Annotated in this window: 48 protein-coding genes and 1 pseudogene (1 of these 49 running past the window's edge); 26 read left to right on the top strand and 23 right to left on the bottom strand. The window is 40.0% G+C overall.

Annotated elements, in window-relative coordinates:
- The 3 genes from V7K44_RS19025 to V7K44_RS19015 all read left to right on the top strand — a co-directional run.
- Positions 1 to 23, top strand: partial view of an AAA family ATPase gene (locus V7K44_RS19025; protein ID WP_334933469.1) — the 3' end only. The gene continues 5,779 nt to the left of window position 1, outside the view; only the last 23 of its 5,802 coding nucleotides appear in the window; its start codon lies off the left edge, out of view; its stop codon occupies positions 21 to 23.
- 73 nt (positions 24 to 96) lie between these two features.
- Positions 97 to 5,895, top strand: coding sequence for a trifunctional serine/threonine-protein kinase/ATP-binding protein/sensor histidine kinase (locus tag V7K44_RS19020; RefSeq protein ID WP_334933468.1), 5,799 nt, complete (start codon positions 97 to 99; stop codon positions 5,893 to 5,895).
- A 158-nt stretch (positions 5,896 to 6,053) separates the two neighbouring features.
- A complete protein-coding gene (locus V7K44_RS19015; protein WP_334933467.1) occupies positions 6,054 to 12,005 on the top strand; it encodes an AAA family ATPase in 5,952 nt (1,983 codons plus the stop codon).
- 226 nt (positions 12,006 to 12,231) lie between these two features.
- Here the strand turns inward: V7K44_RS19015 and V7K44_RS19010 are convergent, their stop codons facing one another.
- Complete coding sequence (locus tag V7K44_RS19010) at positions 12,232 to 13,359, bottom strand: ABC transporter ATP-binding protein (protein WP_334933466.1); 1,128 nt, start codon at positions 13,357 to 13,359, stop codon at positions 12,232 to 12,234.
- Positions 13,360 to 13,654: 295 nt separating this feature from the next.
- Between V7K44_RS19010 and mrdA (V7K44_RS19005) the strand changes: the two genes are divergently transcribed.
- From mrdA (V7K44_RS19005) to V7K44_RS18995, 3 genes are all read left to right on the top strand, one after another.
- A complete protein-coding gene (gene mrdA, locus V7K44_RS19005; RefSeq protein ID WP_334933465.1) occupies positions 13,655 to 15,502 on the top strand; it encodes a penicillin-binding protein 2 in 1,848 nt (615 codons plus the stop codon).
- Positions 15,503 to 15,844: 342 nt separating this feature from the next.
- Entirely contained in the window at positions 15,845 to 17,665 is a 1,821-nt protein-coding gene (gene mrdA, locus V7K44_RS19000) for a penicillin-binding protein 2 (RefSeq protein WP_334933464.1), read from the top strand.
- 93 nt (positions 17,666 to 17,758) lie between these two features.
- Positions 17,759 to 18,808 carry a serine hydrolase domain-containing protein gene (locus V7K44_RS18995; RefSeq protein WP_334933463.1) on the top strand — a complete coding sequence of 350 codons (1,050 nt, stop codon included), beginning with the start codon at positions 17,759 to 17,761 and terminating at the stop codon, positions 18,806 to 18,808.
- 75 nt (positions 18,809 to 18,883) lie between these two features.
- Here the strand turns inward: V7K44_RS18995 and V7K44_RS18990 are convergent, their stop codons facing one another.
- Positions 18,884 to 19,693, bottom strand: a complete 810-nt coding sequence (locus tag V7K44_RS18990; protein ID WP_334933462.1) for a M15 family metallopeptidase — start codon at positions 19,691 to 19,693, stop codon at positions 18,884 to 18,886.
- A gap of 102 nt (positions 19,694 to 19,795) precedes the next feature.
- Between V7K44_RS18990 and V7K44_RS18985 the strand changes: the two genes are divergently transcribed.
- The 3 genes from V7K44_RS18985 to V7K44_RS18975 all read left to right on the top strand — a co-directional run bounded on the left by V7K44_RS18985 (position 19,796) and on the right by V7K44_RS18975 (position 21,417).
- Entirely contained in the window at positions 19,796 to 20,713 is a 918-nt protein-coding gene (locus V7K44_RS18985; protein ID WP_334933461.1) for an AEC family transporter, read from the top strand.
- 141 nt (positions 20,714 to 20,854) lie between these two features.
- On the top strand, positions 20,855 to 21,001 hold the full coding sequence (locus tag V7K44_RS18980; protein WP_334933460.1) for a hypothetical protein: 147 nt from the start codon (positions 20,855 to 20,857) through the stop codon (positions 20,999 to 21,001).
- 242 nt (positions 21,002 to 21,243) lie between these two features.
- Positions 21,244 to 21,417 (top strand): hypothetical protein, encoded by a 174-nt coding sequence (locus V7K44_RS18975; RefSeq protein ID WP_334933520.1) that lies wholly within the window; start codon positions 21,244 to 21,246, stop codon positions 21,415 to 21,417.
- A 273-nt stretch (positions 21,418 to 21,690) separates the two neighbouring features.
- Here the strand turns inward: V7K44_RS18975 and tsaB are convergent, their stop codons facing one another.
- Together tsaB and V7K44_RS18960 are read right to left on the bottom strand one after the other, a co-directional pair.
- Complete coding sequence (gene tsaB / locus V7K44_RS18965) at positions 21,691 to 22,350, bottom strand: tRNA (adenosine(37)-N6)-threonylcarbamoyltransferase complex dimerization subunit type 1 TsaB (RefSeq protein WP_334933459.1); 660 nt, start codon at positions 22,348 to 22,350, stop codon at positions 21,691 to 21,693.
- Between the two features lie 433 nt (positions 22,351 to 22,783).
- Entirely contained in the window at positions 22,784 to 23,032 is a 249-nt protein-coding gene (locus V7K44_RS18960) for a Ycf34 family protein (protein WP_094329750.1), read from the bottom strand.
- A gap of 86 nt (positions 23,033 to 23,118) precedes the next feature.
- Between V7K44_RS18960 and V7K44_RS18955 the strand changes: the two genes are divergently transcribed.
- Positions 23,119 to 24,423 carry a CCA tRNA nucleotidyltransferase gene (locus tag V7K44_RS18955; protein WP_334933458.1) on the top strand — a complete coding sequence of 435 codons (1,305 nt, stop codon included), beginning with the start codon at positions 23,119 to 23,121 and terminating at the stop codon, positions 24,421 to 24,423.
- Positions 24,424 to 24,822: 399 nt separating this feature from the next.
- The gene (locus V7K44_RS18950) at positions 24,823 to 25,206 is read left to right on the top strand and encodes a response regulator (RefSeq protein ID WP_334933457.1); all 384 of its coding nucleotides are present in this window, start codon (positions 24,823 to 24,825) and stop codon (positions 25,204 to 25,206) included.
- On the opposite strand, the gene V7K44_RS18945 is transcribed toward V7K44_RS18950, so the two are convergent.
- The 3 genes and pseudogenes from V7K44_RS18945 to V7K44_RS18935 all read right to left on the bottom strand — a co-directional run.
- Complete coding sequence (locus V7K44_RS18945; RefSeq protein ID WP_334933456.1) at positions 25,187 to 25,591, bottom strand: DUF2294 domain-containing protein; 405 nt, start codon at positions 25,589 to 25,591, stop codon at positions 25,187 to 25,189. The two genes, V7K44_RS18950 and V7K44_RS18945, sit on opposite strands and share 20 nt — an antisense overlap.
- Before the next feature lie 211 nt (positions 25,592 to 25,802).
- A complete protein-coding gene (locus V7K44_RS18940; protein ID WP_334933455.1) occupies positions 25,803 to 25,961 on the bottom strand; it encodes a hypothetical protein in 159 nt (52 codons plus the stop codon).
- 325 nt (positions 25,962 to 26,286) lie between these two features.
- Positions 26,287 to 26,448 (bottom strand): annotated as a pseudogene (locus V7K44_RS18935) (GTP cyclohydrolase II); the annotation flags it as partial.
- A gap of 221 nt (positions 26,449 to 26,669) precedes the next feature.
- Between V7K44_RS18935 and V7K44_RS18930 the strand changes: the two are divergent.
- Complete coding sequence (locus V7K44_RS18930; protein WP_094351738.1) at positions 26,670 to 27,152, top strand: tetratricopeptide repeat protein; 483 nt, start codon at positions 26,670 to 26,672, stop codon at positions 27,150 to 27,152.
- Positions 27,153 to 27,738: 586 nt separating this feature from the next.
- Positions 27,739 to 27,864, top strand: a complete 126-nt coding sequence (locus V7K44_RS18925) for a hypothetical protein (protein ID WP_334933454.1) — start codon at positions 27,739 to 27,741, stop codon at positions 27,862 to 27,864.
- Positions 27,865 to 27,896: 32 nt separating this feature from the next.
- On the opposite strand, the gene V7K44_RS18920 is transcribed toward V7K44_RS18925, so the two are convergent.
- Positions 27,897 to 28,118, bottom strand: coding sequence for an addiction module protein (locus tag V7K44_RS18920; RefSeq protein ID WP_334933453.1), 222 nt, complete (start codon positions 28,116 to 28,118; stop codon positions 27,897 to 27,899).
- Positions 28,119 to 28,589: 471 nt separating this feature from the next.
- Between V7K44_RS18920 and V7K44_RS18915 the strand changes: the two genes are divergently transcribed.
- Positions 28,590 to 29,543 (top strand): pentapeptide repeat-containing protein, encoded by a 954-nt coding sequence (locus V7K44_RS18915; RefSeq protein ID WP_334933452.1) that lies wholly within the window; start codon positions 28,590 to 28,592, stop codon positions 29,541 to 29,543.
- A gap of 18 nt (positions 29,544 to 29,561) precedes the next feature.
- On the opposite strand, the gene V7K44_RS18910 is transcribed toward V7K44_RS18915, so the two are convergent.
- From V7K44_RS18910 to sufB, 9 genes are all read right to left on the bottom strand, one after another.
- Positions 29,562 to 30,095: a hypothetical protein gene (locus V7K44_RS18910; RefSeq protein ID WP_334933451.1), complete on the bottom strand. Its 534-nt coding sequence runs from the start codon at positions 30,093 to 30,095 to the stop codon at positions 29,562 to 29,564.
- On the bottom strand, positions 30,050 to 30,412 hold the full coding sequence (locus V7K44_RS18905; protein ID WP_334933450.1) for an HNH endonuclease: 363 nt from the start codon (positions 30,410 to 30,412) through the stop codon (positions 30,050 to 30,052). The genes V7K44_RS18910 and V7K44_RS18905 overlap by 46 nt, the downstream gene beginning before the upstream one ends.
- Positions 30,403 to 31,008 (bottom strand): UPF0158 family protein, encoded by a 606-nt coding sequence (locus V7K44_RS18900; RefSeq protein ID WP_334933449.1) that lies wholly within the window; start codon positions 31,006 to 31,008, stop codon positions 30,403 to 30,405. The genes V7K44_RS18905 and V7K44_RS18900 overlap by 10 nt, the downstream gene beginning before the upstream one ends.
- A 112-nt stretch (positions 31,009 to 31,120) precedes the next feature.
- A complete protein-coding gene (locus V7K44_RS18895) occupies positions 31,121 to 31,753 on the bottom strand; it encodes a Uma2 family endonuclease (RefSeq protein ID WP_334933448.1) in 633 nt (210 codons plus the stop codon).
- Position 31,754: 1 nt separating this feature from the next.
- Positions 31,755 to 32,363 (bottom strand): hypothetical protein, encoded by a 609-nt coding sequence (locus tag V7K44_RS18890; RefSeq protein ID WP_334933447.1) that lies wholly within the window; start codon positions 32,361 to 32,363, stop codon positions 31,755 to 31,757.
- Positions 32,364 to 32,466: 103 nt separating this feature from the next.
- Positions 32,467 to 33,729 carry a cysteine desulfurase gene (locus V7K44_RS18885; protein WP_334933446.1) on the bottom strand — a complete coding sequence of 421 codons (1,263 nt, stop codon included), beginning with the start codon at positions 33,727 to 33,729 and terminating at the stop codon, positions 32,467 to 32,469.
- A gap of 14 nt (positions 33,730 to 33,743) precedes the next feature.
- Positions 33,744 to 35,108: a Fe-S cluster assembly protein SufD gene (gene sufD / locus V7K44_RS18880; RefSeq protein WP_334933445.1), complete on the bottom strand. Its 1,365-nt coding sequence runs from the start codon at positions 35,106 to 35,108 to the stop codon at positions 33,744 to 33,746.
- Positions 35,108 to 35,896, bottom strand: a complete 789-nt coding sequence (gene sufC, locus V7K44_RS18875) for a Fe-S cluster assembly ATPase SufC (protein ID WP_334933444.1) — start codon at positions 35,894 to 35,896, stop codon at positions 35,108 to 35,110. Before sufC ends, sufD begins: the two co-directional genes overlap by 1 nt.
- 106 nt (positions 35,897 to 36,002) lie before the next feature.
- Positions 36,003 to 37,442: a Fe-S cluster assembly protein SufB gene (gene sufB / locus V7K44_RS18870; protein ID WP_193945658.1), complete on the bottom strand. Its 1,440-nt coding sequence runs from the start codon at positions 37,440 to 37,442 to the stop codon at positions 36,003 to 36,005.
- Positions 37,443 to 37,844: 402 nt separating this feature from the next.
- Between sufB and sufR the strand changes: the two genes are divergently transcribed.
- Both sufR and V7K44_RS18860 read left to right on the top strand, forming a co-directional pair.
- Entirely contained in the window at positions 37,845 to 38,528 is a 684-nt protein-coding gene (sufR, locus tag V7K44_RS18865) for an iron-sulfur cluster biosynthesis transcriptional regulator SufR (RefSeq protein WP_334933516.1), read from the top strand.
- 76 nt (positions 38,529 to 38,604) lie between these two features.
- Complete coding sequence (locus tag V7K44_RS18860) at positions 38,605 to 38,865, top strand: hypothetical protein (RefSeq protein ID WP_334933443.1); 261 nt, start codon at positions 38,605 to 38,607, stop codon at positions 38,863 to 38,865.
- A gap of 284 nt (positions 38,866 to 39,149) precedes the next feature.
- Here V7K44_RS18860 and V7K44_RS18855 read toward each other — a convergent pair whose 3' ends face one another.
- A complete protein-coding gene (locus V7K44_RS18855) occupies positions 39,150 to 39,782 on the bottom strand; it encodes a hypothetical protein (protein WP_334933442.1) in 633 nt (210 codons plus the stop codon).
- 334 nt (positions 39,783 to 40,116) lie between these two features.
- Entirely contained in the window at positions 40,117 to 40,443 is a 327-nt protein-coding gene (locus tag V7K44_RS18850; protein ID WP_094327544.1) for a YbjQ family protein, read from the bottom strand.
- Between the two features lie 650 nt (positions 40,444 to 41,093).
- Here V7K44_RS18850 and V7K44_RS18845 point away from each other — a divergent pair.
- Complete coding sequence (locus tag V7K44_RS18845) at positions 41,094 to 41,774, top strand: tetratricopeptide repeat protein (RefSeq protein WP_334933441.1); 681 nt, start codon at positions 41,094 to 41,096, stop codon at positions 41,772 to 41,774.
- 2 nt (positions 41,775 to 41,776) lie between these two features.
- Here V7K44_RS18845 and V7K44_RS18840 read toward each other — a convergent pair whose 3' ends face one another.
- Entirely contained in the window at positions 41,777 to 42,679 is a 903-nt protein-coding gene (locus V7K44_RS18840; protein WP_334933440.1) for an ABC transporter ATP-binding protein, read from the bottom strand.
- A 258-nt stretch (positions 42,680 to 42,937) separates the two neighbouring features.
- Here V7K44_RS18840 and V7K44_RS18835 point away from each other — a divergent pair, with 258 nt between their 5' ends.
- The 3 genes from V7K44_RS18835 (at position 42,938) to V7K44_RS18825 (ending at position 46,503) form a co-directional block, all read left to right on the top strand.
- Positions 42,938 to 44,539 carry an alkaline phosphatase D family protein gene (locus V7K44_RS18835; RefSeq protein WP_334933439.1) on the top strand — a complete coding sequence of 534 codons (1,602 nt, stop codon included), beginning with the start codon at positions 42,938 to 42,940 and terminating at the stop codon, positions 44,537 to 44,539.
- Positions 44,540 to 44,728: 189 nt separating this feature from the next.
- Positions 44,729 to 45,970: an AAA family ATPase gene (locus tag V7K44_RS18830; RefSeq protein ID WP_334933438.1), complete on the top strand. Its 1,242-nt coding sequence runs from the start codon at positions 44,729 to 44,731 to the stop codon at positions 45,968 to 45,970.
- 8 nt (positions 45,971 to 45,978) lie between these two features.
- The gene (locus V7K44_RS18825) at positions 45,979 to 46,503 is read left to right on the top strand and encodes a hypothetical protein (protein WP_334933437.1); all 525 of its coding nucleotides are present in this window, start codon (positions 45,979 to 45,981) and stop codon (positions 46,501 to 46,503) included.
- A gap of 54 nt (positions 46,504 to 46,557) precedes the next feature.
- On the opposite strand, the gene V7K44_RS18820 is transcribed toward V7K44_RS18825, so the two are convergent.
- Both V7K44_RS18820 and V7K44_RS18815 read right to left on the bottom strand, forming a co-directional pair.
- Positions 46,558 to 47,925 carry an ATP-binding protein gene (locus V7K44_RS18820; protein WP_334933436.1) on the bottom strand — a complete coding sequence of 456 codons (1,368 nt, stop codon included), beginning with the start codon at positions 47,923 to 47,925 and terminating at the stop codon, positions 46,558 to 46,560.
- A 513-nt stretch (positions 47,926 to 48,438) separates the two neighbouring features.
- Positions 48,439 to 49,038: a hypothetical protein gene (locus V7K44_RS18815; RefSeq protein WP_334933515.1), complete on the bottom strand. Its 600-nt coding sequence runs from the start codon at positions 49,036 to 49,038 to the stop codon at positions 48,439 to 48,441.
- A 282-nt stretch (positions 49,039 to 49,320) separates the two neighbouring features.
- On the opposite strand from V7K44_RS18815, the gene dacB reads away from it, so the two are divergent.
- On the top strand, positions 49,321 to 50,745 hold the full coding sequence (gene dacB / locus V7K44_RS18810) for a D-alanyl-D-alanine carboxypeptidase/D-alanyl-D-alanine endopeptidase (RefSeq protein ID WP_334933435.1): 1,425 nt from the start codon (positions 49,321 to 49,323) through the stop codon (positions 50,743 to 50,745).
- Positions 50,746 to 50,880: 135 nt separating this feature from the next.
- A complete protein-coding gene (locus V7K44_RS18805) occupies positions 50,881 to 51,789 on the top strand; it encodes a S66 peptidase family protein (protein ID WP_334933434.1) in 909 nt (302 codons plus the stop codon).
- Between the two features lie 26 nt (positions 51,790 to 51,815).
- Here V7K44_RS18805 and V7K44_RS18800 read toward each other — a convergent pair whose 3' ends face one another.
- Positions 51,816 to 52,595: a class I SAM-dependent methyltransferase gene (locus tag V7K44_RS18800; RefSeq protein ID WP_334933433.1), complete on the bottom strand. Its 780-nt coding sequence runs from the start codon at positions 52,593 to 52,595 to the stop codon at positions 51,816 to 51,818.
- 412 nt (positions 52,596 to 53,007) lie between these two features.
- On the opposite strand from V7K44_RS18800, the gene V7K44_RS18795 reads away from it, so the two are divergent.
- From V7K44_RS18795 to V7K44_RS18780, 4 genes are all read left to right on the top strand, one after another.
- Positions 53,008 to 54,114, top strand: coding sequence for a class I SAM-dependent methyltransferase (locus V7K44_RS18795; protein ID WP_334933432.1), 1,107 nt, complete (start codon positions 53,008 to 53,010; stop codon positions 54,112 to 54,114).
- 32 nt (positions 54,115 to 54,146) lie between these two features.
- Positions 54,147 to 55,115 (top strand): glycosyltransferase, encoded by a 969-nt coding sequence (locus V7K44_RS18790; protein ID WP_334933431.1) that lies wholly within the window; start codon positions 54,147 to 54,149, stop codon positions 55,113 to 55,115.
- A gap of 130 nt (positions 55,116 to 55,245) precedes the next feature.
- Complete coding sequence (locus V7K44_RS18785) at positions 55,246 to 55,899, top strand: glycosyltransferase family 2 protein (protein WP_334933430.1); 654 nt, start codon at positions 55,246 to 55,248, stop codon at positions 55,897 to 55,899.
- Positions 55,900 to 55,917: 18 nt separating this feature from the next.
- Positions 55,918 to 57,237 carry an ABC transporter substrate-binding protein gene (locus tag V7K44_RS18780; RefSeq protein ID WP_334933429.1) on the top strand — a complete coding sequence of 440 codons (1,320 nt, stop codon included), beginning with the start codon at positions 55,918 to 55,920 and terminating at the stop codon, positions 57,235 to 57,237.
- The last annotated feature ends 434 nt before the right edge of the window (positions 57,238 to 57,671 follow it).

Here is a 57,671-nt window from a genome sequence, read left to right as displayed (position 1 = left end):
TTATCATTGAAATCCCAGTATAAGTTTTGTATTTAATGTTAAACACGCTTCAGATATCTGGGAATACTAAACCTGGAAATCTAAGGATTTAGCAGTATGGTTAGCACTCTTGTCAGTATTCCCGGATATCGCATCAGCGAAGAACTCTACAATGGTTCGAGAACCGTAGTTTATCGCGGCTATCGGGAGGCTGACTCATTACCTGTAGCCATTAAATTGCTGAAAAATCCATATCCAGATTTTAACGAACTCTTGTCGTTTCGGAATCAATACACCATTGCTAAAAATCTCAACTCTCCCCTGATCGTCCAAACCTACAGCCTCCAAGCATACCAAAATGGCTATGCGCTGGTGATGGAAGACTTTGGGGGGATTTCTCTCAAGGATTGGGAAGTTAAGGCAAGGGGGCAATCTCTACAGGATTTTTTAGAAATTGCGATCGCACTGTGCAATACCTTAGATATACTCTACCGAGAGCGGATTATTCATAAAGATATCAAACCCGCCAATATTTTAATTAATCCCGAAACCAAACAAGTTAAATTAATTGACTTTAGTATTGCATCTTTACTCCCACGGGAAACGCAGACATTAATCAATCCCAATGTATTAGAAGGGACACTCGCTTATATTTCCCCAGAACAAACAGGAAGAATGAATCGGGGAATTGACTACCGCACTGATTTTTATTCTTTGGGTGTGACATTCTACGAATTACTGACTGGAGTTTTGCCATTTCAATCAAACGATCCAATGGAGTTGGTGCATTGTCATATTGCAAAACAACCTCCTTCAGTTACTAGAGATGAGATACCCCAGGTGATTTCAGATATCGTCATGAAATTGATGGCGAAGAATGCGGAAGAGAGATATCAGAGTGCCTTGGGACTGAAATTGGATTTAGAAAAATGTTTATATCAGCTACAAGTTTCTGGTACCATTGAAAACTTTCTGATTGGACAACGGGATGTGTGCGATCGCTTCATCATTCCCGACAAACTCTACGGACGAGAAACCGAAGCAGAAACTTTACTGCAAGCATTTGAGCGAGTCAGTCTTGGTGCAACAGAAATGATGCTGGTAGCAGGTTTTTCGGGTATTGGAAAAACCGCCGTTGTCAACGAAGTTCATAAACCAATTGTTCGGCAACGCGGTTATTTTATCAAAGGAAAATATGACCAATTTCAACGCAATATTCCCTTCTCTGCTTTTGTACAAGCATTTCGGGATTTAATGGGGCAATTGTTAACCGAAAGTGATGTCCAACTAGAGCAATGGAAAAATCAAATATTAGAAACTGTTGGAGAGAATGGTCAGGTAATTATTGAAGTCATTCCCGAATTAGAAAAAATCATTGGCGAACAACCACCAGCAGTAGAATTATCAGGAACGGCAGCCCAAAATCGCTTTAATTTATTGTTTCAAAAATTCACCCAAGTCTTTACTAGCGCCGAACATCCATTAGTGATGTTTTTAGATGATTTACAATGGGCTGATTCAGCATCATTAAAGTTGATGCAGCTATTAATGGCTGATACAGGTCATCTTTTCATCATTGGTGCTTATCGAGATAACGAAGTCAATCCAGCCCATCCATTAATGTTGACTTTGAGTGAAATCCAAAAAAACCAAGCAATCATTAACACTATTACTTTAACACCCCTGAGTCAATCCCAAATCAATCAATTAGTCGCTGATACCCTAAAAAGTACAGCAAATTTGGCATTACCCCTTTCACAATTAGTCTATCAAAAAACTAAAGGCAACCCATTTTTTGCCACCCAATTTCTCAAAGCCCTACACGAAGAAAATCTCATTCAATTTAACTTGGAGTTAGGCTGTTGGCAATGCGATCTGTCCAAAATTAATCAACAAGCCTTGACCGATGATGTTGTAGAATTTATGGCGTTGCAATTAGAGAAGTTACCTTTAGCAACCCAGAATATTCTGAAGTTAGCCGCTTGTATTGGCAATCAGTTCGAGCTAACAACATTAGCAATTGTTTCAGAACACTCAGAAGTAGAAACCGCAGCCAATTTATGGAAAGCATTGCAAGAAGGATTGATTTTACCGCTCAGTGATGTTTATAAATTTTATGTAGGGGCAGAAAGTCAAGCCGTTACTTCAGAAAAGTCTCAAAATGTTACCTACAAATTTTTACACGATCGCGTTCAACAAGCAGCCTATTCCCTAATTCCTGATGACCAAAAACAAACGACTCATTACCAAATCGGACAACTGCTTCTACAACAGATTTCCACACAAGCTAGAGTTGACCGGATTTTTGAAGTGGTCAATCAATTAAATCACGGAACTGCTTTAATTACCCAACCAACTCAACGAGAAGAATTAGCTGGACTTAATTTAATTGCCTGTCGCAAAGCTAAAACTTCAACCGCCTATCAAGCAGCGCGTGAATATGCGACAGTGGGATTGTCTTTGTTGTCAGAAAATACTTGGCAGCAGCAGTATGAAATGACCCTCGCCTTATATGAATTAGCTGCGGAAGTAGCAATGCTAAATGGCAACTTTGAGGCGATGGAACAGTTTATTGATATTGTCATTCAACAAGCACGCTCCTTACCTGAAAAAGTCAATGTTTACTGTATTAGAATTCAATCTCATATTTCCCAAAGTAAACTGACATCAGCGATCGCGATCGCCCAACCAATTTTACAACAGCTTGGTGTCACCTTTCCTGAAACACCGACACCATCAGATATTCAACAGGAAATCCAACAGATTGAGGAACTCATTGGAGATAGGGAAATCGCTGATTTGGTTCACTTGCCTGAGATGACGGATGCAGAAAAACTTGGTACTCTTAAAATTGTCAATTTCCTTATCCCGGCAGCTTATCTCTCTGGCTCTGCACTGTACCCATTGCTGAATAGTTTGTCCGTTAAACTATCAATTCAGTACGGTAACACATCGACTTCTGCTTTAGGCTATGCGACCTATGGCAATATTCTCTTCAATTTCTTACAAGCCATAGATACAGGATCGCAGTTTGGTTCCCTGGCACTCCAGATTATTTCAAAACTCGATGCCAAAGCAAGTAAAACAGATGTTTTGATGATCTTGGGGATATTTATTGTACACCGCAAATCTCACATTAAAGAAACACTACCCCTCTTGCAAGAGGGTTACACCAGTGCCTTAGAATTTGGAAACCTGGTACTTGCTGGATATAACGGGCACACTTTTTGTCTCAATTCTTTTTGGTACAGTCAATCCTTGGCTACCTTAGAGCAGGATATTTGCGCTTACTGCCATAGTTTGACGCAATTAAATCAATTAACAACCGCAAATTATTGCCGGATTTATTGGCAACCTGTTTTAAATCTGTTAGGTGTTGCAGAACATACCACCCTTTTGTCTGGGAAAGCCCTTGAAGAAACAGAATTTCTCCAGCAGCTAGAGTCTGCCAAAGATGGATATGGATTGTATATTTTCCATTTGTATAAACTAATGCTTTGTTTCTTGTTTGGAGAAATTGAGCCAGCGAAAAATCATGCTATTGAAGTCAGGCGCTATTTTATGGCTGGTGCGGGATTAGTCACCGAACCAGTATTTTATCTTTATGATTCTCTGCTAACTCTGGCACAATTAAATCCACAGTTAGATGAAGCATCAGAAGAATTGCAGGGTGTCATAGAAAACCAAACCAAGTTACAGCAATGGGCGTATCATGCACCCATGAATTATCAACATAAGGTTGATTTGGTAGAGGCGGAAAAATGTCGAGTGTTAGGGCAAAAAGCCGAAGCAATTGAGTTTTACGACAAGGCGATAACTCTAGCCAAAGCCAACGAATATACCCAAGAAGAAGCACTTGCTAACGAACTGGCAGCAAAATTCTACCTAGATTGGGGCAAAAAGCGCATAGCCGGGGAATACATGATTGCAGCCTACTATGCATATTCTCGTTGGGGTGCAAAAGCCAAAGTAGCCGACTTAGAAAAACGCTATCCGCAACTACTTACACCTATATTAGAGCAAACCCGTTCTCCTTTCTCAACTCACGAAACTCTGTTCACATTGGGTAGTGTCACCTCCACCAGTTCAGCCACATCCAGTAGTAATGTTTCTCTGGCTTTAGATTTAGCTAGTATTCTCAAAGCTTCTCATACTATTTCCGGTGAAATCGAACTGGAAAATCTACTTTCATCGTTGCTTTCGATCGTCATCGAAAATGCGGGGGCTGATAAATGCGTATTAATGCTTATGCGAGACTCGCGCCTGTTAATCAAAGGGTCAATTACCACAGATTCAAAGCCAGTTGTCTTGCAGCGTATTCCCATTGAAGATAGCCAGGACATTCCCCACAGACTGATTTACAAAGTCTTGCATGAGAAGCAAACTGCTGTAATAGTTGATGCCAGTGCCGATCGCACCTTAGCCAATGACCCCTATATCATCCGTCAGCAGCCCAAGAGTATCTTGTGTAGCCCGATTTTGCATCAAGGGAAGTTGATGGGCATTTTATATCTAGAAAATAATCTAGCAACGGGGGTGTTTACAAGCGATCGCGTCGAACTTCTGAATTTACTCTGCGCCCAAGCCGCGATTTCTTTGGAAAATGCTCGACTTTATGAGCGATCGCTAGAATATTCCCAACAGCTAGAGGAATCACTCAACTCATTGAGTGCGAGTAACTCTCGCTTCCATAGCTTGGTAAACAATGTGCCTGGGGTAGTTTTTCAATATCCCATGAGTGCCGATGGGGTTATATCGTTGAGCTACATCAGTGCTGACTGTTACAGCTTACTGGAAATTACCCCAGAGCAAGCTATGTCTGATTGGCAGTTTTTCCAAAATATGGTGCATCCAGATGACATCGCAAGTTTTCTACAGTCCCAAACTCACACCATTCAAACCGAATCTCTCTGGCACTGGTCAGGGCGAATTATCACCCCATCAGGAATTATCAAGTGGATTCATGGGGAATCTCAAATCCAAAGATTTGCCGATGGGTCTATGGTTTGGGATGGATTGTTTTTGGATATTAGCGAACAGCAAGCTGCGCTACACGAACGCAAACGAGCAGAGCAAGAACTGCAAAATGCCCAATTACAAATAGTGCAAAGTGAAAAAATGTCTGCGTTGGGTAATTTAGTCGCAGGGGTAGCTCACGAAATGAATAATCCTTTGGGTTTTATTGCTGCCAGTCTAAAACTTGCTAAACCCACCCTAGCTGATATTGTTGAACATCTCGGACTATATCAAAAAAGTTTACCCAACAAAAATGAGGAAATCAAAGACCACGCCGAAGAAATCGACTTGGATTATAGCTTATCAGACTTACCCAAGATGATTGATTCTATGTCGATGGCCTGCGATCGCCTCAAAAACATCAGCACCAGTTTACGTACTTTCTCTCGTGCAGACCAAGATTACAAAGTGCCTTTCAATATCCACCAAGGGATTGATAGCACTATTCTTATTCTCAAACATCGTCTGAAAGCTAACGAACAACGCCCCGCAATTGAAGTTGTCACCAACTACGGTAATTTACCTCAAGTAGAATGTTTCCCTGGTCAATTAAATCAGGTATTTATGAATCTTTTAGCGAATGCTATTGATGCATTAGATGAATTTAATCATGGACGCAGCTTTGAAGAAATTAAAGCTAATCCTAACTGCATTACAATTACAACTTCAATCGAAAATGATTTAGTTAAAATTGCCATCACTGATAATGGTCAGGGGATGAATGAACAAGTCAAATCCAAAATATTTGACCATTTATTTACGACGAAAGCTGTCGGAAAAGGAACGGGGTTAGGGTTAGCGATCGCTCGGCAAATCGTTGAAGAAACCCACGGCGGAAAATTAAGTTTTAACTCGGTTCTAGGTGAGGGTACAGAATTTACCATTGAAATTCCGGTATGAATCTCGGACACTCTTTGTTCGCACCGTGTCTCGTAGAGAAGGGATGGGATTAGCGCCGATTTTCTTTGACTCTAAATCCTCAAAATTTCAAGTCGTAAAGCGACGGGTTCGCTTTATATCTGGGAACACTATATCTGGAGTCTTAAAGATTTAGCAGTATGGTTAGTACGAGAGTCAATATTCCCGGATATAAGGTTAACGAAGAACTCTACAATGGTTCTAGAACCATTGTTTATCGAGGGTATCGAGAGACTGACTCATTACCCGTAGTGATTAAGTTGCTGAAAAATCCTTATCCGAGTTTCAGCGAACTTTTGTCGTTTCGTAATCAGTACACCATAGCTAAGAATCTCAACTCACCTCTGATCGTCCAAACCTATAGCCTAGAACCGCATCAAAATGGTTATGCGCTAGTGATGGAAGACTTTGGGGGAATTTCTCTCAAAGAGTGGAGAATGGGGGGAAGCGTAGAATTTCTGATAGAGTTTTTGGAGATAGCGATCGCACTGTGCAATACCTTAGATATACTCTACCGAGAGCGGATTATTCATAAAGATATCAAACCCGCCAATGTTTTAATTAATCCCGAAACCAAACAAGTTAAATTAATTGACTTTAGTATTGCATCCCTACTACCACGAGAAACGCAAACACTAATTAATCCCAATGTCTTGGAAGGGACACTTGGTTATATTTCTCCTGAACAAACAGGAAGAATGAATCGGGGGATTGACTATCGGACTGATTTATATTCTTTAGGTGTCACTTTTTACGAACTACTTACGGGTGAATTACCCTTCCATTCAAACGACGCGATGGAGTTGGTACATTGTCATCTAGCAAAACTTCCACCATCCCTTCAGGAAGTTAAAAGTCAAAAGTCAAAAGTTAAAAGTGAAGAGATTCCGCAAGTGTTGTCAGATATTGTCATGAAATTGATGGCAAAAAATGCTGAAGACCGCTATCAGAGTGCATTAGGACTGAAATTTGATTTAGAAACTTGTTTATCTAAACTCCAAGAAACTGGTGAAATTAAGCATTTCCCAATTGCTCAACGGGATCTGTGCGATCGCTTTATTATCCCTGATAAACTTTATGGACGAGAAACAGAAGTAGAAACTCTCCTGCAAGCATTTGAGCGAGTTAGTACAGGTGCGACAGAAATGATGCTGGTGGCTGGTTTTTCGGGTATTGGTAAAACCGTTGTAGTTAACGAAGTTCATAAACCAATCGTCAAAAAACGCGGTTATTTTATCAAAGGGAAATATGACCAATTTCAACGAAATATTCCCTTTAGTGCTTTTGTGCAAGCCTTCCGCGATTTAATGGGGCAATTATTAACCGAAAGCGATGCTCAAATCCAGCAATTTAAAACCAATATTTTAGCTGCTGTAGGTGATAATGGACAGGTAATTATTGAAGTTATCCCCGAATTAGAAAGAATTATTGGTAAACAACCACCTGCTACAGAATTATCAGGAAATGCCGCTCAAAATCGGTTTAATTTATTATTTCAGAAATTTACCCAAGTCTTTACCAGTGAAAAACATCCATTAGTGATGTTTTTAGATGATTTGCAATGGGCAGATTCAGCATCGTTGATGTTAATACAGTTATTAATGGCTGATACAAAACATCTTTTTTTAATTGGTGCTTATCGTGATAACGAAGTCAATTCCGCACATCCATTAATGTTGACTTTGAATGATATCCAAAAAACAGCAGCCACAATTAATACAATTACTTTAGCGCCTCTGAGTCAATTGCAAGTGAATCAATTAGTGGCTGACACACTTAAATGTACAAAAGATTCGGCATTACCTGTTTCTCAATTGGTATTTCAGAAAACTCAAGGTAATCCGTTTTTTGCCATCCAGTTTCTCAAAGCATTACACCAAGATGGATTAATTGAATTTAACTACCCCCCTTTCTCCCACGCCAGTTGCTACAACGGGGGAGACACCCACAACGCACTGGCTCCCCTTAGTAAGGGGGGAAGTGAAGGGGGGTGGCAATGTGATATCACCAAAATAAATCAGCAAGCGGTGACAGATGATGTTGTTAAATTCATGGTATTTCAATTACAGAAACTACCTCAATCAACTCAAAATGTATTGCAGTTAGCAGCTTGCATTGGCAATCAATTTGATTTAGCAACTTTGGCGATTGTTTGGGAGTCATCAGAAATTGAAACAGCTGCTAGTTTATGGAAAGCTTTACAAGAAGGGTTGATTTTACCAATTAGTGATGTTTATAAATTTTATCAGGGAGAAAATCACGATCGATTGGCGCTGTCAACTGGGAATACCAATAAACAATTAGCCAAATATAGATTTTTACATGACAGAGTACAACAAGCTGCCTATTCTCTAATTCCTGATAACCAGAAACAAGCAACTCATCTCAAAATTGGTCAATTACTTCTACAAAATTCCTCTCAAATAGAACAAGAAGAAAAACTGTTTGATATTGTTGGACATTTGAATTTAGGGCAAGAGTTGATTGCCCAATCAAACGAGCGAGAAGCCTTGGCTCGACTTAACTTAGCAGCAGCAGGTAAAGCTAAAAATTCTACTGCTTATGCTGCTGCCAGAGCCTATTTACAAACTGGGATTGAGCTACTCACAGTGAATTGCTGGCAAGATCAATATGAATTGACCCTGAGTCTCTATGTTGCCGCCGCCGAAGCCGCCTACTTAAATGCTGACTTTGATGGCATGGAACAGATAGCAGTAAAGGTGTTGCAATCAGCCCAGACGATTTTAGACAAAGTTAAAATTTACGAAATTCAAATTGCTGCCCAGACAGCCCAGAGCAGACTATTAGAAGCGATCGCAGTTGGCAGAGATGCCTTAAAGCAATTGGGAGTTGAGCTACCCATTGAGCCAAACAATGCTGAGATTGGTAAAGCTTTACAAGTCCTTGCTAATCAACTTGCAGGCAAACGAATTGAGGAACTAGCTGACTTACCAATGATGGCCGATCCTCAAGCACAGGCAGCCATGCAACTGTTAGGAATGTTGTTTGCACCTGTTTTTCAGGGAATGCCGGGTTTATTGCCCCTGATTAGCTGCACAATGGTGACTCTATCGCTTCAGTTTGGGAATACGCCCGCCTCCACTGTGGGGTATGGGCTGCACGGAATGGTGCTGTGTGCCTTTTTGGGAGAGGTTGAAGGGGGCTACGGTTTTGGGCAATTGGCATTGAATTTGCTGGATCGGTTCAATGTGCGGGAATTCAAATCCATAATTTCCATGTTGTTTGGTGGCTTTATTCAGCATCACCAAGAAGCTCTCTCGGCAACGATACCGTTGCTGAAAGCTGGTTTTACCTCTGGTATGGAAACTGGCGATTTTTTACACGCTGGCTATAACGTATGTTGTTACAGCTATGCGGTCTTTTGGAGTGGCTCTGAACTTAGCAATTTGGAATTAGATATCGCAAGTTACAACGCCGCTTTAACTCAGGCGAAGCAACATTCTGCCCAGACTTATGTAAGTATTATGCGGCAGGCGGCACAGAACTTCAGAGAAACCCAAATTCAGCCCGATTGTTTGAGCGGCACTATCTACGATGAAACGGTGATGATTCCCAAACATCGTCAGGCTAATGAACTCACGGTGATGGCTGAGTTATATATCTACAAACTGTTGCTTGCCTATTCTTTTGGTGATTACAAAGCTGCGATCGCTTACATTGAGGAAGGGGAAAAGTATTTACTTGCCGTATCAGGATTGATTTTTGTTCCAATTTCCCATTTTTATGCAGCCCTAACGCACCTAGCCCTATTTTCCACCCAGCCAGAAATTGAACTTTCCGTAATTCTCGCCCAGGTAGAAATCCATCAAACCACTCTGTACCGTTGTGCGCAAAATGCTCCCACAAATCATCTGCATAAATGGCATTTAGTTGAGGCTGAAAAACAACGAGTGTTGGGCAAGAAAGCAGAAGCACTTGAAAATTACGATCGCGCCATAACTCTAGCTAAAGCCAACGGCTACATCCAAGAAGAAGCACTTAGCAATGAACTAGTAGCCAAATTTTATTTCGATTGGGGTAAAGAAAGAGTTGCCCAAGCATATATGCAAGAAGCATACTACTGTTACGCTCGTTGGGGTGCAAAAGCCAAAATAGAAGACCTAGAAAAACGCTATCCCCAACTACTCCAATCGATTCTGCAACAGCAACGAATCAACTTCAATACCTTAGAAACTATTAGCTTTCGTGGCACTTCCTCATCTACTCGCACTTCTACCACTGGCAGCACTAGTATTTCTCATGCACTAGATTTTACCTCTGTCCTCAAAGCCGCTCAAGCTATCTCCAGTTCTCTGGAATTAGATCAACTCATTGCCAGCTTGACTCAGATTATCTTAGAAAATTCTGGCGCCAAGAAAGCTGTACTAATTCTTCCCCAAGATGAGGACACTGCCGTGCGGGGGGAACCCTTGTTGAAGAAAGTGTCTGGTGATAATTGGCAAGTTAGGGCAATTACCTTTATCAATCATGACCAAATACAAACTATTCTGGAGCCACAATCACTCGCTAATTGTCAAGATATTCCCGTAAAAATTATCAATTACGTCAAAAATACTCAACAAACAGTTGTTATAGACAATTGTAAAACAGATACTATTGGGTTGATTGGGGAATATATGCAGCGAACACAACCCCAGAGTGTATTATGTACCCCGATTCTTAATCAAGGGCGTTTAGTAGGGATTCTTTATCTAGAAAATCAACTGACTCAAGGGGTATTTACTAGCGATCGCCTTTCTCTTGTAAATTTCCTCTGCACTCAAGCCGCAATTTCTTTGGAAAATGCCCAGTTATATAATCATCTCCAGGAGCGAGAAAAGTTCCTCAGTAGTATTTACGAAGGTGTTGGTTGTCTGATCTGTGTGATTGATGTCCGGGATAATGGTAAGTTTGAGTACACAGGATGGAGTAAATCGTGCGAATTAGCAGTTGGTATACCTGCTTCGGAAGTACTAGGTAAAACTCCCCAAGACTTGCATGGTGATGAAGGTGCAGTAGTATCTCAAAATCATCTGCGCTGTTTCCAAACCGGAATACCCATCACCTATGAAGAATGTCTAACATTTAATCATCAAAAAACTTGGTGGTTAACCACACTCAGTCCATTAAAAGATGAGACGGGCAAAGTTTATCGCATAGTTGTAACAACTATTAATATTAGCGATCGCAAACAAGCTGAATCAGCGGTTACAGAAAAATCTCAAGCCCTTGGAACAGCCTTAGAAGATTTACAACAAGCCCAATTACAAATTGTTCAAAGTGAGAAAATGTCAGCACTGGGTAATTTAGTTGCTGGCGTAGCCCATGAAATGAATAATCCTTTGGGTTTTATTGCTGCAAGTCTCAAACAAGCTAAACCCACTATTGCTGATGTTGTGCAACACTTGAAACTTTATCAAGAAACTTTACCTAATCCGGGTGCTGAAATTATTGACCATGCAGAAGAAATTGACTTAGATTATAGTTTAGAAGATTTACCCAAGGCAATAGATTCAATGGTGATGGCGTGCGATCGCCTCAAAAATATCAGCACTAGTTTAAGAACTTTCTCCCGCGCTGATAAAGATTATAAAGTGCTATTTAAAATTCATGAAGGGATTGAAAGTACAATTTTAATTCTCAAACATCGCCTCAAAGCCAATGAGCAACGTCCAGCAATTGAAGTAATAACCGATTATGGTAATTTGCCTCAAGTTGAATGTTTTCCTGGACAATTAAACCAAGTATTTATGAATATCCTAGCTAATGCCATTGATGCCTTAGATGAGTCGAATACCGGGCGGAATTTTGCAGAAATCCAAGAAAACCCTAACAAGATTAAAATTCAAACCTCATTGCAAGATAATCAGGTGAAAATAACGATTGCTGATAATGCTAATGGCATGAATGAAGCAGTCAAGCAAAAGATATTTGACCATTTGTTTACGACGAAATCTGTAGGAAAAGGAACGGGTTTAGGATTAGCGATCGCCCGTCAAATTGTTGTGGAAAAACACGGTGGTTCAATACACTGCAACTCCTCCCCAGGAAAAGGTACAGAGTTTGCGATCGCAATTCCAGTACGGCAATGAAGAAGAATTCAGGAGCGGAGCTGGAGACGCTCCGCCTCCAGTCAGAATCAAGACGCTCTCTACGAGACGCTAAAAGCGTAGCTTTTTTAACCACGAAGTTGTACTAATACAGCACTCGGAAATAAACATACCATTTCAAATGGTACAAGAGCTTGGAATAAAATTCTTTTGACTTTTGACTTCCGCCTTGCAGTACTGATTTGCCGCCGCTTTGGATGACCATTAACTATTGACTAATAGCTAAACAATCAGTTTCTGCCCACCAGGCATAAATAGGTGTGTCGCGGTCTGGTAAAGTGCCAAGAGTATTAGGTTGCAACACATTAATATTAATGCCATTTGTTAATTCCATAACATAATTAACGTGTGTGCCCAAATACATAACGTTAACAAGCCGTCCTTCAAAGCAGTTCACTGGCAAATTAGGTGGATACAAAGAAAGCTGTATTTTTTCTGGACGCACACTCACTACTACAGCTTGTGATAATTCAGTTGGTGTATCTTCAGCGCGGCTAATAACGATTGATAGTCCCATTTTTGTGGAAATTTTAATATTAGAGGAGTCTACCGCGACGATTTCACCACTGAATAAATTAGTATCACCAATAAAATCAGCAACAAAGGATGTACAGGGACGTTCGTAAATTTGGCTGGGAGTGCCAACTTGTTCAATTTTGCCTTGATTCATCACGGCAATGCGATCGCTCAAAGACAATGCTTCTTCTTGGTCGTGTGTCACCATTACAAAGGTTAACCCCAAGCCTTTGTGTAAATTTGATAACTCAACCTGCATTTCTTTACGTAGTTTTAAATCTAACGCCCCTAAAGGTTCATCCAGTAGTACCACGGTGGGACGGTTGACTAGGGCCCTTGCTAAAGCTACTCGCTGCTGTTGACCACCAGAAAGTTGATTGGGAAAGCGCGATCGCAAACTTTCCATTTTCACCAGTTTTAAAGCTTCTTGGACTCTAGCTTCAATTTTCGATTTGGGTATTTTTTTTAACCGCAGTCCAAAAGCAATGTTATTCCAGACATTCAGGTGGTTAAATAGAGCGTAACTTTGAAATACAGTATTGACGGGTCGGCGGTAAGGGGGCACATTAGTCATGGACTGACCCTGAATAAACACCTTACCAGCGTCAGCAATTTCAAACCCAGCAATTAAGCGCAGTGTTGTTGTTTTACCACAACCGGAGGGGCCTAAAATACTAAAAAATTCTCCTTGTCTGACATCCAAATCAATTCCATTTACTGCTGGTTCTTGGTTAAAAAACTTGAAGACGTTACGCAGTTCAACATCAAGTGGCTGAAAATTTGTTATCCCCCTCTGATTTTGCATGACAATTTGAGCCATAATCCTCAGTAGAATGCCGTGATATTACGTTATTTTGTCAATTGCTCAAGTCTTTTGGGCAGACTATATTTGACACTTTGGTTTATTGTATCCGCCAAAAACAATTGTTCAAGAATATACCCGCCCGATTCTTTCATACCCAGTAACGAAAATAAAATTGTGGTAAATTTATATACTATTTTTACCACTTAGAGATTCTGCGATTAAGTTAACAAACCTTAAAATTGCATATTAGCAATTGCTAAAAGTCTGGCTGGAATTGCATTTATTCATTTTGAATTTTGAATTGATACTTATGTCATTATTCCCATCACTTGGCAGCAAAAAAGATACACGTACAGTTGGACGTGGTTTCCAATCAATATTTTTAATCATATTTACCCTATTAATGGCCGGTGGGATTGAGGCTCGTTTGGCTTACTTGCAAATAGTTGAAGGGTCAAAACTCCGGGAACGAGCCGAAGCAAACCGAATTCGGCTGATTCTCAAGCAACCAGAACGGGGCAATATTTTTGACCGGAATGGCAAACTTTTAGCTAGCACTCGCTATCCTAGCTCTGTATACTTGTGGCCGATGGCACATACTAAGCCTTCCTGGTCTGTAGTCGGCCCGCGTCTAGCGCAAATTCTCAACATTCCCCAAGATGAGATGGAAAAGAAATTAGAACAAGCTGGTGCTAATTCTTCTTCACTCATCCGAGTTGCTCGCGATTTAAATGAAGCAGAAATCACGGCATTAAAGGAGTATAAAAATGAACTCCCAGAAGTGGAAATAAATACAGATTCTGTACGTTATTATCCCCACGGCAAGGAATTGGCGCACGTATTAGGTTATACACGAGAGTTGACCCCCGACCAGTTAAAGGGCAAGAAGGAGTTAGGCTATCGACTGGGAGATGTCATCGGTCAGATGGGCGTGGAAAAGGCTTATGAGAAAGCTCTACGGGGCGAATGGGGCGGTCAGCAAGTGGAAGTGGATGGTGCGGGTAGACCAATCCGGGTTATAGGGGAGAAACAGGCAAAAGCTGGTAATGATTTGCACCTAACCATAGATTTGGATGTACAAAAGGCGGCCGAAAAAGCTTTAGGAAATCACCGAGGTGCGATCGCAGCACTAGATCCGAATAATGGTGCTGTTTTAGCGTTGGTATCTTACCCCACCTTTGACCCAAATATCTTTTCCAAACAAAAACTCTCTCAAAAAGATTGGGAAAGTGTCCAAGGTAAAGATCATCCCTTAGTGAATCGCGCTCTGAGTGCCTTTCCACCCGCCAGTACTTTTAAAGTTGTCACTACGACAGCTGGACTGGAATCAGGTGAATTTTCTCCTGACTCAATACTACAAACCTTTGGCTCTCTTACTGTGGGTGGGGTGACATTCGGTGAGTGGAACCACGCCGGATTCGGGCCATTGGGATTTCCCAGAGCGATCGCTATGAGTAGTGATACTTTCTTCTATCAAGTTGGCAGAAAAGTCGGTGGCCCAACTTTAATTAAATGGAGTCGCAAATACGGGTTTGGTCAAAGAACTGGTATTGAATTTCGTGATGAAGAATCAGTAGGCTTGGTTCCAGATGAAACATGGAAGCGGAAAGTTTTGAAAACGCCTTGGACTGTTGGCGACACCATTAATATGTCAATTGGTCAAGGCGCTTTGCAAGTGACACCTCTGCAATCAGCGATTATGTTTTCTGTCCCTGCTAATGGTGGATATCGAGTTCAGCCGCATTTGCTTAAAGATAACGAAGAAGCAAAAAGTTGGCGAGAATCCTTAAATATGAAGGCGACAACTATCAAAGTTCTCCGCGACGGACTGCGAAAGGTGGTGAGTGAAGGTACTGGTAAGCGCTTAGACGTGCCGACAATTGCCCCAGCGTCCGGGAAGAGTGGCACAGCGGAAGCTGGTGTTGGTCGCCCAAATCATACATGGTTTGGTGCTTATGCGCCCAGTAATAAGCCAGAAATTGTGGTTGTGGCCTTTGGGGAAAATACTGGCGAACATGGCGGTACTATTTGCGGGCCAATGGTTTTACAAGTATTAGAAGCTTATTTTCAGCACAAGTATCCAGGTAAGTATCAAAAACCTCAGCCCGATCCATCAGAAGCTAAAACTCAAAGTTCAGGACATAGCACTGGAGATTAGTACCGCAAGGCGAAAGTCAAAAGTCAAACAGGTATACAGCGTAAGAGTTTCTAGTCTATCCCATTAGTTTTGATGGGTGAAAAAGTTCGTAGTAAGGACTTTAGTCCTAGATTTTTAAGCACTGAAGTGCATTACTACAAACTCATCAAAATTAATGGGACAGACCAGTAGTGTGCAAAGTTTAAAATTCAAGAAGCTTTTGGTCGAGGCAATAGAAGAGATGAGCTTATGATATCAATTGAAAACAAGTAATTACTGCCAATTAGTTTGCCCTTAAATACCTGCTAAGAATTTAGCAGAGTTATTTACAGATAATCTTAATTTTGAAATCCTCTTTTCCTTATGACTTTCCTGAAACCATCTCCACTTGGCGGACAGAAAAATACACGTACTGTTGGACAAAGTTTCCAGCCGATATTTTTAATTATATTTACTCTATTGATGCTGACAGGAATCAGCATTCGCTTGGCATATTTGCAAATTACTGAAGGAGCAAGCCACCGAAAACGAGCCGAGTCAAATCGAATTCGGATGATCCCTAAACAACCAGAACGAGGCAATATCTTTGACCGCAACGGCAAACTTTTAGCCAGTACTCGCTATCCTCGCTCTGTATATTTGTGGCCGATGGCACATACCAAACCAGCGTGGTCATTAGTGGGAGCGCGTCTATCTCAAATTCTCGATGTTCCCCAAGAAGAGATGGAAAAGAAACTAGAAGAGGCAGGTGCTAACTCTTCTTCACTCATCCGAATTGCTCGTGACTTAAACGAAGCGCAGATCACAGCATTGAAAGAGTATCAAACTGAACTTAAAGACGTAGAAATTCATACAGAAGCCGTTCGTTACTACCCCCACGCCCAAGAATTAGCCCATGTATTAGGTTATACGCGAGAACTGACCGGCGGTCAGTTAAAAGAAAAGAAGCAGGAAGGCTACAGATTGGGTGATGTAATTGGTCAAATGGGAGTTGAAAAAGCTTATGAGAAAACTCTGCGGGGCGAATGGGGCGGTCAGCAGGTAGAAGTGGATGGTGCTGGTCGCCCGCTCCGGGTTTTGGGTGAGAAACAGGCAAAACCTGGTAACGATTTGCACTTGACCATAGATTTAAATATGCAAAAGACAGCAGAAAAAGCTTTAGGCGATCGCGACGGTGCGATCGTGGCACTCGATCCAAAGAATGGTGCTGTTTTAGCAATGGTATCTCATCCCACCTTTGACCCAAATATTTTCTCGAAGCAGAAACTCACCCAAAAAGATTGGGAATTTGTCCAAGGTGCCGATCATCCCTTGGTAAATCGCGCCCTCAGCGCTTTTCCACCCGCTAGCACCTTCAAAATTGTCACCACCACAGCCGGTCTAGAATCAGGTAAATTTTCTCCTAGCACAGTCCTGCAAACCTACGGTTCCTTAAGTTTTGGCGGCACCCGATTTGGTGAATGGAATCACGCCGGATTCGGGCCGTTGGGTTTTGTCGGAGCATTACAGTGGAGTAGTGATACCTTCTTCTATCAAATTGGTCGCGGAGTCGGCGGCCCAACTTTAATTGAATGGACTCGCAAGTATGGATTTGGTAAAAAAACCGGGTTTGAGTTTGCCAACGAAGAAGCAAAAGGTTTAGTGCCAGATGAGACATGGAAGCAGAAAACTTGGAAGATACCTTGGACTGTAGGTGACAGCATTAATATGTCAATTGGTCAAGGTGCTTTACAAACTACGCCTTTGCAAGTCGCTATCATGTTCGCCGTACCCGCTAATGGTGGCTACCGAGTCCAGCCGCATTTGCTTAAAGATAATGAAAAAGCAAAAAGCTGGCGAGAATCTTTAAATATGAAGCCGACAACTATAAGTGTTCTCCGTCAGGGATTGCGGAAAGTAGTAGCTGAAGGTACTGGTAAAGCTTTGAAGCAGCCAACAATTCCTCCGGTAGCTGGTAAAAGTGGCACCGCCGAAGCCTGGAAGGATCGTGTTAAGCAAAATCACGCTTGGTTTGGTGCTTATGCACCTGCTGAACATCCAGAAATTGCGATCGTGGCATTTGCTGAACATTCCGGCGGTGGTGGTGGTAGCATTGCTGCGCCGATGATCTTACAAATTATGGAAGAATATTTTCAGCGCAAGTATCCAGGTAAGTATCAGAAACCAGCGCCTAAGAGTCCATAAAACAGCAGATGAAGCTAGATATGAGGCATTGGACGTTGATTGATTTATCCTTTGCCTTCATCTCCCCATCATCAAACAAAAATTAGGTCAATTATGATTGACGACTATATTCGAGCTGTAATGACTCAAAATCAGATTCCTGGACTTTCTATTGCAGTGGTGCAGGAAGGTGAACCTGTTTTAGTTAAGGGCTATGGACTGGCGAATATTGAACACTCTGTTCCAGGTACTGAACACACAGTTTATGAAATTGCGTCTGTCGGTAAAACTTTCACCGCTACAACCATAATGATGCTGGTGGAACAAGGGGTAATTTCGCTAGAAGATGCGATCGCAGAATATCTCGATTGTCTACCCATAATGTGGCAAAATGTCACAATCGGGTATATTCTGTCTCATCAGTCTGGAATTCCTAGCTATACCGATGCTCCAAACTACTGGGAAATTACTCATCTTGATTTATCTAAGTCTGAAATTTTGGCTCTAGTTACTCACTTACCCCTCAAGTTCCAACCAGGTGAGTTTAGCGCCTACGACAACACAGGCTACTATCTACTGGGTTTGCTCCTAGAAAAAGTAACTGGACAATCTTATGGAGATTTGTTACAAGAGCGTATTTTTGCTCCTTTGGGAATGAATGCAACCGTAATGAATAATCCCAGTGACATAGTGCCGCACCGGGCTGCTGGTTATCGGTTACTAAACAGCAAGCTTGTTAACAAACCTTATTACAGTCCCTCAGTTACCTATTCTGCTGGAGGTCAACTTTCCAGTGTAGAAGATATGGTGAAGTGGGAACAGGCGCTTTGTGGTGAAACTTTGCTAAAGCAATCAACCCTGAATTTGATGTGGACTCCTCATTTTCCCAATCAGGGTGATGATTGGGAAAAATTGAGATATGTTGCAGGTTTAGGTTGGTGGGTATTTAATTATGGCGATCGCCGAGTAGTTGGTCATAATGGTTCGATATTAGGATTTGCAAGTAACATTACCCGCTTTATTGATGACAAAATTACCGTAATTTTACTGTGCAATCTAGATAAAATTTCCCGATCAGATGCGATCGCTAAGAAAATTGCTGAATACTACTGTCCAGTTCTTACGGAACTAGTGCTTCAACCTCCATTAGGGGAGAGGGAGTAAAACCAATTACTCCTGACTCTGCCAATTTTAGATTTTGAATTTTGGATTGAAGAAAAATCTAAAATCGAGTAACTCCTATGGCGATATCTTTGCGGGTTTTAAGTTTCTGGCTTTATAGAACATTTCTAAGCTATTGCGATCGCCTACAAAACGCCAGTGCCAAGGCTCATAACTCACACCTTGAACATTATCTTTGGGAAAAGACATTTCAAAGCCAAAACGCGGTGCATTTGCTTGCAGCCACCGATAAGCCTTGGTATTGTCAAAGTTTGTTTGAAGATTAGTTGCTGGTACTGCTCCATCTCCAACATCCACAGCATAACCTGTGTGATGTTCGCTATGACCAGGAGGAGCGCTGAGGGCAGCCCGTTGTGCTGGCGTTTGATTTCGTTGGGCACCGACAGCAAAAAACAACTGCTCTTGGTCTTTGACTGAGCGAAAGCCAGAAATCGGCACTACAATGACACCTGCACTCCGGGCTGCTGCTACCATCTCCTCAAACTTTTGGGCAGCAGGTTTTCGCATTCTAATGCCCCTATTTGCGGAGATGGTTACTAGTTCTGACTCAGGGGCTTCTGGGTATGGAAAATGCCCTAATACAGTATCGCTGGAATTATTAGATGCTGGCGGAGTTGGAGTTCTAGGAGCAGAAGTAGCTGGTAAAGATTGAGAATCAGCGGTTTTTTTGGGTGCAGTGACGAAAAACAAAAAACCGCTTATTAAAGCGAGCAAGACAAATCCCATTACTCCCCCAATCAAAATAATTCGGGGTTGCAACCAAATTTTAGGTGCTGCAACAGGGGTATCGCGTACAGCCACTGGAATATCATCACCAAGGTCATTCGATGAGTTTTGCGGTTTTCCAGAAAACCCTGCCTTATTCAAAGGTAAACTCCTGTTTTTGTGGAATAGCCATAACAGATTTTGCACTGGACAAAAGTAAACGTAACAGGTAGCATTTTACATCTGTGGTTCTTAGGCGCAATCTTGACAAACCTTTTAGAACTATACGTCAAGCTGGGAGGATTAGTCCTAGTAGGTTTTATTCTGGGACGCAAACTACCTGTGACAGTTCCTACACGCTTGGGACTGTTTCTTTTTTGGGTGGGAGTACCCATAAGCATAGTATCGTTTTTGCGTCAATCTAGTTTATCAGGGCAAATTTGGATTGCACCTGCCATCGCTTACCTAGCTATTTTACTAGGAGCATTTTTAGCTTGGTTAGCCATTAAAGGACAAGCCTATTTTAGAAATACTGTCCCCCAACCATCAACTCAGGCTAGCTTGATATTAGCCGCAATGTTGGGTAATACTGGTTATCTTGGCTTTCCCATTACCTTAGCAATGTTAGGCAAGGAATACTTTGCTTGGGCGCTATTTTACGATTTGTTAGGTTCATTCCCAGGAACTTATGGCTTGGGTGTGTTGCTAGCAGCGCGTTTTGGCGTTGGTGTCCAGAATCATTGGCAGACTGCTAAGGCCATCTTAATTAATCCTGCCTTATGGAGTTTCGGATTTGGCTTGCTGGTTCGAGAAGCGACAATTCCCACAGTAGTAGAATTCTGCTTGGAGAAATTTGCTTGGTGTTGTGTAGCTTTATCTCTGGTCTTAATCGGAATGCGACTAGGGCTGCTTAAATCTTGGGGTAGCCTACCACAAGCAGGGATGAGCTTGGGAATCAAAATGCTGCTGGTTCCCTTAATATTGGGCAGTATATTACCACTGTTTGGATTAACTGGTTCCACAGCAAAGGTAATTGTCTTACAAATGGCTATGCCTCCAGCTTTCGGCACACTGGTAATTGCTGAGACATTCAATCTCGATCGCGATCTGGCAGTTACTGCCTTAGCTGCTGGGGCTATAGTATTGCTGGTTACTCTCCCTATTTGGCTATGGCTATTTTGATTTTGGATTTATGCACTGTGATGCGATCGCATTTGTAAATTCGGTCAATATTCACTTACAGGGGTATATTTAAGTGGCTCTGGACATGATTTCAGAGTAAGGGTAATTAATATTATTGGTAGTAGTTATAACTCAAGTACTATGTCAGTCACGCCAACTTCAGGTACACCAACAGCACCTACATCTCTAGATATCAGGTCATTTACCCCAGCCAGAACTGATTCACCACTCAATTTACCCTACTATACTTTTACTGACACAGTAAGTAATAAATGTCATCTAGAATGAAAAGCTCCTGCTTCTAGCGGCTCAGGTGGGGCAATCACAAGTTATCTAATTGAAAGTAGTGTTGATGGTACTAGTGGGTGGACAACAGTTAGAAACACAGAAAACATCAATAATAAGTATACAATATTTCAATTGACATTGAAGAAGTATATTTTAGGGTTAGTGCTATAAATGCTTCAGGAGTTGGAACACCTTCTAATGTTTTAACAGTGAAAGGTTCTACTTCAACTTGTGAAGGTACTATGGTTCGTCAAAATGGCGTATGGACATTCTTTAGAAATCCTAGAGCAGTTTGTTATGGGGGTAATACTTATATAGGTTGGGTTGATAATAGAGGAGTTGTTGGAATTACAAAAGCCAACAATATCAATCTACTCATTGGTAGAAGGCGAATACCAAATCCGCCAGTTCCGTGATGGCGAGTGCATTATCTCAGAATTTAATTTAACTGTAAAACAGATTTTTAATGCTGGTAATATTTAAACGACGTTTTTTTAGTTCTCAAAATGGCTAAAATCCTTATTCAGAGAGAGCTATATATATTTAAACAAATAGTTTTTTAAAATTCAGTAATTAATTCGCGTTAAATAAATTTGCTCTGTAAATTATGAGATTATGTATTTTACGTGTTTTGAAAAAATAAATCTTACCCCTGTAAAAAAAAGAGGTGGAAATAAAATTTACAAGCATTATGCACCCTCTACTGGATGTTGCCCATAATATGGTAAAGCCTCTGACCAATTAGGAAATTTGCCCTCTTGCCAATCAAGATTAGCTAGTTCCAAAATACTTGTCACTGTCGCTGCTAGCCCAGATTGAGCTTGAATCAGCTGATAATTAGTATTCCAATTTGCTAAAGTTTCCTGCCACGCTTCTGGTGTCAACACTCTATCTGACAAACACACTTTTAGTTTAGAAGTATCTGGCTCAAACTCATAAATAGCAGCGAAAATTTGACCTCGTTGGGCTTGCATTTCCACAGCCAAAGTTTTTATATTTTGACTTTTGCCTACTTCTGACCAAGCTACCGCAGCCAAAGTTGAAATCGCAAATACAGGAATATTTAACTGTTGCCCTAAAGTCCGAGCAGTAACAACACCAATCCGAGTTCCCGTAAAGCCACCAGGGCCTTTTGCAACTGCGATAAAGGAAAAATCCGCCCAAGTTTGTGGTTTGATAAATTCAATTAAATATTGATGCACTAAGCTAGATAAATCACGCCCCAAACTCCAAATTTGAGAGCGAGTATCGTCTGCAAAATTACTAATTGCTAGTCCTAATTCGGGAGTGGTGGTGTGTAGGGAGAGAGCGTATTTTTTGGTTGTTAGAGATTTTAGTTCTGTGGTCAAAATTAATTAAAATATTTATTGATTTTTCTATAGTTGACTTGATATATCTATTCAAGCACATGATAGTTCTGAATTTTCACTTTGTTTCTATTCTCATAAGGGGAAGCAATTAAAAAACTCTACTCTTCTAGAACCCTTACTATGACTGATTTTGAAGTAGTCATTTTAGTGTTGGGTCTAATTTATCTGTCAGTAAGCCTAAATTATTGGCAATAAGTTAAGATAACAGTCTACGCTCCTCAAATTGTTTACACCGCAAGCATTTCGTGGAGTTTAACGAAGGAAAAAGGTTTTAGCGATCGCTATACCCCCGCGAAAAACTTACGTGTGTAAAGTCAAAATAAATACTTTTGCTTTCACCGCGAAACTTGGGATTGAATTGTCAACGTTCTGTTATTAATGGGCACAAACATAACATACTACTTTTGACGTTTCAAGTCGGCACTAATTCACCAGGACGCAATTTCGACCACTTACCCGTTTCCCGCTTGAAGCTCAGACAACCAACAACATCCCATTCCATTTCAATCACATCATCTGTAGTCCGAATATTGACATTGATAGAAGGTTCATTGGGATCAAAATTTGGTGTTTCAGTCAAGTGAGGCTGTTGGTGCTGCCCTTCTACGGCATGATAGGTAACACAGCTGTCTACATAGTGGCAATTCACGCAAATACACATAATAGAACCAACTCCAGGGGCCTTTATTGTTAATCTAACGTAAGCCCAACTGTTATTCATGAGTTGCTGGGTTGATTTTTATTACAATGCACGAATCAATTCCTTCTACCCTCGCTCCCGAAAATTGGCCTTTTAGTTTGGAATTCCTACCACAACCCGCTTACATGGTAGGTGGCGCTGTCCGAGATGCGATCCTGGGCAGAACTCGCGAATATCTGGATCTAGATTTTGTTATACCATCCAAGGCGGTAAAGGTAGCGAGAGCGATCGCTCATCATTACAAAGCTGGTTTTGTCTTACTTGATGCAAAACGACAAATTGCGCGTGTGGTTTTTCCCCACGCCACGGCTGACTTTGCCCAGCAGGAAGGAGATAGTTTAGAAGTTGATTTGCACAGACGGGATTTTACAGTAAATGCGATCGCTTATAATCCCCATACGCAAGAAATTATCGATCCTCTGCAAGGTTATGTAGACTTACAACAAGGCATTTTGCGAATGGTATCACCCGCGAACCTAGAAGATGATCCTTTGCGGTTAATGCGAGGTTATCGCCAAGCCGCTCAACTAGGTTTTACTATTGAGCCAGCTACCCAAGCCGCAATTCGTTCTTTGGCATCGCATATCAGCAAAGTTGCAACCGAAAGAGTTAGGGTAGAAATTGGCTATCTACTGGCAAATTCTCAGGGTACTCCTTGGATCGCAACGGCTTGGGAAGATGGTTTACTTGTCCCTTTCTTCAAAAATGCTACCCCTGAAAGTTTGATCAAACTAGCAGCAGTTGACACAGCAGCTGCTTTACTTACCCAAAATTGGCAACAATTAGGGGCACAACTGCAAGAAAATGTCCGCGATAGTATTAAAACTACTTGGTTAGCTATTGCCAAACTTGCTTGTCTCGTCAACCCAGATCCCGAATTAGCAGAAATAGAGCTACAGGAACTAACTTATAGTCGTGCCGAAATCCGAGGTGTAACTACTGCTCTGAAATTGTTACCGCAATTTCAAGTAGTTGATATGTCGTTGCGAGAACAATACTTTTTGTTTCATAACGCAGATATTGTGTTCCCCGCTACGGCAGTGCTAGCTGTAGCAATTAATAATTTTGTAGAGGCAATATCTGGTGACAAGCCACTACACACAGCAGTGGAAACTAAATCTTTGAGCTACCAAATTTTAGCACCTTTGATCGACCGCTACCTCAACCCTAACGATGCGATCGCTCATCCCACTCCCCTAGTAAGCGGGAAGGAGTTGATCGTAGCATTAGATATTCCAGCTTCGCCAATTATCGGTCAGCTGCTGACTGAAATTGGTGTAGCACAAGCCGAGGGGAAACTTTCAACACCAGCAGAGGCGATCGCTTATGCACGTCAGTTACTTGATGGTTAAATATACTTAATTAATTTATGGTAATGTACCAAAGGCGATGCCTACGCAATTTTGGCAACTCCTGGCTAAGGCTAATAAATCTGCAACTTCAAGTACCTTAAGTATCCCCTACTTACCATAAAATACCCATCTTTATAGTCAATCCTTGCAATTACATACATCAATTATGCTACTATTTGCTTGATGTTAGCACTGCTTTGCTATGTTATTTCCTAAAATTTAGCACCGATGGATAACCGAATGAACTATAGACTAACCTATTCATTTTTATGCTTTAGTTGCTTGCCTTAAAATACTCTCGTACATTAAATTAAACACTTATTAGAAACAAAGACTTTCAGGTTTTTCTGATGGGTGGAGTTTTGATGAATAGCTTTTCTTGGACAGGACTAACTGCTTATGAATGGACAGCCTTTAATTTTGGTTGTTGAACAGAGTTTACATGATTTAGAGCTACTTAATTCTCATCTAGGAATATTAAATTTTTCATGTATTTGTACCAAACAAGGGGTGAGGGCTGTGATGTTGGCACAAACTCATCAACCAGATTTAATCCTGCTAGATACGAAGCTATCTAACTTGAGTGCAAACCAAGTCATTGACGATCTCAAGCATGACTCAAAAACTGCTACCATTCCAATCATTGCAGTCACACCTCTAAGAACAGTACAAGACGATCGCTCCACGATGCTCACAGCATTTGATGATTGCATTACTAAACCCTATAATTTTAATCAATTAGAAGTGGTAATCAGTCGCCACATCAGTCAGCTAAATTCCTAACATTTATCTTAGGAATAGATTCGGGATTACCACGTTCAGGTAATTCCTTGAGAATTACAACAATCCCAGTACGGCCTGTTGCTAAATTGGTGTTTGTCATCAGGTAAAGGACAGGTTGAGCAATAATTTCCTCAATCAAATTTTTTAAATCTGGTTTAATTATTTTCTCTAAATATAATCGTACTTGTTCAGCTAAAGTATCATAACCTCCTTTTAGTAAAGTTTGTTCAGCTTGAGTAACAGAGTTTTCTAAAGAAATTACGATTTCAGTATCAAAAAAATGACAAATGATTTGGCTAGGAGACTTCCCTAGTCTATCATTATATAAATTTATAATCCGCTGTGATATTTCTGTTTCTAATTGTCCAATAGTCGGTTGTCCCATTAGTACCTACTATGTAATATTTATTGCTATCAGCGAAAAATTTAAGTATCCAACATTATAGTAAATGATTATGGAATAGTCTGATAAAATCAATCACTATTTTATATGAACTTGGTGTATCAATGTGATGTATTTAGTATGCATTTATTTAAGAATATTTCCAATTTTGACGGAGTAAAATTTGTTAACTAACGATTTATGCAGTGTTCAGCTAATAACTGGATTTTATCGTCATTTGCTCATAGGTAATTAGCTTATTTTGTGCCAAATAAGCTCCCGCGTAGCCCGCCGTGCCTCCATCTCCGAAGCCAAGAATAATATAGCCATCTCCATCCAAATGGTCATCAATGGCAGCCGCATACAGCGTCACATCAGAATGTAATGTACATTACAAAACTCTCTATACCTTCCAGTACAGCGAATAAGCAGACAAACTTAGGTTCTAATAAAGAGTGTGTTAGCCACTGAGACAATTTGTGAAAAACCAATACAACATATTTGGCATTAATTCTTAGAAGCTCATATCTTCCACTCTGGCGACACATTCTGTACGGCCGAAGCAACTGTAATTCCAACACTTTTCGGTTAAGGGGGAAAGGGAAAAAGGAAAGGGTTTGAATTTACCTTTACCCCAGCCCCAGTAACCTTTACTCAGCCCAAAAGAGAGATTGTTGGGTTTATCCGAAAAGTATTGACTGTGATTCTGCAATGCCAAAGCGCTTGGCAATTGCTGGTAAATACCAAACTAACTCAACTACGGCTTTGATGATAACCAAATTACCGCCTGGTTTCATAATCTTGCCATCTACCTGCAAACAACCTTTGTCTAGTGTATCTTGCAGTTCTGGCATATTGATTGATGTGAGCTTGAGTAATAGTGCCAAAGGGATCTGTCAGCTATTTCTAGTCAGTAAATATCTAGTGTGGTATTAGTCGTATTGTTGAAGACAATCAATCACACAGGAATTTCATAATTAGCGATTAATCACGCCTAATTTAAAGATGACTTTAAAAATGATTTAATCGATATATTTTGTGAGAAAGTTAATACAAAGGTATATTCACTGATCTCAAATTCATGGATTCTTTATTTATCAATTCCTTACTTGAAGAGTTGAAAAACCCGGATGCCACAGTGCGCGACAAGGCAACCAGAAAAATCTGGCGGATCTGGTTTCAGCAAAAGGGAATCTATGGGCTGGAAATAATTGACCGCAGTCAAAAGTTACTGGATGCAGGTGAAATTGCTGAAGCTGAAACATCACTGACGGCATTAATTAAAGACCAGCCAGATTTTGCCGAAGCTTGGAATCGTCGAGCTTTCCTCTATTACAGTATTGGCGATTATCAAAAATCTCTGGCAGATTGTCAGATGGTTGTGCAGATAAATCCAATACATTTTGGCGCACTTCATGGTATGGGCTTATGTTATGCAGCACTAGGAGAGTATGGTCAAGCTATCCGAGCTTTTCAACGTGCTTTAGAAATTCAACCCTATTCTCTAGTAAATCAAAAGTTGATTCTAGAATGTACTTTTAGATTCAGCTACAACGGCAGATAGGAGAGAGCATCATACTGTTTTATAAATCCGTTATCACCCTCATCGATAGCAATTTATCGCCTTAGTCGCCGCAGTTTTATTCAATATGCTTCTATCTGGAGTTAATAGCAGCGTCATTGCTGCTAGTACTAACAGCAACTAACCGTCAACTAGTAATTCTCGATTGAATAAAGTTACCTTTAGTACAAACTAGATAGCACAAGCAGAACACGGGGAATATACTAGGCGATGTCTATGAGGGGCTGCGCTTACGCCACCGATATTTACAAAGACTACACTTTAGATGTAGTTATGAAAAAGAGTCGGATCTACGTTCCCTGTGGTACTCAATTGTCGATGAGGGTTCGATATATTTCTTTATAGGTTATGGCATGGATGCCGTGAATGCCATAGCAAAAAACATTCCCAAAATTACAGTTGCAGCAATTTTCTAGAAAGACCCCTGGTATTTGATTGCACATCCCAACTCAGCAATTAACATTTTTGCCGATCTTATCTTTTTTACTCTGTTAAGCTAAAGGTTTTTCTAACTATAGCAATCCTAAATGAGTTGTGAAAATCGAGAGAATAAGAGGATATAGAGGTTTTGTATTATGTTGTTTACAATCTCCAACGCCGGAGAAAACCACCTTTAGAAGTTTATCGCTTTGTAAATGGTGAATATGTATTACAGCCAGGAAATTTCGTTTGGTTAAGCATCTTGAATATCTAGTTCTGCTTCTGGACTAATTATTAACTGATAGCTCATTCAGTTAAACCTAGTCTTTGCTTTACGGATTGCCAGTTTGAACCTTGGTTTGGGTTTTGGCGATGCATCTCCAAGCGTCTATCTAATTCTTGTTTTTGCTCATAGCTGAGAGGAACTTCATCGGGTGTGGTAAGAATGCTGTCCCATAAGTCCTCGGCAAGCTGTATACGTTCAGATACACTTAGTTCGGAAATATCGAAGTTTAATATGGGATGCATAGTTGTTGTTAATGTAGTTACTCAATCTAATTTTATTTTAGATTATAAATGACTTAATCTTATTCCCAATAAAGTAAAGCATCAAGTTTACCTGATTCGGTAAATGTTCTAGCAGCTAGTAAACATTAGACCTCTTGCAAAAGTCCCTAACACCCCACCCCCAACCCCTCCCCGCAAGCGGTGAGGGGAGACAAAGCGTAGCTTTGGCGGGGTGGGGTTCTTTCTTATTTTTGATTTATGCAAGAGGTCTATTGCAGCAAATCAACACACATTTTCGCATGATAATTTTCTTCTTGTCCACCAACTACTAATTTTTCTATTCTCTATAGTAGTCAACAGTTGAATCTAGAGATACAAGAATACAATACTTTAAGTTAAGTAAGTTCGGACAAACAAATACAAGTGTAGATTTTGGTAATCTTTCTGGTTAAATATATTTAATACCATTACAAAAGACTTGAAGGCACAGGTATGGGACAAGGGTTTATTCCAGAGACGAATGTAGATAAGTTACTGAGACTGTATACAGACGGAAAAAGAGATTTTCAAAATATAAACTTGAAACAAGCATCTCTCGCAGTCGTAAATTTGTCAGAGGTGAATCTGAGAGGAGCAAACCTACAATTATCATGCTTACAGGAGGTAGACCTGCAAGGAGCAAACCTGGAGGGAGCTAACCTGAAAAAAGCCGACTTATCAGAAGCAAATTTAGAAGGGGCTAATCTGCGAAAAGCTAACTTGCAAGGGGCAAGGTTGATCGGGACGGAAGTACGTAGAGCAAACCTACAAGAGGTAAATCTGAGACAAGCAGATTTAGGAGGTGTTAGAAACTTAAGTATGGCAGACTTGCTTGCAGCAGATATGCAAGGCGCTAACTTAGAGACGACAAACCTAGAGAAGGTAAACCTGCAAGGAGTTAACCTGAGAAAAGCTAACCTGAAAACAGCACGTTTATTTGAAGCTGACCTGAGTAGCGCCGAACTTCAAGATGCAGTTTTTCAAAGCGCTTTTTATAACGAAAAAACTCGTTTTCCTGAAGATTTTGACCCAGTTAGTGCTGGAATGTATTTAATTGCTCCTAAAGTGTCACTGCAAGGGACAAAACTGGTCGGAGCATTACTATTTGAAGTCGATTTAAGTGAGGCAGATTTAACAGAGGTAGACTTGACTGATGCACATTTGGAGAAAGCTAACCTACAAGGAGCAACATTAAAGGGAGCATCCTTTGATAGTGCAGAACTATTACAGACAAACTTATCTGGTGCAGACCTAACAGGAGCAGATTTAAGTTTTGCAAGTCTTAAAGAAGCAATAATTGTCGATACCAAATTTCAAGATGCTTGTTACAACAGATTTACTAAATTTCCTCAAGAGTTTGACCCTGTAAGCGCTGGAATGCGTTGGATTTATATTGATATTGATTAGTAATGTAGAGTAAACCTCTCATGAAATGTAAAATAGCTTTTTAATTCTATCTACCGAATACAATTTCATTGGATATCCATTCTTGTAATATGGATTTTTTCTGATCCCATCTGGCTCTCCCAACTGCTTGATTTGTTTTGGGGTTAAACCCAGTTCATCTTTTAATGTTGTTGCTGACTTGAATTCAAGTTGATTACCTTGCTCATCTACTGGATAAAAATTACGTATACAGTAATCAAAGCCATTTTGAGGTGACATAGGCTGATGACTAGCAGATGCACAAACCCCTTCTCCAGCTTTAACCAAGTGACCTACACCCCACAGTAAAGGAAGTTTATTAGTTTCGGCTATTTCAATCGATTGCTTTTTCACTTTTTCAAAATCTTTAGACTGGTAGCCAAGAAATTTATTAGTCCACCAATAAAGAGACTCGTAATCAACAAGCCGAACAGAGCAAAATATAACCGTACAATATTCTCCTTCATAATCACCTGTAAATCGCCATACTACGGCGACACATTCAGATGGTAAAGGAGTTTTTTTTTGAGCCACTCACATTGCTCATAACGCTTTTTCAATGCCTTTTTACTCGGTGCATACATTGGATTTTCAGGAATATAAATTTTTTTACCTGCAAACTCCTCACAATATTTACCGCGTAGACTTGGAGCAATTAATACCGTCATTTCTTCTGGGTCAATTGCAATCAAATTCAGATCAAACAGAGTATGTAAATCTGCCCGAAGAAGCAAACCATTGGAAGGATGATTAGTCTCAGAACCAAGATAGGGAATAATATGTGCTGCTTCCAGAGCTTGTTCTACATCACTTCCAGAAATAGCACATTTACCGTTATGAGTTATAAGCAACTGCTGACGAAATTTAGGCTGACCTTGGCGACGAGTAATTGATGTAGCGATTTTTTTCTAGCATCCTGAATATTTTCTGGATCAAAATCATCAATAATATTATCTAAAGTGTCAGTATTATTAGGCTCTCGAATTTCTTCTTGAATTTGACTGTTATTTGAAATGCTGCTATAAATTATTATTTGATCTAATGCATCATCAGTGATTATCTCAATGCCTACTGATTCTAACCAATGTGTTAAACGCTTTTTTATTTGTTCATTTTCAAATTCTGTCCAAGTATCACCAACAATATATTTGACTCGTTTAAAATGTCCTCTTCCTCCTCCATTAAATGCATTTTTCACCTGTAAACGCAGTGTAGGATCTTCAAGATTTTCGATGAAAAGTTCCATATCATTGCTACCATCACATAAATCTGGTATTTGGAGATACCGATTACCAGACTCTAATTCTTCAAAATCTAAATCATTAATTTCACTATCACTAGATAAGTAGATGACTTTGCTTTGCATATCTATAATCAATTCACCCAATTCATTATAGTTTTTTAATACTTCTATTATCCAGTCAATATCTATCTTGAGTTTTATCATAAGAACTTTTTCCATTAATAGCTAACTATAAAAATATCCTAAATTTGTATTATTTTACAATATTTTATCAAAGCTAGTGTTAATTTTCTTAGTTTATAGTAGCTCTTGTAAACTACCCTATCTTATCCCTCACCCAAGCCCGAAAGAATTTCAGCAAGGCAATTTCCCCGCTTGTTTTACTCTGCCCAATAAATCTACTTATCTCACTCACTGAAACTATAGGAAAAGCAATACTAAACTTACACTCGACATATTGCCCTTCTATCAAATGATAAAATTTTAAATTTTTCCCATCATATCTCCAAAGTTCAGTTACACCCAACGCTGAATAAATCCCCAATTTGTTAACGGAACTACTGGTAATGTCAATCTCAATTGCTAAGTCAGGCGGCGGATCATTTTCTAAATCTAAAGTTTGCTTACCCCTAATAGCTAGTTCATTCTGGATATAGTAGCAAGTATCTGGTTCTATTCCCTGCTTTGATATTTTCCGCTTCAATGTTGTAGAACCAGCGCTTCTAATTTCAATTCCTAATTCTTCAGCTAAAACTAGAATAAAACGGTCAAATTGAATTTTGGGATTTTCGTGTTCAAAAAGTGGAGTCATGATTTCTAAAACACCGCAGTCATAAGCAAACCGAGAACCTCTATCTTCACCTGTATCTCTCAGCAAGGCTTCAAAGGTTTCCCAGCTAATCTTATGTAGCACTGTTCTTTGTTCTGCAAGGGTTGACTTGACAAGCATATTACAATACTTTTTCCGTCACAATAGTAGATAAAATCCCGATAATTTTACCTATGTCATTAATATAATACTCGCTCAAGTCAATTTCAACTACTTGGCCAATGAGCTTTAAAAATTTCCAGATGGTTCCTGTAGTGACAGTTCCATAAATTGGCTCAATGTTATTACCCTCACGTTCATTAAACAATTTAGCTGCTAACATCTCTGCTACACACTGGCCTAATCCTGCATTAATATTTTCTTTTTTAGCTTCTACAATTGTGACAACTGGTGCGTTAAGAATTAATAATTCTGGTGAGCGACTAATAATAAAATCACAATTTCCATTTAAACCTTGTGCGGAATCAACAGTAAAATCGATACCGGAAAATAAACTTATTTGATTATTTAAATATTTTCTTACAGCAATTAAAATTGGTGCAATAATCATTTCTGATCGAGATTTTTCTGTATTACTAGCAAGAGCTAAAGGTACATTTTCCCGCAATACTTCTGCAAGTAATGGTGGACACTCTACTTCGTGTATAGATGCAAATATATCAGTTTTATCAGAAATTGTTAAGCCAAAAGTTTTTCTAACTCTGTCTAAAGTAAAGTCACTGTATGACACTTTAGTTACTCCTGTAAAAAATCCAGATAATTAAATTGTGCCAATTATTAGCAAGATATGTTACTAATATTTGGCACAATCAGTATCTAAATATTTTGTAACTCTAAGCAAGGAAACCTGCAAAAAAGTCGAGAGTTTCTTTCAGTGCTTTGATGAAAATATCAATTTCCTCGCGGGTATTGTAGAAAGATAGACTTGCTCGTGCGGTTGCAGCAAGACCTAAATAACGGTGTAATGGTTGTGTGCAGTGGTGTCCAGAACGGATGGCAACGCCTTCTTGATCTAATAATGTAGATAAGTCGTTAGCGTGAACTTCTCCGGCTGTGAAGGACGCAAGAGCGGCTCTACCTTCCCCTTTAGCATTTGGTTTGGGGCCGTAAATTCTAATTTGGGGAATTTGCTCTAATTCTTGGAACAAATAAGCTGTTAATTCTGCTTCGTAGGCGTGGATTTTATCCATGCCGATACTAGTAAGATAATCTATTGCAGCACCAAGTGCGATCGCTTCTCCAATTGCAGGTGTACCAGCTTCAAATTTATGCGGTAATTCTGCATAAGTAGAATGGTCTAAATACACCTCTGCAATCATCTCACCACCACCAAAAAATGGCGGCATTGATTCTAACAATTCCAACTTGCCATACAGAAATCCTATCCCAGTTGGCGCACACATTTTATGACCGGATGCTACCAACCAATCACAATCTATCTTCTGCACATCGACAGGGTAATGGGGAACACTCTGGCAAGCATCAACTAAAAATTTAGCACCATATTTGTGTGCGATCGCACCAATTTCTTCCACTGGATTAATGCAACCCAAAGCATTAGAAATATGCACCACCGACACCAACTTTGTTTTTTTGGAAATCAGCTTTTTAAACTGTTCCAAATCAAAGGTTTCCTCTGGTGTTAATTCTACAAATTTCAGTACTGCACCCGTTTTTTGTGCCACCAATTGCCAAGGCACAATATTACTGTGGTGTTCCATCACCGAGAGAATAATTTCATCTCCCGGCTGCAAATTGTTCATTCCCCAACTGTAGGCTACTAGGTTAATCGCCTCACTTGCGTTGCGGGTGTAAACAATTTCCTGACGGGATGCAGCATTAATGAATTTGGCAACTTTATCTCTAGCACCTTCATAAGCATCGGTAGCTTTAGCACTTAGAGAATGGGCACCTCGATGTACGTTAGCATTATATTGCTCGTAATAGTCCCGCAGGGCATTTAATACGAATAAAGGTTTTTGCGATGTCGCAGCATTATCGAGATAAACCAGGGGTTTCCCATTGACTTCCTGATGCAATATCGGGAAGTCAGCGCGAACTTTATCAGCAAGGGTTTTGGTAGGAGTAAAAGTCATTGGTAGATTAGTTATTACTCATTAGTCAGGGACTTGAGATTATTCACTGTGTTTAAAAGGATTTCTCGCAGAGAAGGAACTGGTATTTTGTTGATAACTTCAGCAGCGAAGGCGTTAATTAACAACTTCCGAGCATCATTTTCATCAATTCCCCGACTTTGCAGATAGAATATTTCGTCATCTTCTAATTGGCTAACGGTAGCACCGTGAGCGCATTTGACATTATCGGCAGTAATTTCCAATTGGGGTTTGGTATCAACTCTAGCTTTTGATGATAGTAGCAAATTGCGATTCAACTGGGATGCATTTGTTAACTGCGCTAGTTTGGGTACAAAAACTTTACCATTGAACACCGCATGAGCGCGATCGCCTACAATACATTTATGCAATTGGTCACTTGTACCGTGGGGATAGTTAAGTGCGATCGCACTGTGAGTATCAGACAACTGCTTACCACAAATCACCGTCAACCCATTGAGAGTAGTTTGTGTCTGCTCACCAGTTTGCAAAATTTCTAAATTGTGCCGTGACAACTTCGCACCTAAAGTTATGGCATGACAAGTATATCGACTATCACGAGCCTGTGCGATCGCAGTTTTCCCAATATGAAAAGCCTCTGCACCTTCCCATTCAACCCTAGTGTGACTCACCTCGGCATTGTCACCCACCCAAACTTCCGTAACCGCGTTAGTTAAATAAACTCCTCTCTCTTGTGGGGTAGGCATCTTGCCTGCCACATACTCCTCAACCAACGTCACCTGCGAACCACTTTCCGCCACCACCAAACAACGCGGCTGCGAAATTGTCAGCGTCTCACCTGAAATAAACACCAAATGAATTGGCGTTTCAACTACCACATTCTTCTTCACCCACACCACAGCTGCATCAGTTATCCCAGCCGTATTGAGAGCAGTAAAAACTTCCTGCGCTCCCTCAGCTTGAGCTAAATACTGCCGTACACCCTCCTGCTCAACCGCAGACAAACCAGCCAAATTACTCACCACAATTCCAGATGGCAAATCTGAAACTGCTGATAACTCCGGTGCAAAAACGCCATTCACAAATACCAAACGACTATTAGCCGCTTCTGGCAAAATATCAAATTCTAGAGACGCAAAATTTCCCGCCTCTACATTAAATTGCACCTTTCGCAGAGACGATAAATCAGTAAATCGCCATTCTTCCTCGCGGGTAGTCGGAAGAATCGAGTGACGTACCCAATTTGCAGCACTTTGGCGTAATTCCTGCAACCAACCTTCTGTTTTAGTTGCTATTACTTGATTTAACAACCCAGTCAGATAATCATCTCTATCTAACATCGATGTCAAACTGACTGCGTTTGAATTAGGTATTGCACTAGGAGATACTTGAATATTCATTACACACCCACCTCAGCAGCAAATTCTTCCAGCACCCAGTCATAACCGCGAGACTCTAATTCCAGCGCCAGTTCTTTACCACCACTCGTAATAATCTGCCCTTGTGCCATCACATGGACAAAATCAGGCACAATATAATCGAGTAACCGTTGGTAGTGAGTAATCAAAATTGTGGCATTTTCTGGACTTGCTAATTGATTTACCCCATTCGCCACAATTCGGAGCGCGTCAATATCCAAACCCGAATCAGTTTCATCCAAAATTCCCAACTTTGGTTCCAACAGCGCCATTTGCAGAATTTCATTCCGCTTCTTCTCGCCACCAGAAAACCCTTCATTCAAACTCCGACTGAGAAAACTGGCATTCATCTTCACCACATCCAGCTTTTCTTCAATCAAATCGTCAAAATCAAAAGCGTCTATTTCCTCTAAACCTTGTGCCTTACGGCGAGAATTGTACGCCACCCGTAAGAAATCCAAATTGCTCACACCTGGAATTTCTAACGGATACTGAAACGCCAAAAACACACCACTTCTAGCGCGTTCCTCCGGTTCCAACTCCAGCAAATTTTGTCCCTGGAAAATCACCTCACCGCCAGTCACCTCATACGCCGGATGCCCAGCCAACACCTTAGAAAAGGTACTCTTACCAGAACCATTCGGCCCCATAATCGCATGAATTTCACCCGATCGCACCTCCAGATTCACACCCTTAAGAATCGGTGTCCCATCAACATTAGCCGTCAGATCCCGTACCGACAGCACAATTTCACTATTTTCAATAATCATTTTCTCTCCCTTCTCTCTTCGCGCCCTTTGCGCCCTTTGCGGTTCGTTACTCTTCCTAAAGATAAACACAGAACGCCGATGTCCCTGTGTTTATCCTTGCTTCCATTTATCCAACACTGCCTTCCAACTTCAAACTCAACAACTTATCAGCTTCCACAGCAAACTCCATCGGTAGCTGATTGAAAACATCCTTACAGAAGCCGCTAATCATCATCGAAATAGCATCTTCTGAAGAAATACCCCGTTGAGCAAAGTAAAATAACTGATCTTCCCCAATCTTAGAAGTAGAAGCTTCATGCTCCACCTTCGCACCGTTATTTTGCACCTGAATATAAGGGAAAGTATTCGCATGGGCATTATCCCCAATCAGCATTGAGTCACACTGAGAATAATTTCTCGCCCCCTTAGCTGTCGGATTAACTTTCACCAAACCCCGGTAACTATTACTAGAATTACCTGCGGAGATTCCTTTAGAAATAATTGTACTGCGGGTATTCTTCCCAACGTGAATCATCTTACTACCCGTATCAGCTTGCTGCTGATGATTTGTCAGCGCCACCGAGTAAAACTCACCCACAGAATTATCACCCACTAACACACAGCTAGGATATTTCCAAGTAATTGCCGAACCTGTTTCTACTTGAGTCCAGGAAATCTTGGAATTTACACCCTGACACAAACCGCGCTTGGTGACAAAGTTGTAAATACCGCCTTTCCCATTGGCATCGCCAGCGTACCAGTTTTGCACAGTGGAGTATTTAATTTCGGCATTATCGAGGGCGACGAGTTCCACCACTGCGGCGTGCAATTGGTTGCTGTCATACATCGGTGCGGTGCAACCTTCGAGGTAAGAAACATAACTACCTTCTTCGGCGACAATCAAAGTCCGCTCAAATTGTCCCGTATCACCAGAGTTGATGCGGAAGTAGGTAGATAGTTCCATTGGGCATTTCACGCCTTTAGGAATATAGACAAAGGAACCATCGCTAAATACGGCGGCATTCAAGGCGGCAAAATAGTTGTCAGCAATAGGAACAACGCTACCCAAATATTTTTTAATCAATTCCGGGTGTTCTTGCAACGCTTCCGAAAAGGAGCAGAAAATAACACCATCTTCCGCTAACTTTTCTTTAAATGTAGTAGCCACAGAGACGCTATCGAAAATCGCATCAACGGCGACGTTTGCCAACCGCTTCTGTTCAGATAGGGAAATGCCTAACTTTTCAAAGGTTTCTAAAAGGGTTGGATCGACTTCATCCAGGCTGTTGAGCTTTTCTTTCTTACGTTTCGGCGCTGAGTAGTAAATGATATCCTGATAATTGATTGGCGGATACTTGACATTCGGCCAAGTTGGTTCCGTCATTTTTTGCCACTGGCGATAAGCTCTGAGGCGAAAGTCCAGCATGAACTGCGGCTCGTTCTTCTTCGAGGAGATCAAGCGGATAACGTCCTCGTCTAGTCCACGCGGTATGGTGTCGGACTCAATGTCTGTGACAAAGCCGTACTTGTAGGGTTGGTTGACTAAGGTTTTGACAGTGGCACTCATCAGTAATAATCTCTCGTGTTCTGAACTCTTTTAGGATGGGAGACGGGGTTTCTTTAGCCGATTCCCATCTACCGTTACGGAATGGTTACACGGCTGCTAGAATAGTGGTGGAGAGTAAAACAACAGCTATGTTGTTTAATCTATCTTCATTTTACGCTAAATTAACAACAACAATGTTGTCAAAGTCAAACAATTTTGGATTTTAGATTTGCAATTTTGGATTGAAAGAGAGCACAAAGGTGCTTGGCTCAATGATTTTAGATTGACGATAGCGTAGCGGGGGATATACCAGAAAACTTTTTTAATCCAAAATCCAAAATCCAAAATCCAAAATCGGTACGGTCAAATTTTCAAAGAAATTAATTTTTGGGACGTTCGCTGAACGTCTCGCACCACATGAAGATGGCGACTACCCACCAGTCCTCAACCAAGCAAGATATCCTAGAATATCTGCACAAACACGAAAAAGCAACGGCTTTGGAGCTAGCTGAAGTTTTAGACGTTACCCCCCAAGCGATTCGTCGCCATCTCAAAGATTTGGAGACGGAGGAGCTAGTTTTGTATTCGACATCAGTGCAAGCGGTGGGGATGGGGCGTCCGCAGCACCTTTATCAACTGAGTCGTCAAGGACGCGATCGCTTGCATCGAACAATGAGCGATCGCTTTGGTGATGCAAGCGGAAATTTTGCGGTTTCGCTGCTAGACACCTTAGCCGAAACGGTAGGACACGACCAATTTAAATCGATTTTAGAGAAACAGTGGCAGCGCAAAGCTAAAGAATACCGCGATCGCGTCGGTAACGGTTCACTGCGAGAACGGGTAGCCAACTTAGTAGAGTTAAGAAAAGCGGAAGGCTTCATGGCCGAGTATCACCCCGTTGATGTCAATGACAGCTTTGAGTGCGATCGCTTTATCTTAATGGAGCATAACTGTGCCATTTCTAACGTTGCCGAATCTTTTCCGAGTATCTGTGGTCACGAATTAGAAATGTTTGCTGCCGTCTTACCAGATTGTACCGTAGAACGCACCCACTGGATTATTGATGGCGAACACCGTTGTGGCTATTTAGTACAAATTCGTCATTAGTCATTTGTCATTTGTCCTTTTTTTAATGCCCAATACCCAGCTAACTTTTAGATAGCATTTCATTTTTTCATTATTTATGGATGTACCACCACAGCAACCATCAGCACAATTTTTAACCCTGGAAGAGTCAGCAAAAGTAGATGCGGCGTTGTTGTCTTCTCCAGAAAAGTTTTTAACAAGATTGACAATTTCATCACTGAAGCTTTTGAAGCATATTGCCCAAGAATACGGTGTTGCTATTGAAGATTTGACAACACAGCAAGTAATTTCCTGGTTTGAAAAAGATGGCAAAATTCGTCGTGAGCAGGGAATTGAAGGTTCATATCTGAAATGGTGAACTGTGGTAGTAAAGTTTGCATTTCATGTTCAGTTAAGAAAATTGTAGAAAATTGTAGGTTGGGTAGAACGAAGTAAAACCCAACAAAGTCAAGGAAGTGTTGGGTTTCGTTCCTCAAACGCCACTTGCTTCAAGTCGGGAAACCCGCCCAACGCAGTGGCTCCCCAACCTACGTATAAGTTGAGTTTTAGGCTTAACAACTGTATTGTGCTATAAACAAAAAGCACCTTTAAAAAGGTGCTTTTATTTATAAATAAATAACATTTGATTTTTCAAACAATTATTTAAGCATTGTAATTGTTAGTCCGAGGACTACGAGCGCCAGTTACGGCTCCAATCATTGAGGCTATTAAACCCAACAAAGAACCAAACACAAACCACCACAATCCCGAACGTATATTAGCTGCCGTTTCACGAGCTTGTTGGGCACTTATGTTTGCTTGTGGTACATTAACACCACCTTGCTGTTGTACCTGGTTTATGACTTCTCCTGCGTTAGAAGCAGCAACACCAAAAGCACCAGATACTCCACTTGCTAAAAGCCATGAGCTAACTGCCAAAGTCGTTGCCCAAAGAATTGCGCCGTTAAGAAGAGCTGTATTGCGGTTCATCGGTCCACAAGCACGGGCTGTAACCCAACCACCAGTAAATAGGGAAATTAGTAAAGCGATAGTTGACCAAAGCCCCGCATTACCCGCAGCGTTAGGAGCAATTGTTCTAGGTGCACCTGAACCCGCAACTGTGCCTGCCGCAACCGCAGCAATGATAGAACTCAAAATTAATTGTGTAGCCAAAGAAACCAACAAACCAGCAATAATTGGCCCCCAGCGAACACGATCGTGATATTCAGCTACTCGACCTGCTACCGCAGTATCAGTAGATATAACGTCATTGCCTGTCCGATTTACGTATGACATCGCTTATGTTCTCCAGTGCTGTTTCAGCAAACTTCCTGCTCAGGTATATTCATCTTTATGCTTCAAATTAAATAACTAAATGTTCTGTTTTAATCTCTATCGATAGAAAGATTTAATAGGTCTATCTTTAGCGAGAAAAAACAAACTTTCTTTAACAACTTTTAATATAACTTAGTGTTTATTTATGTATTTTCCTAAAATTTCCATCTAAAAACTTTTAACTTAAAATATAACTATTATCTAGCTATCAGAAACCAGCTTTAACGATGTATGCCATTAGACTTAATCTAATTAAAGCTTTGTAATGAATGTCAAAAGTAAAAATCATCAAACACTAACGCATCCTCACAGCAGTACCTGTGGCAGTAATCAGCAAAAGCACTCCTGACTGGTCAAGATTGATTGTGCCAGTATCAATTTCAATCCCAATTACAGCATTTGCTCCTAAACGTTGTGCGCGTTGTTCTAATTCTTCTAGTGCCTTGCGTTGACCCTGCTCAAATAGACGCTCATAGCTAGCAGTGCGTCCACCGATAATATCTCGAATCCCAGCCAAAAAATCTCGCAAGAAATTGCTGCCGTAGACTACTTCTGCTGTCACAATGCCTAAATATGACTCAATCACGGCTCCTTGAATGACATCAGTGGTAGTTATAATCATAAATTAACCTCCTATATGGGATATATCTTGATATTTATTATTAAAGTATTTGGATAAATATTTTAATAATTATAACTATTATTACAGAATACAGGTTTGATAAACATCCTCTCACACAATTTTAGATTGCGCTTTGGGGTTTAGTGTTGTCCTAAACAGATTAATCCAACATTTGACAGTTTAAATTTATCTTATCTTTGAATGACCAAAAAGAATGTAAATGCGTAGATGATAACTTCTCAAATGGTAGTATCAATGATTAACAATGTCAGAAAAATTGGATACAGAATCAGCAAACTCTGAAATGAAATAAAAATAGGAATAAATGTCAAAGCCTATAAGCTTAGTGCATCAGAATCTAAGATTAAGTCAAATGCCTGTTGAGTTTTTCTGGATAACACGTATAACTACTGATTAAAAAATGTTCGTTTTGCTATAGTACTGGTTTATATGTAGGGTACTTTTACCTGCTGCTCGATCGCTTACACTTCATCCTTCAGTAAAAACTCTGTTATGTAGTGCTAAATGTAAAGAAAAGAAGAATGAACTATTAACATCTGAATCAATACGAAGAAATACAGTTTTCAAAAGTCCATATTTTTGTTTTAATGTACAAGAAAAAAGTCCTCTAAAATTTCAGGAAATTTACTGTGTACAAACCAACATCATTCATGTTTAGTGTGGTGTTACTAGGATGTTTTACTTTCACCATACCTTCAGTAGCCCAAGCTCAGGTATTAGTGGCGCAGGCCAAAAACCCAGAGTTAAAGCAATTACTGGAGGAAGGACGGAGGTTAGTGAATGCCGGGGATTATGGTGGTGCGATCGCTGTTTATCAGCAAGCAGCTAGTTTAGATCCGAAGAATGCTAAAATCCATTCAGGTATTGGGTATTTATACGCCCAACAGGGAAATTACCAGGCAGCATTAACAGCTTATCGTCGAGCGATCGGTATCAGCCCAAACAATAGTGATTTTTACTACGCTGTGGGTTACATCAAAGCCAATTTGGGCGACACGCGTGGGGCAAAAGAAGGTTATCGTCGTGCAATACAGCTTAACCGTAACAACGTCAACGCCTATTTAGGATTGGCTGTGACGCAATCGCGTATGGGAGACTATAATGCTGCTACCTGGGCATACCAACAAGCAATCGACTTGGATAAAAACAACGCCCAGACTTATGAGTTGATGGGTTCGATGTATAAACAGCGACGACAAGCCAAACAAGCAAACAGCTTGCTTCAGAAAGCCCGTGACTTGTACAAACGGCGCAATGACTCAGATGGCGTAGAAAGGGTAGAAGCCATGCTGCGGCAGTTAGGAGGATGAGGTTAATCTAACTGGCGTCCCGTTAATTCCACAAAAATATCTTCCAGATTAGAGGGACGCACCATCATGCCGGTTTTATCGGGCTGTTCATTCAAGTAGATATTTGCTGCTTCCAAGGATGGGAAAAACAGATATTCCCAATTACGAGAGCCATCACTTCCCACATTAGATACACCTAATTGTTTCATCACCAAACCTTCACCGTGAGCAGAACGCAGCTGTTGTAAAGTTCCCAAAGAAATCAGCTTGCCGCTATCCATAATACCGATGCGTCCTGGCTTGGTAGAACCAAAGGCATCGCACAAAAATTCGACCTCATCCATATAGTGGGTCGTCAGTAGCATCGTCATCCCTTGTTTATTTAAATCCCGAATAATTTCCCAGAGGCGTCGCCTGGTTTGGGGGTCTAGTCCTACGGTTGGTTCATCTAAAAACAAAATTTGCGGTTGATGCAATAAGGCTCTCGCAATTTGCAACCGTCGTTTCATACCCCCAGACAGGGTTTTTACTAAATCATCACGTTTTTCTGCTAGCTCAACATACTCTAGCCATTGATTAATCAATTTTTGTCGCTGCGGGTTACTAATGTGATGTAGCCTCCCGTGCAGTTCCATATTTTCCCAGACGGTTAAATCGTTATCCACACTGACTTGTTGCAAGACAACGCCAATACTCTGTTTTGCCAACGTTGCTTGCCTTGTCACATCATATCCACCTACTTCTATGCGTCCTTGGGAGGGTTTGGTGAGTGTTGTCAGCATCCGAATTGTGGTTGATTTCCCCGCACCGTTCGGGCCAAGTAGAGCAAATATCTCCCCCGCTTCAATTTGGAATGACAGGTCATTGACTACAGGTACATTGTTGTAAAACTTGTAGACATTTTCTAGAAAGACAGCAGCAGTCACGTCGCTTCGCTCCGAATTCAAAATTCAAAATTTAAAATTAACAAACTCATAAATAAATTTAGTTGCTCTGTATCATTTTCTGTTCGGTCATGGATAAATTTGCTCACACCAGTTCATAATCAAGACTACCATTCTGATTACATCAAACTAAATATATTTTATTAACCCTTAGATAACTCAATCTTTACTTGTTGACATAACAACGTGTGGTAAACACTTATCCTGTAATACTTTAGTTTAAGGTTGCTGTTATTTAGTATGGAATCTCATCACCCATTGAAGCTAAATCGGCGTCAGTTTTTGCTACGTTCAGCTATCACAGTCGGTGGAATTATTTCGACAAATTTTGTCGCTAAATCACCAGTTTTTGGCGAAGCACCTGCAATTATCACCTCTGAGAAAATGCGTCCTGGCATACCTTATGGTGTAGCTAGCGGAGATATATCTAACGATAGTATCGTGATTTGGAGTCGGAGCGATCGCCCCGCCAAAATGATCGTAGAATATTCTACTAGCGAATCTTTTCGCAACGTGCAGCGCGTTGTGGGTCCCAATGCTTTAAAAAATAGCGACTTTACAGCACGACTTTATCTGAAGAATCTGCCACCAGACCAAAAATTATTTTATCGGGTGATTTTCCAAGATTTAGATTATCAACGCACCTACAGCGCTCCTTTTTATGGTACTTTCCGAACTCCCCCCAAATCTGGACGAGATATATTCTTTGTTTGGGGTGGCGACACTGCCGGTCAAGGATGGGGGATTAATCCTGATTTCGGTGGAATGAAAATTTACGAAACTATGCGCCAACTTCATCCCGATTTTTTCATCCATTCTGGCGATAATATTTATGCTGATGGCCCGATTCAATCAGAAGTAACTTTAGACGACGGCACTATTTGGAAAAACATCACCACACCAGAAAAATCAAAAGTAGCAGAAACTCTCACAGAATATCGTGGTAACTATATCTACAATTTGCTAGATAAAAATATCAAGCGTTTCAATGCTGAAGTTCCCATATTGGCACAGTGGGACGACCACGAAACAAGAAACAATTGGTATCCTGGGCAAATTATCCTCAACGATGACCGTTATACAGTTAAGGATGTTAACTTGCTAGCTCAAAGGGCAAGACAAGCATTTTTAGAATATCTGCCTATTGGATATGAAAGCAATAATCCAGAGAAAGCGAAAATTTATCGCTCTTTCAACTATGGCCCATTATTAGACATTTTCATGTTAGATGAGCGCACCTACCGGGGGCCAAATTCCCCCAATAATCAGCCAGTACCAAGTAAAGAAACAGACTTTTTGAGCAAAAAACAAGTGCAATGGTTGAAAAGGCAATTACTGTCATCAAAAGCAACATGGAAAGTGATTGGTAGTGATATGCCTTTGGGGCTGATAGTTCGAGACGGTAGCACTAATTTTGAAGCTTGGGCGAATGGAGATGGCCCAGCTTTAGGAAGAGAATTAGAACTTGCCGATTTACTACGATTTATCAAAAACAAGAATATCCAGAATGTTGTTTGGTTAACTGCTGATGTACATTATGCAGCAGCTCACTATTACGACCCCGCTAAAGCACAGTTTACTGACTTTAAGCCTTTTTGGGAGTTCGTTGCCGGGCCGCTTAACTCTGGTACATTTGGGCCAAACGAATTGGAAAATACCTTTGGGCCACAATTGATATTTCAAAGCCTTCCTCCAGGTACAAAAGCAAATCGACCGCCAAGTGAAGGTTTGCAATTCTTTGGAGGAGTTAAAATTGATGAAAATACAAAGGTGATGACGGTAACATTGCGTAATTTGGCTGGGAAGACTGTTTACAGTGTAGATTTACCGCCAGAAAGATAAATCGCCAAAAATATAGTGAAATTTAGCCAGTGAGATAGAGTAATGACGCAATTTTTTACTTTGTCTGCTGGTTTTTCTATTTTTTGGGTGGGATTTGAAGGATAAAAAAATTGTGCGATGCCTGCGGCGGGCTTTACCAACGTTACTGTTAGGAGCTAAATTTAAGTAGGTAGAGTTTTGGAGTTGATCGTGCTTAAGCAACTCATTCTTGAAAATTGGAAAAGTTTCCGTTATGCCGAGCTTCCACTTGACCCGTTGACTGTTCTGATTGGGACAAATGCAAGTGGTAAGTCTAATGTAGTTGAAGCTTTGGAATTTTTACAAAGAATTGCTAGAGGTGAGAATATTGAAGCAGCTTTAGCAGGAGATAAAACACTTTCATCTATTCGCGGTGGTGTAGAATGGGCTGCAAGAAATGGTGAAAATGAGTTTACATTAAAGATACTAGTTGCAGATAATGATGGTAAAGTAGATTATCTTTACAGAATCACATTAAAAGCAAGACCAACTCTTAATAATTTAACAGAGAGAATAACTATTTTTCAAGACGATAATGAATATTTTCCCATAGAGTTTGGATTATCAGGTGATAAATTTTCTGCAAGAAGTTTCTTGCTTAATCGTAGTGATTTCTATGGACTACCATTACATTTTATTGAATCTAATTTTCTTTCGGAACCATCAAAAAAAGAATTATATCAGTCAAGTTATTTCAAAAAGAATAGCGTTAAGATAATTAACAATATAATTTTACCAACAATTGAAAACATTTTAGTTCTCAATCCAGTTCCTTATAAAATGCGGGATTATTCACGTCTCTCTGATAATTTAGAAAGCGATGGTTCTAATATTGCTGGTGTACTAGCAGCATTGGATGGTGAGCAGAAAGCCAAAGTTGAGTCAACTCTATCAGCCTACATCAAAGATTTACCAGAAGGTGATATTAAAAGAGTATTTGCAGAGCCAGTTGGTAGACTTAAAACTGATGCAATGCTCTACTGTGAAGAAGAATGGAAACCTGGAGAGATGACACTAATAGATGCTAAAACTATGTCAGATGGAACTCTCCGTTTTATAGCAATTATTACAGCTTTACTTACTCGGCCAGAAGGTAGTCAAATAGTAATTGAAGAAATAGATAATGGGCTTCATCCCTCGCGTGCAGGATTACTAGTCAAAATACTGCGAGAAATTGGCAGTAAAAGAAAAATTGATATTTTACTTACTACCCATAACCCAGCTTTACTTGATGCTTTAGGCCCAGAGATAGTTCCTTTTGTGGTTGTCGCACACCGTGATTCTGAAACTGGAGAAAGCAAGCTTACACTTTTAGAAGATATTGATAATTTTTCTAAGTTATTTGCATCATATTCTTTGGGTGATATGACAACTAAGGGTGCAATTGAAAGAAGCCTTTCTCATAATGAATAGTTACTAATATGAGAAAGGTGCTACTCATCGATACATCGCTTTTATGCATTTGGTTACAAGTTCCAGGTAGAGAAACTGCTGGTAATAATGAATGGGATTTTGAGCGTGTAAATCAAAAAATTCAGGCAGAAATCGACAAATCAACAACGCTGGTACTTCCTTTAGCTGCTGTTATAGAAACAGGTAATCACATTGCACAGGCTAAAACAGCAAATTCAGAAAGTAAACGTATAGCATCTCATAAATTTGCTGAAATCATAACTTATGCAGCTGATGAAACCACACCTTGGGCTAAGTTCCGTGAGCAAATTGTCCTCTGGGAAGAAGAAGGATTAAAAGAATTAGCAGCTAAATTCCCGAATCAAGCTGTAGAAAAGACTTATATGGGTGATGCTAGCATTGTCATCTTGGGTTGGCACTATCACCAAAAGGGTTTCCATGTAGAATTTTTAACTGATGATGACAAGTTAAAATCTCAAGAACCACCGCCACCACAGCCACCTACACGGCGAAGCAGTCGAACAAAAAGGTAAAATATCTTTGAGCGATTAGTATTTACCCAAAATAGATATTTTTTAACTAACTTTTCAGGAATTAAGTTCGATAGGAATTGTAATAATAAACTCGGTTCCTTCTTTTACAGTAGATATACATTGCAGTTGACCACAATGTTTTTCCACAACAATTTGATAGCTGATAGATAGCCCTAACCCAGTGCCTTTACCAACGGGTTTTGTGGTGAAGAAGGGGTCAAATAATCGCTTTTGTATATCCTTGGGAATTCCAGTACCATTATCGGCAATGCGAATAACTACTTGCCGATTGTCTGTCACTTCAGTACGAATACGAATTACAGGTGATTTTTGAGTTGAATAAACTGATTCAAAATTCTCGAAGATAGCATCGATCGCATTTGTGATAATATTCATAAATACTTGATTTATTAACCCGGCATAGCATTCTACTAAAGGGAGATTTCCATATTCTTTATCAATAGTAATTACCTGACATATTTGCTGATTTATAAGACGGCTTTGTAATATTATTAGAGTACTATCAATCCCTTCATGAATATCAACTATTTTTTTATCAGATTCATCCAGGCGAGAGAAGTTGCGTAAAGAAAGAACTATCTCTTGGATACGTTCAGTACCAAACTTCATAGAATCAAGAAGCTTGAGGTAATCAACAGTTAAAAATTCTAGTTCCATTTCTGCGATCGCAGCTTTAATTTCTGCCACTGGTGCAGGATAATGGTGTTGGTATAAGCTAATTAATTTTAGTAAATCTTGAGTGTAGTTAATTGCATAAACAAGGTTGCCAGCAATAAAGTTGACAGGGTTATTGATTTCGTGTGCAATACCAGCAACGAGTTGTCCTAAAGCCGCCATCTTTTCATTCTGAATTAATCGCGCATAGTTATTCTTAAGGGTACGAAAACCTAATTTGGTGATTCTAGATTGTTCTTGTGCTTGCTCTAGTTGGGCTAATGTTAAAATATGAATTTGAGAGTGGGCTAAAAGTAACTGATGGAAATCTAGTAGCTTATAGTTACCTAACTGAGTTTCTATTAAAATCGGCTCATATACAAATTTAGGTTCTCGCTGCAAAGCTAGCTTATTTGCTTCTACAATGAGCGTCTCTTCAGAAATTATACACACATCTGGCTGAAGAAAATTAATCAGATTTATCGCAGGTCGTTTAGAAAATAGTGAAAAACTATAGGGACGGCTCATGTGTTCAAAAAATCTTTGTCGAGAAATCATCCCCAGATAGTCATGATTTTTCACCAGGATAATTCCTGGTAGTAAAGGTTCTTGCTTAAAGAGTGTATTCAAATCATTTGTTGGACTATCTGCTTCGACGTAAACAGACCAAAGTGGTAATTCTTGTAAAGTAGACTCTAATCGCAAGTTCAGATTATTAGCATTTGTCATGCTATATATAGCCAACATACTTTAAATCCTTAACCTTGAGTTAACATTTCTGATAACACCCCGAACCAGCATTGCGATAATTGCAAAGTTAATCAAACTTATATTTCCCTGATTACTGCTGAAAATCACAGTTATGCTGCAAAACTGCTGATGTTAGTGCATCCGATTATTTTCTATACTAGACAATTGATACTAATTAGAATTCCGTGTTACCTATTCGCTAACCTTGTGATGTTAGAATTCTTGTTTATTTAAAATATTTAAAATTATTTTGGGATACGCTCTTACAAATGGTTAATAAAGAACTTCAACCACAGTTAGAAGCAACACTAAAACTGCATCAATGGCAGTCAACGACATTCCTCCTGAAGTGAAGAGAAAGTAATTAAAAAAAGTTTTGGAAATTTTATTATGTCTCAGACTGCTGCTCACGGTTGCAGGCTACTGTTTAAAGAAGCAAAGTATTTTCTTGTATAATCAACGACTAATGACTCCCTCATTAGGGGGAGTCATTTGATATCAGTTAGCTAGCTAAAATGAAATTGGTACATTTTTAAATGCGGCTGTATCTGGCACAAAAATGTCCAAATTATTGATACCATCGGGAACTCTTAGCCAGATATAAGCATCTGCGGAGGCTTGTGGACGTACCTGGAACAAAGAAACGGTTCCTGTTGAGCGATTAAGAGCAACTCCTTTGTAGGTTACGCTAGTGTCAGGATTGCGGGCTGTTGTACTAGCAACCGATATAATATCGCCACCAACAACTCCGTCTGTGGCAAGGCGACGAATGCGCATTTGCAGATTTACCACATCACGGTTTCCGGTTTCTGGATCTTTAATTCGTTTTGCTGAAAGCAACTCAACTTCTGCTTTTTTGCCAAAAGCAGGCTGCACAAATTGACCAGGGCTAATTGCTGAAGTTGTAGCACTAGCTGGGGATGGTGATATTGTTGCTTGTGGAGAAATTGTAGCTGTAGGACTTGGGACTTGAGTAGGAATGGTGTTACTAGCTGTACTAGTAGCATTTAGTGTCTGCCGCAACGTAAAAACTTCATAAGCTACATAGCCGCTACATCCCAAAGCCAAAGTAGAGAGTAATACAGCTACACCAGATAAAAATGTACTCACACCATTGCCTCGATTTCGTATTTCTGTATGTGCAGATTGACTTGGGTTTCTATTTTGTAGTCCCATAAATTATGTTTGTGCGTAGGCGCAGCCCGTCGTAGACATCGCCCATGTATGAAAAATGTGAACATCTTCCTTATACTAATTAAGTAACTTTACTGAGCCAAGTCTTCTCTCTCCGGAAAGAAATTGTTCGCAAGGTAAAAATATCTGTCTTTGGGATAAGGAAAATTGGTGAGACTTAAGACTTTAAATCAACCACTGAGTATTTTGTTAATATTTTTGACTAGCCAAATAGGATTTAGTTCTAGGGTTGCAAAAGCACAAACCCCAGTTGCACCAACAATTACCACAAAATCAATTTGCTCTAGCCAACTGGGAACAGCTATAGATGCTGTAATCAATCGTCCCTTATTTAGTCGGGGGCGCTGGGGAATTTTGATACAACCTCTGTCAACGGGGCCAACTCTTTACAGTCGAGATGCTCAAAAATATTTTACTCCTGCGTCTAACCTCAAATTGCTGACAACAGCAGCAGCGTTGCAAGAATTGGGTGCTAATTTTCGGATTCGCACCTCTATTTATCAGAATGGCAATGGTATTTTACGTGTTGTCGGCAGGGGAGATCCTAGCTTAAGTGATACTGAACTGCAAAAATTGGCACAGCAGTTAAAACAGAAAAGGATTACCCAAATTCAGCAGTTGAGTGCTGATGATAGTTATATTCAAGGTGATATTGTTAACCCCACCTGGCAATGGGAAGATGTGCAGTCAAGTGATGGCGTACCAGTCAGCAGCTTTATTCTGAATAAAAATATTTTTAGCTTTAAACTTGTACCACAGGCTGTAGGTAAATCTTTGCAAGTGCTGTGGATTGATCCTGGTGAAGCAAAACAGTGGCGGATAATTAATCAGTCAATAACCGTCGCTCAAAATCAACCGAGCTACGTCAATGTCACCCGCGAATTATCAGGAACAGTATTACGAATTCAAGGACAACTGGCAACTAATTCTGAAGAATCTTTAATAGATTTGCCTGTAGTTGACCCTAATTATTACTTCTTACGACGTTTCCGTACTGCCTTAGCAACAGAAAAAATTAACTTGGGACAAACATTAGTAGTAAATGGTGGTGTGAATCAACAAGAAATAGCATTTGTAGAATCGCCACCTTTAGCTGAATTATTAGCAGAAACTAATTTAAATAGTAATAATCTTTATGCTGAAGCATTGCTGAGAGCATTAGCTGTGAAAAAGACCAGACTGAAAAATCAGACTAGTGCTGATGTCGGTTTAGAAGTTGTCAAAGCAAGTTTAACTAAATTGGGAGTCGATCCAGCTAATTACATTTTGGTCGATGGTTCAGGTTTATCACGTCGTGACTTAGTGACACCAGAAGCTTTTGTCCAAACTCTGCGGGGAATGGCAAAAACCCCAACAGCATATATATATCGCGCATCTTTACCCGTGGCTGGTAAAAGTGGAACTCTGAAAGGCCGCTTTCAAGATACACCTGCTGAGGGCATTGTGCAAGCAAAAACAGGTACGTTAACGGGTGTAGTTTCTTTATCTGGATATATGAATGCGCCGAAATATGAGCCGCTAGTTTTTAGTATTATCGTCAATCAGTCGGATCAGTCTGCAACAGTAATACGGCAGGCAATTGATGAAGTTGTTGTGTTGTTAACACAGTTGCAGCATTGTTAATATTTACCTGGGCGACTAGAAGTCGCGGCTATACAGACAAAACCTGCCTAGCCTGCGGCAACGCCAAGGGCGAACGCAGGTTAGCAAACCTTTGATTTTGCGCCCATTTAAAACTTTTCACTCCTAATTTTTTTCATGCCATCCAAAATCTTACCACCGCCCTTAAAACCTGGAGACTTACTACGAGTAATTGCCCCTAGTGGTGCTTTGCGAGAATTTGAGGAATTTAAACAGAGTCTAGAAATTTGGCGATCGCGTGGTTATCAATTACAAGTCAGTCCTCAGATAGATGACAAATGGGGTTATCTAGCTGGGACAGACGAAAACCGCCGTCAGCAGCTAGCAGCAGCATGGCAAGATCCTGATTGTCGTGGTATTCTCTGTGCCAGAGGTGGTTTCGGCAGTACCCGCATCTTAGAAAATTGGAATTGGCCAAACTCAGGGCTTCCTAAGTGGCTCATAGGCTTTTCTGATATCACAGCTTTATTATGGAGCCTTTATACAGCAGGAATTTCCGGCGTTCACGGACCTGTAATGACAACTTTGGCAGATGAGTCAGATTGGTCAATTAAGCGATTATTTGATTGGGTAGAAGGTAGTTCTTTCACGCCTCTCAAAGGTTGCGGTTGGGGTGGTGGTGTGGTTACTGGCGCTTTATTACCAGGTAATCTCACGGTGGCTACTCACCTTTTGGGTACGCCAATCTTGCCACATCTGGATGGTGTGATTCTGGCCTTCGAGGATGTTACCGAAGCACCTTATCGCATCGATAGGATGCTGACCCAGTGGCGTTTGAGTGGCGCTTTGTCACAAGTCTGCGGTATTGCTTTAGGCGGTTTTACTCGCTGCGAAGCGCCGCCAACTATATCTAGTTTTAGTGTAAAAGAAGTATTGCGCGATCGCTTGAGTGATTTGGGTATTCCGATTGTCTCCGATTTGCCTTTTGGGCATGATAGTCCCAATGCAGCCTTACCAGTGGGTGTAGAGGTAACTTTAGATGGGGATGCGGGAATATTAGCGATCGCGCATCCCCATCTAAGTTAAAATCAGATCCGCTTCTGGTTAAACAGTCATAATCCACTCACAGAATAATGTTCTAAATGCTTTGGTAAATTCCAATTAATTTTCGGATCTGGCTGATGTTTTACTGGTTCAACATTTCCTCGCCAAGCAGCACCCATAATTTGCATCGTTTGGTAAATGATTGTATTCCAACCTTTTTCCTTTAAGTAGTCTAAACCTTGTGCTACATCAGGGGAAGTTAAATCATGAAACAAAATTAAAGCATCGTCCTCTGCCAATGGTTCACAAACAATCGTATCATTGAGCGGAGCAGGTGCTTCATGATCGCCATCAATGAAAATCAATGACCATTTGTGTTGTAATTCTTTAGCTAACTCTTCTACTCTTTGTGGGCTATAACCAGCTACTAAATTAACTGAGTCAATAACATTAGCAAGTCGTAGGGAATTACTTACACTTTCATAAACATCTTCTCTGGCTAAAAAAGGATCGATTACATCTAATTCCACTCCACCCAATGCCAGATGACAGGCAGACCAACCCCGCAAACAACCAATTTCTAAAACTTTTTTTCCGGGAAATCTGAGTGCCGTATTATATAAAATATGTGCTTCATCTCTATTGAGGAACCCTATAAATGGCTCATCTATATCCACATACCATTTATGGGGAATATCTCGACGTAAATAAGACCAATAACAGTTATTGATGTCTCCAATAATCATATTGGGGAAAGCTGAATCAGGATGAACTATCTCAAATTCAGGTGAAATATAGTCCCAACTAGACAAAGAGATATTTGGAACAACTTCATTAGTTTTTGCCATTATTATTTTTTCTCCCAAGATTAATTATGTACTAGTTTTGTTAGCTTTACCAATTAAATTACGGAAATTAGTATTAACAGTAACATACTATGGTTCAATAGTTAATACTAAGACCAACTTGACTATCCAAGTAAAGGTAATCGCCTCTAGTGTGGTACTGCGGCAATTAGAGCAGAGCATCGATTCAGGAATCACAAACCTAATCCTCCAGACTCCTTACTTACCAGAGAATTAGAGCAACACTTGCCTCTTGCAATCTGGGAAGGGTTGGAAAAGCGGATCTTCCAGGAACGCTAAATTGTTATTTTCAGCCAAGCTTAAAATAAATGCGATGCCATTATAAATAAAATCGAAAATAGTTTATAATATCCAAGTCATCCTCCTGATTATAAAAATTTGAGTTATTAACTATATGCCAAAACAATATGTACCTAATGCCTTTTTAAAAGTTGAAGATTCACAGTTATATACAATTTTTGCTTGGAGTCAGCGAACCGCAGAAATTATTCCATCAAAATCATGGTTGACAATACTGGAAATATTTATTCACGAACATTCATTAGAGACAGCTTACCAAATATTTCAAAAAATTAAATTAGAACCTATAGCAGAGAAAGTTATTCAGGAGATCAAAAAATATGAGCAGCTTCTTCAAAACGCCCTAGTTTTTTTAGCAGATGGTAGCCTGACAATTTTTGGTAAAGGCTTTCGGAGTTTCATCGAAAAGGAAATGCAATATGAACTTGGTTCATTAAGTAGAGAAACTTACCAAGTATTGCCACAATTATTTTCCCAATATCAATTAGAAGATGACCTGGAATCTATTAAAAATATAGAAGAATTTCGTAAATTAGTAGAACATCTAGAAAGTCTTGGTTTACTATCACCTGCTACAGGTTCGATAGATTGGGGTGATTTGAAAAAAACAGTTCCCATTTGCCAAGCATTTGGATTGACAAGAGGTACACCCGTCGATAGATACTACCTCAGCAAATTTCTGAAAGAAATTCAAACCCAAATTGGTGGCAATATCTTAGAAATAGGAGGAACACCAAAAGATAAAGATTTTTATCAAATTAATCCAGGCGCATCATATCAGATTCTCAACTTAGAAGCAGGCCCAGGAGTAGATATAGTTGGGGATGCTCACGATGTATCCGTTATTAAACCAGAATCTTTTGATTCAGCGATCATTTTTAACGTCTTAGAACATTGTTACGCCCCCTGGATAGTGGTGGAAAATATCCACACTTGGCTAAAACCTGGTGGAAAATGTTTTGCAATGGTACCAAGTGCGATTAGAGTTCATGCTACTCCCGTTGACTATTGGCGACCTTTACCTGATGCTTTCGCCTGGATGTTTAGAAACTTCTCACAGCAGAAGCTGTATGTCTATGGCAACCCTACCAGTGTCATAGCTAGTTATCATGGAATAGCCGTAGAAGAACTAACATCTGAAGAACTAGACGCTTACCATCCAGATTATCCCGTCGCAACTTGTATTTTGGCTGAAAAGTAAATCTAAAAGTGTGAGGAGAAATTAAATTATTTATGAAAATTGCTCTTGTAGCTTGGGGTTATATTCCTGAACCCCCCTTATCACATTCTGTTTTAACTGTGATAAATGAATACAAAAATTTTTTAGAAACAATTGGACATCAAGCCGATATCTTAAACAAGAAAGATGTTAACGAAGTCATAGAATATATTAATAATAATAATTATGATTTTGTGCATTTACACGCCTATAGTTTTGTCAGCGAATTTAATCGAAACCTTAAACAGAAGTATTGTTTTACCTGTCATGATGGTTATTTGTTTAAAACAGATAAATGGAATGAAGAATTTAGAGAAGCATATCAACATTATTTTAATACACCTGGGATAGTTGCTCTTTCTCATTTGACAAAAGATTTTTTACTGAATGCAGGGTATTCTGGATACATAGCAGTGCAAGTAAATGGTATTGATACTCAGAAAGTAAATTTCCAACCTAAAGGGAATAATAAAGCTATTTGTTTAGGTTGGATTCAGCCAAGAAAACAGCAGAAATTACTGGCAAAAATTATAGATGGAAAGATTGCAATAGATTTTGTTGGCCCTCTAGATGACCCTGATTTTGTTGAAGGAACAACCACAAAACATTTAGGCGTATGGAGTTTAGAGCAAGTTTATTCTCGGCTCACAGATTATAGCTGTTTAGTTTTAATTAGTGAAGGAGAAGTTGCACCACTCGTAGTATTAGAAGCAATGGCAGCAGGTTTATGTATAGTTGTTTCTAAATCTGCTAGCGCTAATTTGCATCACCAAGAATTCATTAGAATTTTGCCAGATAATATTTTAACTGACACCACACCAGAAGCTCACAAAATTGTTACTGATACAATTAGCGAGATGATTGAGAAAAACCAATATTATCGGCCACAAATTTTAGAATATGTTCGAGAAAACTTTGATTATAGCCGGATAATTTATCATTATAATGATATTATGCACGAGTTTATAAATTTACACAGCTAAGGAGTAATTTTTCAGACTGTTAATAACTTAGTTCTGTTCAACACAGCTTAATACTTTACTCCTGAGTAATTAAAAATACCTCTTTTGTTACTGGGATTCTTATGCGAACAATTACGATGATGATTTAAAAATGGAAACTGTAGTTTTTGATTTCAATCATGAAGTGTCAATTATCCTTTGTACCTATAATCGGGCAAAATATCTAAACAATTGCATTGATAGTGTTATTGCTCAAAGTTTTAAAGATTGGGAACTGATTATAGTTGATGATGGCAGCCAAGATAATACTTTTGAAATTGTCAATTCTTATATTCAAAAATTTCAAAATATCCGGTATTTGAAACATCAAAACAGGAAGCTATGGTATGCTAAAAATGTTGGAATACAGGCATCTTTCGGCAAATATATAACATTTTTAGATAGCGATGATGCGTACAAAGTAAATCATCTCGATGCGCGAATTGAATATATGAGAGCTAATCCAGAAATTGATTTGATTGAAGGTGGATTCGCTACAGAAGAAGAGGTTTGGGTTGCAGATTATTTTCAACCAGGTCAAAAAATTAATTTACGAGAATGTGTTTTAGGCCCAACATTTTTTGGAAAGAGACAGGTATTTTTTGAGGTGAAAGGATTTAATAATATTGCATACGGAGAGGATACAGACTTTTGGTATCGGGCGGCAAAAATATTCAGAACTGAAAAAGTAACTGAACCCCAAACTTATATTTACACAAGAGCAGAAACTAGTATTACCAAAAGTGTTTTGGAAAATATTTCTTAATCTGATTAACTACTTAGTATGAAGATTATCCTTTTTCTATCCCAAATAAGCCATTATTCTCGCCGAGTCATCGCTTCTATTTGGCAGATGTTACTTCTAGGGATTTTTCTAAGTTCGTTCCTAATATTTTTATCTGGTTGTCAGGGACTAGTACAGAAGGATGATGGAGTAATTCATTTAACCCTATGGCAAGCAATCAATCCCCCTGCTAATCGGGATGTGTTTGAAAAATTGGTAGACAAATTTAATCAGACTCATACTGATGTGCAGGTAGAATCTGTCTTTTTAGCTCAACCCCACTTGCCAAAAATATTAACAGCTGTTGTGGGTAATGTGCCTCCAGATATCTTGGCATTCTATCCGCAAATTACAGGTCAATTAGCAGATTTAAGGGCAATTATACCTTTAGAAGATTGGTTGAAAAATTTGCCCCTAAAGTCAGAAATCACCCCTAACCTACTTGAAGAATTGCAATTAGATGGTCATCTTTGGTCAGCGCCATTATATACAAGTAACATCGGTATTTTTTACAGACCTAAGCTTTTTGAAGCTGCGGGAATTACACAAACGCCCAAGACTTGGGAAGAATTGAGGGATGTTGCCAAAAAATTAACCATAGACCGCAATGGCGACAATCGACCAGAACAGTACGGAATTCTACTGCCTTTAGGGAAGGGAGAATGGACTGTTTTTAGCTGGTTTCCTTTTTTATTGAGCGCTGGCGGAGAAGTACTGACAAATAACCGACCGAATTTAACGAATGGTGGAGCGCTGAAAGCTTTACAATTCTGGCAGCAGCTGTTGAAAGATGGTTCAGCAATGCTTTCTTCTCCAGAACGGGGTTATGAAGAGGATGCCTTTATAGCGGGTCGCGTTGCTATGCAAATTACGGGTCCTTGGACTTATATTACGAAATCTAACGTTGATTACGACGCATTTCCCATACCTACAAATGTTGGTCAAGCTACGGTGACAGGTGGCGGAAATCTGTATGTGATGAAGACTACACCAGCCAGAGAGCAAGCTGCACTCAAGTTTTTAGAATATGTTTTGAGTGAAGAATTCCAAAAAGAATGGAGTATCGGTACCGGTTTTTTACCAGTTAATCTTAAAGCTGCACAAAGTGAAGCTTATCAGCAATTCCTCAACCAAAAATCTTGGTTAAAAGTGTTTATGGAACAAATTCCTCTGGCTGGCGCTCGACCGATTATTGCCGGATATAGCCGTCTTTCTGACAGTCTTGGTCGAGCTATCGAGGCTACATTGCTGGATGAATCTCCCGACAAAGCTCTCAAAATAGCACAAGAGCGTTTAGAAACTATTTGGGATAATAATTAACTGGGACTGGTTAACTCGTAGTATCCTTTGAGGTGCAGTGGCTTGAGTATATAATTAACTATTAGCATTGGTAAGAATTCCTACAAGCACTCGCACTAATTCTTCCAAACCTTCTGGAACGCGATAAAGTTTGATATCTTGCATGACCCGTTTATCTTGCCGATAAAATATTCCAAATCGCCAATCTTCTCCATTTGTTACAGCACCATATAAAGTTGGTGTTTGCGAATCTGTCCATTGGTCGAGTGCTATTAATTCAATTGCAAGTTGAGTAAAGCCCCGGCTTAAATCGGATTGCTTGGCTTAAACTACTAACAGTGAATTGGAAGATGAAATATAATACAGCATTTACGGCTCTTATGAGGTACAGTAGCAGCAACTAGTAAACCAGTTTCTTAAATGTTGAGGATTTATTAAATTGAGTGCAACTGAGA

Source organism: Nostoc sp. (assembly GCF_036917235.1).
Lineage (GTDB): Bacteria > Cyanobacteriota > Cyanobacteriia > Cyanobacteriales > Nostocaceae > Nostoc.
The sequence above is the reverse complement of the archived record's forward strand: the minus strand, read 5'-3'. Positions and strand labels throughout refer to the sequence as shown.

Bases quoted from the DNA above. Each gene is read 5' to 3' on its own strand.
- V7K44_RS19020 (WP_334933468.1), top strand. From the start codon at position 97: ATGGTTAGCACTCTTGTCAGTATTCCCGGATATCGCATCAGCGAAGAA.
- V7K44_RS19015 (WP_334933467.1), top strand. From the start codon at position 6,054: ATGGTTAGTACGAGAGTCAATATTCCCGGATATAAGGTTAACGAAGAA.
- V7K44_RS19010 (WP_334933466.1), bottom strand. From the start codon at position 13,359: ATGGCTCAAATTGTCATGCAAAATCAGAGGGGGATAACAAATTTTCAG.
- mrdA (WP_334933465.1), top strand. From the start codon at position 13,655: ATGTCATTATTCCCATCACTTGGCAGCAAAAAAGATACACGTACAGTT.
- mrdA (WP_334933464.1), top strand. From the start codon at position 15,845: ATGACTTTCCTGAAACCATCTCCACTTGGCGGACAGAAAAATACACGT.
- V7K44_RS18995 (WP_334933463.1), top strand. From the start codon at position 17,759: ATGATTGACGACTATATTCGAGCTGTAATGACTCAAAATCAGATTCCT.
- V7K44_RS18980 (WP_334933460.1), top strand. From the start codon at position 20,855: ATGTCAGTCACGCCAACTTCAGGTACACCAACAGCACCTACATCTCTA.
- V7K44_RS18975 (WP_334933520.1), top strand. From the start codon at position 21,244: ATGGTTCGTCAAAATGGCGTATGGACATTCTTTAGAAATCCTAGAGCA.
- V7K44_RS18960 (WP_094329750.1), bottom strand. From the start codon at position 23,032: ATGTGTATTTGCGTGAATTGCCACTATGTAGACAGCTGTGTTACCTAT.
- V7K44_RS18955 (WP_334933458.1), top strand. From the start codon at position 23,119: ATGCACGAATCAATTCCTTCTACCCTCGCTCCCGAAAATTGGCCTTTT.
- V7K44_RS18950 (WP_334933457.1), top strand. From the start codon at position 24,823: ATGAATGGACAGCCTTTAATTTTGGTTGTTGAACAGAGTTTACATGAT.
- V7K44_RS18945 (WP_334933456.1), bottom strand. From the start codon at position 25,591: ATGGGACAACCGACTATTGGACAATTAGAAACAGAAATATCACAGCGG.
- V7K44_RS18930 (WP_094351738.1), top strand. From the start codon at position 26,670: ATGGATTCTTTATTTATCAATTCCTTACTTGAAGAGTTGAAAAACCCG.
- V7K44_RS18920 (WP_334933453.1), bottom strand. From the start codon at position 28,118: ATGCATCCCATATTAAACTTCGATATTTCCGAACTAAGTGTATCTGAA.
- V7K44_RS18915 (WP_334933452.1), top strand. From the start codon at position 28,590: ATGGGACAAGGGTTTATTCCAGAGACGAATGTAGATAAGTTACTGAGA.
- V7K44_RS18900 (WP_334933449.1), bottom strand. From the start codon at position 31,008: ATGATAAAACTCAAGATAGATATTGACTGGATAATAGAAGTATTAAAA.
- V7K44_RS18895 (WP_334933448.1), bottom strand. From the start codon at position 31,753: ATGCTTGTCAAGTCAACCCTTGCAGAACAAAGAACAGTGCTACATAAG.
- V7K44_RS18885 (WP_334933446.1), bottom strand. From the start codon at position 33,729: ATGACTTTTACTCCTACCAAAACCCTTGCTGATAAAGTTCGCGCTGAC.
- sufD (WP_334933445.1), bottom strand. From the start codon at position 35,108: ATGAATATTCAAGTATCTCCTAGTGCAATACCTAATTCAAACGCAGTC.
- sufC (WP_334933444.1), bottom strand. From the start codon at position 35,896: ATGATTATTGAAAATAGTGAAATTGTGCTGTCGGTACGGGATCTGACG.
- sufB (WP_193945658.1), bottom strand. From the start codon at position 37,442: ATGAGTGCCACTGTCAAAACCTTAGTCAACCAACCCTACAAGTACGGC.
- sufR (WP_334933516.1), top strand. From the start codon at position 37,845: ATGGCGACTACCCACCAGTCCTCAACCAAGCAAGATATCCTAGAATAT.
- V7K44_RS18860 (WP_334933443.1), top strand. From the start codon at position 38,605: ATGGATGTACCACCACAGCAACCATCAGCACAATTTTTAACCCTGGAA.
- V7K44_RS18855 (WP_334933442.1), bottom strand. From the start codon at position 39,782: ATGTCATACGTAAATCGGACAGGCAATGACGTTATATCTACTGATACT.
- V7K44_RS18850 (WP_094327544.1), bottom strand. From the start codon at position 40,443: ATGATTATAACTACCACTGATGTCATTCAAGGAGCCGTGATTGAGTCA.
- V7K44_RS18835 (WP_334933439.1), top strand. From the start codon at position 42,938: ATGGAATCTCATCACCCATTGAAGCTAAATCGGCGTCAGTTTTTGCTA.
- V7K44_RS18825 (WP_334933437.1), top strand. From the start codon at position 45,979: ATGAGAAAGGTGCTACTCATCGATACATCGCTTTTATGCATTTGGTTA.
- V7K44_RS18820 (WP_334933436.1), bottom strand. From the start codon at position 47,925: ATGTTGGCTATATATAGCATGACAAATGCTAATAATCTGAACTTGCGA.
- V7K44_RS18805 (WP_334933434.1), top strand. From the start codon at position 50,881: ATGCCATCCAAAATCTTACCACCGCCCTTAAAACCTGGAGACTTACTA.
- V7K44_RS18800 (WP_334933433.1), bottom strand. From the start codon at position 52,595: ATGGCAAAAACTAATGAAGTTGTTCCAAATATCTCTTTGTCTAGTTGG.
- V7K44_RS18795 (WP_334933432.1), top strand. From the start codon at position 53,008: ATGCCAAAACAATATGTACCTAATGCCTTTTTAAAAGTTGAAGATTCA.
- V7K44_RS18790 (WP_334933431.1), top strand. From the start codon at position 54,147: ATGAAAATTGCTCTTGTAGCTTGGGGTTATATTCCTGAACCCCCCTTA.
- V7K44_RS18785 (WP_334933430.1), top strand. From the start codon at position 55,246: ATGGAAACTGTAGTTTTTGATTTCAATCATGAAGTGTCAATTATCCTT.
- V7K44_RS18780 (WP_334933429.1), top strand. From the start codon at position 55,918: ATGAAGATTATCCTTTTTCTATCCCAAATAAGCCATTATTCTCGCCGA.